This window comes from Hydrogenophaga sp. PAMC20947 (assembly GCF_004795855.1).
Taxonomy (GTDB): Bacteria; Pseudomonadota; Gammaproteobacteria; order Burkholderiales; family Burkholderiaceae_C; genus Hydrogenophaga.
Map to the genome: position 1 here is coordinate 2,988,010 of NZ_CP039252.1, position 57,671 is coordinate 3,045,680.

General features: G+C 61.7%; 50 protein-coding genes (2 of these 50 only partly in view). 27 read left to right on the forward strand and 23 right to left on the reverse strand.

Going from position 1 to position 57,671, the window contains the following annotated elements:
• The 3 genes from E5678_RS13530 to E5678_RS13540 form a co-directional block, all read right to left on the reverse strand.
• Nucleotides 1–1,815 carry the 5' portion of a DDE-type integrase/transposase/recombinase gene (locus E5678_RS13530; protein ID WP_168708565.1) on the reverse strand. Its footprint begins 390 nt before the window's first position, so the window shows 1,815 of its 2,205 coding nt (coding positions 1–1,815); its start codon is at nt 1,813–1,815; its stop codon lies off the left edge, out of view.
• Nucleotides 1,803–2,711: a TnsA endonuclease N-terminal domain-containing protein gene (locus tag E5678_RS13535; protein ID WP_168708566.1), complete on the reverse strand. Its 909-nt coding sequence runs from the start codon at nt 2,709–2,711 to the stop codon at nt 1,803–1,805. The genes E5678_RS13530 and E5678_RS13535 overlap by 13 nt, the downstream gene beginning before the upstream one ends.
• Nucleotides 2,712–2,961: 250 nt before the next feature.
• On the reverse strand, nt 2,962–3,264 hold the full coding sequence (locus E5678_RS13540) for a hypothetical protein (RefSeq protein WP_210731917.1): 303 nt from the start codon (nt 3,262–3,264) through the stop codon (nt 2,962–2,964).
• Between the two features lie 113 nt (nt 3,265–3,377).
• Between E5678_RS13540 and E5678_RS13545 the strand changes: the two genes are divergently transcribed.
• The gene (locus E5678_RS13545) at nt 3,378–4,277 is read left to right on the forward strand and encodes a hypothetical protein (protein WP_210731918.1); all 900 of its coding nucleotides are present in this window, start codon (nt 3,378–3,380) and stop codon (nt 4,275–4,277) included.
• A 269-nt stretch (nt 4,278–4,546) separates the two neighbouring features.
• Here the strand turns inward: E5678_RS13545 and E5678_RS13550 are convergent, their stop codons facing one another.
• From E5678_RS13550 to glmS, 7 genes are all read right to left on the reverse strand, one after another.
• The gene (locus tag E5678_RS13550; RefSeq protein ID WP_247596773.1) at nt 4,547–5,245 is read right to left on the reverse strand and encodes a SprT family zinc-dependent metalloprotease; all 699 of its coding nucleotides are present in this window, start codon (nt 5,243–5,245) and stop codon (nt 4,547–4,549) included.
• Nucleotides 5,246–5,261: 16 nt separating this feature from the next.
• On the reverse strand, nt 5,262–8,432 hold the full coding sequence (locus E5678_RS13555) for an HsdR family type I site-specific deoxyribonuclease (protein ID WP_136179013.1): 3,171 nt from the start codon (nt 8,430–8,432) through the stop codon (nt 5,262–5,264).
• 45 nt (nt 8,433–8,477) lie between these two features.
• Nucleotides 8,478–10,298: a DUF262 domain-containing protein gene (locus E5678_RS13560; protein WP_136179014.1), complete on the reverse strand. Its 1,821-nt coding sequence runs from the start codon at nt 10,296–10,298 to the stop codon at nt 8,478–8,480.
• A 15-nt stretch (nt 10,299–10,313) separates the two neighbouring features.
• On the reverse strand, nt 10,314–11,477 hold the full coding sequence (locus E5678_RS13565; RefSeq protein ID WP_168708567.1) for a restriction endonuclease subunit S: 1,164 nt from the start codon (nt 11,475–11,477) through the stop codon (nt 10,314–10,316).
• Between the two features lie 80 nt (nt 11,478–11,557).
• A complete protein-coding gene (locus E5678_RS13570) occupies nt 11,558–13,957 on the reverse strand; it encodes a type I restriction-modification system subunit M (protein ID WP_136179016.1) in 2,400 nt (799 codons plus the stop codon).
• A gap of 112 nt (nt 13,958–14,069) precedes the next feature.
• Nucleotides 14,070–14,870 carry an NYN domain-containing protein gene (locus tag E5678_RS13575; protein ID WP_136179017.1) on the reverse strand — a complete coding sequence of 267 codons (801 nt, stop codon included), beginning with the start codon at nt 14,868–14,870 and terminating at the stop codon, nt 14,070–14,072.
• Between the two features lie 244 nt (nt 14,871–15,114).
• Nucleotides 15,115–16,977: a glutamine--fructose-6-phosphate transaminase (isomerizing) gene (glmS, locus tag E5678_RS13580; protein WP_136179018.1), complete on the reverse strand. Its 1,863-nt coding sequence runs from the start codon at nt 16,975–16,977 to the stop codon at nt 15,115–15,117.
• Between the two features lie 138 nt (nt 16,978–17,115).
• On the opposite strand from glmS, the gene E5678_RS13585 reads away from it, so the two are divergent.
• Nucleotides 17,116–17,595, forward strand: a complete 480-nt coding sequence (locus tag E5678_RS13585) for an Lrp/AsnC family transcriptional regulator (RefSeq protein WP_136179019.1) — start codon at nt 17,116–17,118, stop codon at nt 17,593–17,595.
• 114 nt (nt 17,596–17,709) lie between these two features.
• A complete protein-coding gene (locus tag E5678_RS13590) occupies nt 17,710–18,429 on the forward strand; it encodes a DUF2726 domain-containing protein (protein ID WP_136179020.1) in 720 nt (239 codons plus the stop codon).
• 53 nt (nt 18,430–18,482) lie between these two features.
• On the opposite strand, the gene glmU is transcribed toward E5678_RS13590, so the two are convergent.
• The gene (gene glmU, locus E5678_RS13595) at nt 18,483–19,877 is read right to left on the reverse strand and encodes a bifunctional UDP-N-acetylglucosamine diphosphorylase/glucosamine-1-phosphate N-acetyltransferase GlmU (RefSeq protein WP_136179021.1); all 1,395 of its coding nucleotides are present in this window, start codon (nt 19,875–19,877) and stop codon (nt 18,483–18,485) included.
• Between glmU and E5678_RS13600 the strand changes: the two genes are divergently transcribed.
• The gene (locus tag E5678_RS13600) at nt 19,876–20,820 is read left to right on the forward strand and encodes a DUF6279 family lipoprotein (protein ID WP_136179022.1); all 945 of its coding nucleotides are present in this window, start codon (nt 19,876–19,878) and stop codon (nt 20,818–20,820) included. The two genes, glmU and E5678_RS13600, sit on opposite strands and share 2 nt — an antisense overlap.
• Before the next feature lie 82 nt (nt 20,821–20,902).
• Nucleotides 20,903–21,412, forward strand: coding sequence for a PKD domain-containing protein (locus tag E5678_RS13605; protein WP_136179023.1), 510 nt, complete (start codon nt 20,903–20,905; stop codon nt 21,410–21,412).
• A gap of 116 nt (nt 21,413–21,528) precedes the next feature.
• On the opposite strand, the gene E5678_RS13610 is transcribed toward E5678_RS13605, so the two are convergent.
• Both E5678_RS13610 and E5678_RS13615 read right to left on the reverse strand, forming a co-directional pair.
• A complete protein-coding gene (locus tag E5678_RS13610; protein WP_136179024.1) occupies nt 21,529–22,509 on the reverse strand; it encodes an MBL fold metallo-hydrolase in 981 nt (326 codons plus the stop codon).
• 108 nt (nt 22,510–22,617) lie between these two features.
• The gene (locus E5678_RS13615; RefSeq protein ID WP_136179025.1) at nt 22,618–23,235 is read right to left on the reverse strand and encodes a TetR/AcrR family transcriptional regulator; all 618 of its coding nucleotides are present in this window, start codon (nt 23,233–23,235) and stop codon (nt 22,618–22,620) included.
• A gap of 95 nt (nt 23,236–23,330) precedes the next feature.
• Here E5678_RS13615 and E5678_RS13620 point away from each other — a divergent pair, with 95 nt between their 5' ends.
• The 3 genes from E5678_RS13620 to E5678_RS13630 all read left to right on the forward strand — a co-directional run bounded on the left by E5678_RS13620 (nt 23,331) and on the right by E5678_RS13630 (nt 25,981).
• Nucleotides 23,331–23,699 (forward strand): TfoX/Sxy family protein, encoded by a 369-nt coding sequence (locus tag E5678_RS13620; RefSeq protein WP_136179026.1) that lies wholly within the window; start codon nt 23,331–23,333, stop codon nt 23,697–23,699.
• Between the two features lie 251 nt (nt 23,700–23,950).
• A complete protein-coding gene (locus E5678_RS13625; RefSeq protein ID WP_136179027.1) occupies nt 23,951–24,979 on the forward strand; it encodes a LysR substrate-binding domain-containing protein in 1,029 nt (342 codons plus the stop codon).
• Nucleotides 24,980–25,063: 84 nt separating this feature from the next.
• The gene (locus E5678_RS13630) at nt 25,064–25,981 is read left to right on the forward strand and encodes a DMT family transporter (protein ID WP_247596774.1); all 918 of its coding nucleotides are present in this window, start codon (nt 25,064–25,066) and stop codon (nt 25,979–25,981) included.
• A 475-nt stretch (nt 25,982–26,456) separates the two neighbouring features.
• Here the strand turns inward: E5678_RS13630 and E5678_RS13640 are convergent, their stop codons facing one another.
• On the reverse strand, nt 26,457–27,095 hold the full coding sequence (locus E5678_RS13640) for a 5-formyltetrahydrofolate cyclo-ligase (protein WP_136179028.1): 639 nt from the start codon (nt 27,093–27,095) through the stop codon (nt 26,457–26,459).
• 39 nt (nt 27,096–27,134) lie between these two features.
• Here E5678_RS13640 and E5678_RS13645 point away from each other — a divergent pair, with 39 nt between their 5' ends.
• The 11 genes from E5678_RS13645 to E5678_RS13695 all read left to right on the forward strand — a co-directional run bounded on the left by E5678_RS13645 (nt 27,135) and on the right by E5678_RS13695 (nt 40,102).
• Nucleotides 27,135–29,105 (forward strand): lytic transglycosylase domain-containing protein, encoded by a 1,971-nt coding sequence (locus E5678_RS13645; RefSeq protein WP_247596775.1) that lies wholly within the window; start codon nt 27,135–27,137, stop codon nt 29,103–29,105.
• Nucleotides 29,102–30,082: a complex I NDUFA9 subunit family protein gene (locus E5678_RS13650; protein WP_136179030.1), complete on the forward strand. Its 981-nt coding sequence runs from the start codon at nt 29,102–29,104 to the stop codon at nt 30,080–30,082. Before E5678_RS13645 ends, E5678_RS13650 begins: the two co-directional genes overlap by 4 nt.
• A gap of 299 nt (nt 30,083–30,381) precedes the next feature.
• Entirely contained in the window at nt 30,382–30,750 is a 369-nt protein-coding gene (locus tag E5678_RS13655; protein WP_136179031.1) for a metal-sensing transcriptional repressor, read from the forward strand.
• Between the two features lie 161 nt (nt 30,751–30,911).
• Complete coding sequence (locus E5678_RS13660) at nt 30,912–31,619, forward strand: glutathione S-transferase family protein (RefSeq protein WP_136179032.1); 708 nt, start codon at nt 30,912–30,914, stop codon at nt 31,617–31,619.
• Nucleotides 31,620–31,653: 34 nt separating this feature from the next.
• Nucleotides 31,654–32,922, forward strand: a complete 1,269-nt coding sequence (locus E5678_RS13665) for a multifunctional CCA addition/repair protein (RefSeq protein WP_136179033.1) — start codon at nt 31,654–31,656, stop codon at nt 32,920–32,922.
• 72 nt (nt 32,923–32,994) lie between these two features.
• A complete protein-coding gene (otsB, locus tag E5678_RS13670) occupies nt 32,995–33,738 on the forward strand; it encodes a trehalose-phosphatase (RefSeq protein ID WP_247596776.1) in 744 nt (247 codons plus the stop codon).
• The gene (locus E5678_RS13675; RefSeq protein ID WP_136179034.1) at nt 33,735–35,582 is read left to right on the forward strand and encodes a glycoside hydrolase family 15 protein; all 1,848 of its coding nucleotides are present in this window, start codon (nt 33,735–33,737) and stop codon (nt 35,580–35,582) included. Before otsB ends, E5678_RS13675 begins: the two co-directional genes overlap by 4 nt.
• A 30-nt stretch (nt 35,583–35,612) precedes the next feature.
• On the forward strand, nt 35,613–36,989 hold the full coding sequence (gene otsA / locus E5678_RS13680; RefSeq protein ID WP_136179035.1) for an alpha,alpha-trehalose-phosphate synthase (UDP-forming): 1,377 nt from the start codon (nt 35,613–35,615) through the stop codon (nt 36,987–36,989).
• A gap of 93 nt (nt 36,990–37,082) precedes the next feature.
• Nucleotides 37,083–37,991, forward strand: a complete 909-nt coding sequence (locus E5678_RS13685; protein WP_247596777.1) for a mechanosensitive ion channel family protein — start codon at nt 37,083–37,085, stop codon at nt 37,989–37,991.
• Between the two features lie 45 nt (nt 37,992–38,036).
• Nucleotides 38,037–38,741: a response regulator transcription factor gene (locus E5678_RS13690; RefSeq protein ID WP_136179036.1), complete on the forward strand. Its 705-nt coding sequence runs from the start codon at nt 38,037–38,039 to the stop codon at nt 38,739–38,741.
• Complete coding sequence (locus E5678_RS13695; protein ID WP_136179037.1) at nt 38,738–40,102, forward strand: sensor histidine kinase; 1,365 nt, start codon at nt 38,738–38,740, stop codon at nt 40,100–40,102. Before E5678_RS13690 ends, E5678_RS13695 begins: the two co-directional genes overlap by 4 nt.
• Nucleotides 40,103–40,156: 54 nt before the next feature.
• Here the strand turns inward: E5678_RS13695 and E5678_RS13700 are convergent, their stop codons facing one another.
• The 7 genes from E5678_RS13700 to E5678_RS13730 form a co-directional block, all read right to left on the reverse strand.
• Nucleotides 40,157–41,251: an ABC transporter ATP-binding protein gene (locus tag E5678_RS13700; RefSeq protein ID WP_136179038.1), complete on the reverse strand. Its 1,095-nt coding sequence runs from the start codon at nt 41,249–41,251 to the stop codon at nt 40,157–40,159.
• Nucleotides 41,252–41,256: 5 nt separating this feature from the next.
• Nucleotides 41,257–42,111 carry a carbohydrate ABC transporter permease gene (locus E5678_RS13705; protein WP_136179039.1) on the reverse strand — a complete coding sequence of 285 codons (855 nt, stop codon included), beginning with the start codon at nt 42,109–42,111 and terminating at the stop codon, nt 41,257–41,259.
• Entirely contained in the window at nt 42,101–42,979 is an 879-nt protein-coding gene (locus E5678_RS13710) for a sugar ABC transporter permease (RefSeq protein ID WP_136179040.1), read from the reverse strand. The genes E5678_RS13705 and E5678_RS13710 overlap by 11 nt, the downstream gene beginning before the upstream one ends.
• A 74-nt stretch (nt 42,980–43,053) precedes the next feature.
• Nucleotides 43,054–44,304, reverse strand: a complete 1,251-nt coding sequence (locus tag E5678_RS13715; RefSeq protein ID WP_136179041.1) for an ABC transporter substrate-binding protein — start codon at nt 44,302–44,304, stop codon at nt 43,054–43,056.
• Nucleotides 44,305–44,754: 450 nt separating this feature from the next.
• Nucleotides 44,755–45,195 (reverse strand): thioredoxin TrxC, encoded by a 441-nt coding sequence (gene trxC / locus E5678_RS13720; RefSeq protein WP_136179042.1) that lies wholly within the window; start codon nt 45,193–45,195, stop codon nt 44,755–44,757.
• An 87-nt stretch (nt 45,196–45,282) separates the two neighbouring features.
• Nucleotides 45,283–45,477: a DUF2905 domain-containing protein gene (locus tag E5678_RS13725; protein WP_136180784.1), complete on the reverse strand. Its 195-nt coding sequence runs from the start codon at nt 45,475–45,477 to the stop codon at nt 45,283–45,285.
• Nucleotides 45,478–45,628: 151 nt separating this feature from the next.
• Complete coding sequence (locus E5678_RS13730) at nt 45,629–46,786, reverse strand: SAM-dependent methyltransferase (protein ID WP_136179043.1); 1,158 nt, start codon at nt 46,784–46,786, stop codon at nt 45,629–45,631.
• Between E5678_RS13730 and E5678_RS13735 the strand changes: the two genes are divergently transcribed.
• The 5 genes from E5678_RS13735 (at nt 46,785) to E5678_RS13755 (ending at nt 50,156) form a co-directional block, all read left to right on the forward strand.
• Nucleotides 46,785–47,600, forward strand: a complete 816-nt coding sequence (locus tag E5678_RS13735; protein ID WP_136179044.1) for an SDR family oxidoreductase — start codon at nt 46,785–46,787, stop codon at nt 47,598–47,600. The two genes, E5678_RS13730 and E5678_RS13735, sit on opposite strands and share 2 nt — an antisense overlap.
• Nucleotides 47,597–47,980 carry a dihydroneopterin aldolase gene (locus E5678_RS13740; RefSeq protein ID WP_136179045.1) on the forward strand — a complete coding sequence of 128 codons (384 nt, stop codon included), beginning with the start codon at nt 47,597–47,599 and terminating at the stop codon, nt 47,978–47,980. The genes E5678_RS13735 and E5678_RS13740 overlap by 4 nt, the downstream gene beginning before the upstream one ends.
• Before the next feature lie 135 nt (nt 47,981–48,115).
• Nucleotides 48,116–48,415: a hypothetical protein gene (locus E5678_RS13745; RefSeq protein WP_136179046.1), complete on the forward strand. Its 300-nt coding sequence runs from the start codon at nt 48,116–48,118 to the stop codon at nt 48,413–48,415.
• 49 nt (nt 48,416–48,464) lie between these two features.
• On the forward strand, nt 48,465–49,421 hold the full coding sequence (gene ttcA / locus E5678_RS13750; RefSeq protein ID WP_136179047.1) for a tRNA 2-thiocytidine(32) synthetase TtcA: 957 nt from the start codon (nt 48,465–48,467) through the stop codon (nt 49,419–49,421).
• 57 nt (nt 49,422–49,478) lie between these two features.
• Nucleotides 49,479–50,156, forward strand: coding sequence for a DUF4136 domain-containing protein (locus E5678_RS13755; RefSeq protein ID WP_136179048.1), 678 nt, complete (start codon nt 49,479–49,481; stop codon nt 50,154–50,156).
• A gap of 96 nt (nt 50,157–50,252) precedes the next feature.
• On the opposite strand, the gene E5678_RS13760 is transcribed toward E5678_RS13755, so the two are convergent.
• A complete protein-coding gene (locus E5678_RS13760) occupies nt 50,253–52,637 on the reverse strand; it encodes a PAS domain-containing sensor histidine kinase (RefSeq protein ID WP_136179049.1) in 2,385 nt (794 codons plus the stop codon).
• A 174-nt stretch (nt 52,638–52,811) separates the two neighbouring features.
• Here E5678_RS13760 and E5678_RS13765 point away from each other — a divergent pair, with 174 nt between their 5' ends.
• Genes E5678_RS13765 through E5678_RS13775 form a run of 3 tightly spaced genes read left to right on the forward strand, consistent with a single transcriptional unit; the run spans nt 52,812 to nt 56,477 of the window.
• Nucleotides 52,812–53,465 carry a histidine phosphatase family protein gene (locus E5678_RS13765; protein WP_136179050.1) on the forward strand — a complete coding sequence of 218 codons (654 nt, stop codon included), beginning with the start codon at nt 52,812–52,814 and terminating at the stop codon, nt 53,463–53,465.
• Nucleotides 53,449–54,636 carry a DSD1 family PLP-dependent enzyme gene (locus E5678_RS13770; RefSeq protein WP_136179051.1) on the forward strand — a complete coding sequence of 396 codons (1,188 nt, stop codon included), beginning with the start codon at nt 53,449–53,451 and terminating at the stop codon, nt 54,634–54,636. Before E5678_RS13765 ends, E5678_RS13770 begins: the two co-directional genes overlap by 17 nt.
• Nucleotides 54,637–54,647: 11 nt before the next feature.
• Entirely contained in the window at nt 54,648–56,477 is a 1,830-nt protein-coding gene (locus E5678_RS13775; RefSeq protein ID WP_136179052.1) for a lysoplasmalogenase family protein, read from the forward strand.
• A 138-nt stretch (nt 56,478–56,615) separates the two neighbouring features.
• Here E5678_RS13775 and E5678_RS13780 read toward each other — a convergent pair whose 3' ends face one another.
• Nucleotides 56,616–57,671, reverse strand: partial view of an SPOR domain-containing protein gene (locus E5678_RS13780; RefSeq protein ID WP_136179053.1) — the 3' portion only. Its footprint extends 330 nt past the window's final position; only the last 1,056 of its 1,386 coding nucleotides appear in the window; the start codon falls outside the window, past its right edge; it ends in the stop codon at nt 56,616–56,618.

Consider the following 57,671-nt stretch of genomic DNA (forward strand, 5'->3'; position numbering starts at 1 on the left):
CTGCAAGCCTTCTTGGGTGTCTGGACACCAAAAACGCGAGGTGGATCCAGGGAAGCTGAACACCGTTTTTTCGATCACCCCAAAGTTTCTTGCTTGTCCCGTCCAGTCCTGACTCGTTGCAAATGCAGACTCGTACTGCAGCGATTCCAAAAAAATGCCATCACGGCGCGCAACGGCTGTGCCGCGCTTTAGAAGACCAGTGATCAGCCTGTCCTGCGAAATGGCTTTGCGATAACCTATGCCTGCCTCATGTCCGAAACGCCACAGGCCCGCGGGTGAAGCCTCGACACCGGCCCCGATCATTTCCATGGTCAACTGTTTGCTGCGATCAGAGAACAAGTTGTAGTGACAGAAGACGCCATGAAGGTAATGAACATACTCGCGCAGCGTCAACGCTGACTGCTTTGCGCTCGGCTTGTTTTCCAGTTCTTTGCGTCGAAAGTTTATTGCGCCAGGCAGAAAGTTGTACTGCCTGTCCTTTGCAATGCGGTGCAGCACCTCGACCAAACCCTTCATGTCTGGGCGGTAAGGCGGATCGATCGCGAAGTTGATCCCCAAGGAGAGACAGGTTTCACGTGCGCCAGCGCTCACGTACTCACCCCGGTCTGTCCAGACCTGGAACGGGGCGGTAGGTGCCGGATTCAGAACCGGGATGTACTCAAACCCCCAAAGCTCAGCCAAAAGCTGCGGATCACAGCAAGTAGAAAACACTGCCAATTTGGCTGTGTTCCACGAAGGCCCTGACAAGCAGACGTAAAAGCCCACGATCGCCGTCGACCAAATGTCGACCACCATGTAGACGATTGGGCGACCGATGAACCATGCCCGATTGACCGAACTGCGAAGGTGAATGTCGCCAACCGTTGCGTCGATCGCATAAGCATGCCCCGGCCCTGCGACACCGTCGCGAGCTTTGCCTCGCAACCCTCGGAGGTTGCGTTGATAGTGGCCTTGTGTTGTGGCACGCAAGACCCGCTCGAGGCGCTTGATACCGCTCTCAATGATGTGGCGAACCTGTCGCTTGTTGGGAAAGCTGCCTTGCGGTGGTGCAATGCCACGCTGACCATCCTCCGTTCGTTCGTACCGATTGACGTAGACCCGTTGAATGATCTGGTCGTACAACTCAACGAATGGCAGTCCTGCCTTGGAGAGAATGCGCGCGTGCTGAAGAATCTTGACCCTGTCAGATTCATTAGAGGGCCGTTGGGGGTGCATATCGGGCTCTCCGAGCCGTTCGCGCAGCGTCTTGGGACCCACCTTTTTCTGCCCTTCGCGGTTGGGCCTTATGGCTCCGGGTGCGCCGCAACGGTCAAACCGGGGGTGCAGCGAGCTGGCTTCGAATCCATTTTGACAAAGCACTTGCCAGAGTCTGTAAACAGTAGACCTTGTTCCGTCACCTGCAGCCAATGCAAGCTTCACCACAGGCCCGATCCCCGACGTTCTAACCAATGAATCAGCGAGAACTTCGTGATCGAGAAAGGGCGTCATTTGCTGCAATCGCCGCTTCCATACTGATTTCTCCTCTTCATCCAGATCTTCAGACGTGCTCAACAGCTTTCCAACGGTTCGAAGGACAACGGCGGCCAGTCGCCCGTCTCTTTCCATTGCCCAAAGCGTCTCCCTCGCCACATGTGACAAAGATCCCACTGCTACTGAGCTGCACACCTCCGTAAACTCCTCAGCACTGTCAGCCCATGGACCGATGTAGGCCAGCCAAACGGTGGCATTGCCAGCAGGGGTCGCGATCACACGAAAGAAGCCTTGCAGGTCTGGTGCATCGATTCGCAAAACCTCGTTGAAGATCAATGCGACCATGCCGTCCTCCTGGAAGCGATGGGGTTCTGTCGCCAGAACTCTGCAGGACTCAACAACTCCAGAGGCTCGCCCAACCGCAGCGGGCGAGAAAGGTTGACCGGAAGTGCGCCCGACCAGATGCACTGCCACATCACACATTGCGCAGCGTGTGAATCTAGACAAAGCCTTGAGCCCATCAAATCGAGGAACTGAACTGCTGTCCGTCCTCGAATTTCGTTGGACATAGCTGCGCAAGCGCTCACCAACTCCTCCCTCACATCGGGCTGGCCGATCGTCCAGGGCATACCAATTCGAATGGAATTGGCCACCAAGGGTGCGTACAGCGCCGGAGTCAGCAGCAACCAGAATACGTCTTGATGGCGCCAATACTCGCGCTCTATTCGCAGCAACTGCAGCTTGCGTTCATTTTTGAGATCTTCGGCGGACTTGACGCTGATGGCCAGCAACTCCAAACGGCCCATGCGATTCCGGAGTGTCAACAAGAAGTCGGTGGACATCACCCACGGTTCCTGATCGTCACCCTTGCGCACCAAAGGATGGCGGTGCCCTAAGGTATCGGCAATCTCCAATGTTCCAGGCGCGAGATGCCCCGAGCTGTCGACCTGGTATGTCGCCAGCTCAGGCAGGTGCTCATCACGAGCAAGAGGGAACTGTTCGCGCAGATCCACAACACCAGTCAACATGGACGCGAAGCCAAATGCCACCAGCTCCAAGTCAGAAAGCAGGTGGTGCAGGCGGCCAAAGCGCCAGTTGAGCAAATGGGACCGCCCTCGGCTGCTGGGATCGTCGCGCGTGACTTGGTGCCAAGGTTGGTAGTCGGCGCCGGTGCCGGTTCCTCGACCGGAATCGTGCCACCTGACCAATCGTGCAGGGGTAAATCGTTGTCCCTTACGCATGGGTACTCCTTTCCGGTCGCGCAATCGGCGGCCATTCTTTGATCGGAAAGGAGATGCCCTTGACTCGCGCCGAGGGCACGAGTACATTCTGTTCACGCAAGTGAATCTGGGGCATCCCCTCAGTACAAAAAGCCATCGGTCTGCAAACCGGTGGCTTTTTTGTTTGTGCGGCTATGTGCTGGTCAAAGCGCCACCTCCGTGATCTTTGGTATCAAACTCATTCCTTGTGTTGAGGCGCGATGGCCGCGATTTATTTGGCATCGTTTGTTGATCGAGCGCTGCCGCCCATGGTCGCGCTGCGTCTTTGTTCTGACAGCCAAATGGCAACATCCCGAGCCAACGCAAAGCGCCCTCTTCTATTTCGAATCTGAAAGAGTGGCACGGGAACGGTGTCACGGGTAATCGCCTGACGGTATGCCGCCATTGAGCTGTAGCCCAGCGCCTTCACCAACTCAGCCGAAGACAGGATGGGGCCGAACTGCTGAACGAATTGCTCGTTCAGCTCGCGAGCCAGGTCATCGGTCAGCGGGCTCGAAGTGACGTCGACGTGCATGTACTGTTCTGTCCAAGTTTGATAGCTCCAATGCTATGGTTCACATGCTTGCCGCACAAGCCAAGTGATGGCACCGAATCGTTACCCTATTTTTTGCTCCTGATCAACGCCAAATGCTTGATTCTTCTAGGCTTTCACTTGTCGACTTCTGTTTCGCGTCCAAGGCGCGAAATTTCCCTGTGGGAAAAAGCCGCCATACCGTGGACGCTTTTCGCACGGTTTGCTGGTTTCACAGTCTTCGGATTGCATCGGGCGCCACGTCGACGTATCAGATGGACGCACTGATCGAGTGCGACCCAACTTCTCAGACGAGATCCCCAGTCAACCTTAAGAACAAGTGGCGCAGCTACCGCAATGGCAGGCACACTCCCAACCTGGCATTGGTCAAGGCGGTCGAAACCAAGTTCCCGGGCAGCTTTGCTGTGCTGAACCATCCGTTGTGGTCGTTGTTGCGCTTGGGCCGCTCCGTGGAGGTCGAAGTTCCGAGCCCTCTCAGTCGGCTTCCTCCAAGCCTCTTCACCGTGGTCTGGGGAGGAAGCGTCCAATCCCATCATGGACTTGTATTGGCGCCAGAGTGGAATGCGCAGCGTTTGAGGAAAATTGAGCGTCAAGCCGGTCTAGACGCACTGGCTTGCCTGGTGGCGCTATTGCGAAACGCCATCGAGTCTGGGGACAGACGAGAAGCGCACATTTTCAGCCGATCTCTTTGCAGGATGATGTTGATGATGGGCCGATGGCTGTACGCGCATGGCATCGCTCAGCCGATGGTCGACTACTTGGAAGAGTTGCTGTTGCCCTTGGCCGCACATGATGGACAGCGGCACAGCTTTGGCGAGCAAGGGTTTCGTAGTGCCGCGAACCGACTGATTGGTACAGCCAGCATGTTCGAGGCCAACGAAAACTTGCTACTCACAAATGTCCAGAAGGCCGACTTGATGCTCGATTTTCTTGACGACAAGTTCACCTGCGAACTTAGCGTACTGGTTGGGTCCGTTACCTGCCCGGGTGCTTAGTTTTGTCGGCACCTTCTCAATGAAAGCGAAAATCTACTATGTGTTTTTGGCTTTTTTGGCGTGATTTGCAGACGAACCCTCGACTCAGACTGAGGTCTCAACGGTCTACCCAAGACGAACCAACCCCTTCGCCCATAGGCCTCGATATTCACCATCACTCGATGCGTCTGTACTTAGCTCAGCAAAAGTTCTTCATCGACTTTGCAACGAAGGTGTTTTGAGCGGACACCACTTCAATAAGTTGAGGCTAGGCGCAAAGGGCGGCACCCTTATTCCCACGCTTGGTAGCCCAACGGTGCCTCATTCAGCATCGTCCGAATTTGCTTCCATTCCGGCAAGTGCTTGTCCAGGTACCCCGTGAAACGTTCGTTGTGGTGCCGCTCAAGCAGATGGGCCAACTCATGAGCGACGATATATTCGAGACACCGCACCGGAGTCTTCGCCAGCTCCAAGTTCATCCAAATTCGACGAGTAGCGGGTGTGCAGCCGCCCCACTTGGTTTTCATCTTCTTGACTCCCCAGGCCTCAACCCGAACGCCCAAGGCTTTCTGCCATTTTTCCAGCAATGGCGGAATCAGGGCTTTGAGTTGTTCACGGTACCAGCGAGATAGAACTGCTTCTCGTTGCTCAATGCTGCTGCTGGGGCGCACAAACAAGTCAAGGCTTGCCAAGCCTCGAATCGCCACCCTTGGTGAACCATCCTGTTCATGAACCCGAAGTCGGTAGCGACGGCCAAGAAAGTAGTGGCTTTCGCCGCTCACCATCTCGCGGCGCGACTGCCGAGGCTGCTCGGCAAACTTCGCCTTCTGGCGTTTGATCCAACCCAGTTTGTCGATCACGGCCAGGCGCACCGCTTCATTGCTGATGACCAGTGGTGCCGCCACGCGCACCCGCCCATTCGGGGGGTAGACGCCCAAGTGGAGGTTCTTGATGTCCTTGCGTTCAACATGAACGCGCACACCACCCACCGTGATCTGGTGGCGATCAGTAGTCATTCTGATGTTTGGCCAGTTCCAGAATTCGCGTGGTCAGGGCCTCAATTGAATAGTCACCATTCGTCACCTCCTGTTTCGCAGTGTCGGGTGGCACTGGTTGGGCGGCAGCCTTTGACGTCAGTACATCTTGAATAGCGATCCGCACCCGCTTAGATTTCAAAGGGTGATCACTCCAACCGTCCTGCCGACTATCCTGAATCGCCTTATCTACCGCCAAAGTGAGAGCCTCGTCCTTGTCCAGGTTGTTGAAAAGTGCGCGCTGAGCGCCCGATTTCAAGCTGGGCGGATAGCCGCCAGTGCTACCTCCCGGAGTGGTCGCGTCCTTGGTCAACAGGGCGACCTTCTCCAAGTACTCCTTGTAGCTCACCACGCCTTTGCGCCGTTGTTCGATCAGCGCGTCCAGCAGCTTGGACATCTTTTCGTAGTAGGCCGGGTCAACTGGCGATTCGTTGATGATGAGTTTGCGGACGTTGTTCTCAATGGTCTCCGCCACCGCCTCTTCGCTTTTTCGGATGCCCTTGGGCAACGCGTTCACCGCATCCGGCCCGCGCTCGACGATCAACTGAATCAGGCTCATGTCGTCGAAGGTGGAAATCTTCTCGCTCTCCTCGGCGCGGATGTAGGTGTCGATCAGGTGGCGCATGGCCGGCTCATACGCCTTGAGGTCGATGTAGTCCCCGCTGGCCAGCTTCACCTCATCGCGAACCTTGGTGAAGTGGTCCACCTCGGTCTTGATCTTCGCGATCTCGTCTGGCTTGTACCCAGCCTCATCCAACTCGCTGGCGATGTTGGCGTAGGCGCGCAGCAGCGCCGCGACAAACTTGTAGAGCTTCAGCCGCTTGGGCTCGTTTTCTTTGAGCTGATCTGCATTGCCCGAATCTTTGGTGCAGAAATAACGCAGGTAGGCCGCTGAATCGCGCGGAGGTGCAACCGGTTCGCACAGCGCCTTGACGGCCTCTCGGGCGTCTTCCAAGTCTTCTCGCGCGTTCTCCAACCGGTTCTCCAGCAGCCCGGCCACGTCTTCTTTGTCGAAGCCATCCAGCGCTCCGCTGGTGTAGTCCTCAACCGCGCCCTCAAGGCTCTTGAACAAGTCCTTGTAGTCAACAATGTAGCCGTAGTCCTTGCTGTCGCCGTCCAGGCGGTTCACCCGGCAGATCGCCTGAAACAGGCCGTGGTCGCGCATTTGCTTGTCGATGTAGAGGTAGGTGGCCGATGGCGCGTCAAAACCGGTGAGCAGCTTGTCCACCACGATCAGCAGCTTCATCTGCCCCGGCTCATCGATGAACTTCTTCTTCACTTCTTTCTCGAACTGCTCAGCCTTGCCAATGGCCTTTTCCTTCGACTCATTGAACCAGTCCGCCAGCATCTGTGAATACACGCTGTACTTGAGCAGGTTGTCGGTTTCGCCATCGCCGGTCGTCTCGCCCTTGGTGTCGGCCACGCTGGGCGCGTAGCTCGTCACAATCGCGCATTTCCCGTTCAGCTCGCCCTTGGCAAACAGCTCGTAGAACTTGCACGCCTCAAAAATGCTGCCCGCCACCAACATGGCGTTGCCGTGGCCATCCATCAGCCGCGGCTTGGTGTTCATGTCGAGCAAGATGTCGTTCTTGATCTGCTCCAGCCGCGACTGGCTGGAGAGCACCCGCTGCATGGTTCCCCATTTCTGCTTGAGCTGGGCCTTGGCCAGATCGTTCAGGCCCTTGGTCTTGGCGTCGAACCAGTCGTCAATCTTCTTTTGCGATGTGATCGCTTGGTCGATGTCCCGCGCCTCGTAGCGCAGATCGAGCACCACGCCTTCGCGCACCGCCTGGTCAAACTTGTAGGTGTGGATGTAGCGGCCAAAGACCTCGATGCTCTTCTGCTTGTCGGCCTTCAGCAAAGGCGTGCCGGTAAAACCGATAAACACCGCGTTGGGCAGCAACGCCTTCATGGCTTTGTGCAGGTCGCCGGTCTGGGTGCGGTGGCATTCGTCCACGAACACATGAATGTCGCCCTTGGCCTTGAAATCGGCGGGCAGCTTCTTGAGCGACTCCATGAACGCTTTTGCGCCTTCTTTGCCTTCAGTGTCGTCGTCCCCCTTTCCGCCAAATTTGTGCACCAGCGAGCAAATCAAAGACTCCTGGGTGCCGTTCAGCTGCGCGATCAGGTCTTCGCCGCTCTTGGTGCGGTAGATCTGTTCGTTAACGCCTTTGAACACTTTCTCGATCTGTTCGTCCAGCTCGGTGCGGTCGGTGATGATGAGCACCCGAGCGCCCTCGCGGTTTTCACGAATCCACTTCGCCAGCCAGACCATGGTCAGGCTCTTGCCGCTGCCCTGGGTGTGCCAGATGATGCCGCCCTCGCGGCGGCGAATGAAGTCTTGCGCCGCCGCCACGCCGAAGTACTGGTTCTGGCGACACTGCTTCTTGGTGCCCGCGTCGAACACCACAAAGTCGTGGATCAGCTCCAGAAACCTCGTTTTCTCGCAGACCTGCAACAGGTGCCGGTCCAGCAGGTTCGCCTCAGCCGCGTATGGCCCGCTTTCCTCCACCCAGCGCAGCCAATACTTCTCAGGCGTCTCGATGGCCGCGTAGCGCAGGCCCTCGGTGTTGTTGCCCGCCATCACCCACTGCATGGTCGAGAAGAACGGCTGGATGAACGCCTTCTTCTGGTTGTCCAGGTTCTGCCGAATGCCTTCGGCCACCGCCACGGTGGATCGCTTCAACTCCAGCACCCCCAGCGCAATGCCGTTCACGTAGATCACCACGTCAGGCCGCTTGGTGCTGGCCTTGGCGTCCGCGCCTTTCACCGTCACCTCTTCGGCAATGGCGAAGTGGTTGTTCTCGGGGTGTTCCCAATCGATCAGCCACACCGTCACCTTGTTTTCACCCATCGCCGGCAAAACTTTGACGCCATAGCGCAGCAAGGCGTACACCTCTCGATTGCGGTCGTAGAGGCTCTTGCTCGTGTCCGAAGCCACCCGGTTGAGCTCGTGCAGAACACGGGCAATCAATTGATCGGCATTGCCTTGCTTGGCCAACCAAACCGTGAGCAAATCGGTCTCGATGTTGCGGTTATCCCGGTCGATCCGGTTGCCCAGGTAGGCGTAGCTCAGCCGTTCCTGAAACAGGGCGACAACGCGGGCTTGAGTCTGTTTTTCGATTTGGCCAACACTGCTCATACATCTCCCTCTTTTATTTTTTTAGCTCAGGCTGCAGCAATTGACCTAAATGATTTGATCCAAGCGCGAGTCGTTGAACTTCCAGGTCTCGAAGGCAAGCTCCAACAAGATTGCCTGTCTTTTCTCGATAGCCGCTTTGTCCCATTGATTGAACGTGTAGCCATATTTGCTCTTCATGCGGTTGATCACCGTGTCCTTCCCCACTGAGCAGTCGGCGTCAAGAAGTTTGGTGGTCCATGCTGCGGCATTGGTGTATTCCACTTGTTTCTGTCCAAACCAATCGGTCTCCAAGTTGTTGAAGTTGTTCACGGCTTGGTTGATCGAACTCTCCAGCAACGTCACGTTGCCAAGTCTGTAGACAAGACTTGCATAATCGCCAGCATTGATCGCATAGGCGGCGGGAATGACGCCACCCTTTGGGGTCTGAGGCAATATGTGCTCCACCTGCATTGCTCCGATAGAGCTGAGCCCCATAGGGGGCAATCCAGCTTTCTCCAGCAGCGTGTTTTCCATGCGCCCGAGGACGAATCGCAGGCGGTAGCCAGGGTCGTAAGCCGAATGCCGAATGGTCAGAAACTTGTCTTTGAATTCAGGCACTTTGGCGATCATGTGACCGACGATGGTCTTGTGAATTGCTGCAGAAATAGAAGCATCCGTTTTCAAGCCGCGCAAGCTCTTGGACCACTGCGCAAACAGCCGCTCGTTGTCCTTGGCTTGAATGCCCAAGCTGTTGCTGAAAAAGAAAAAACTCTCAAGCTGCTTGGCCAAATAGTTCACTGCGGCATTTGGCGCGCTGGCGTCGAGGGCCAACAACAGAATCAGATGCTGACGCGAGCGGTATTTGTTGATGAACCCGATGCGGGTCACGTCTGGATACTCCCCGCCATCCTGCTGCAACTCAGTAGCCAACACCAAGTCTGCGTAGCGTTTGGCCGACTTTTCCAATTCATCGGCGAATGCCAGAGGTTTGGCTTCGTAGTTCAGGGCACTTTTCCCCGGTGCGGAAATCACCCACTTGTAGATATCGTCTTCCCGCAAAATGCCGTCGTGGTAACGGGCCATGAGAAAGTAGCGAAGAAACCGCAAAGGTTTGTCATCCTCGTTGGCTCTTTGCAGGTGACCAGTAAGCACCTTCCATTTTTCTTTAATCTGTGAAAAATCCTCCTTTGAGGCTTTGCTGAATAGCAAGTTTTTCACGAGATCCATGGCGTTGAGACCCGCCCCACGTTGATTGATGGTCTCAAAGATTTTCAGAGCGCTGCTCAGATCCTCCGACTCGATCACGACGAGTTCGATTTTCGTCAAAAAGTAGCTCGCGAACTCCGTAAGGGCGGCCACGCTTTCTTTCAAGTAGCCGTCTAGCTCCTCCTTGATCCGGTCATAGGCACCCTGCATTTTTTGAATCGACGCCGACGCTTCTCCCGCGTAGGCATGGCCTTGAATCAGCGTCGAGAGAAAGTTCTTGCTCTCGGCATACTGGAGTTCCAAACGCACCTGGGTCTTGTCGGTGTTCACATCAAAGTCAGACAGCAGCTTGGATATGGCACTGAGGTAATTGGTTTGCCTCTCATCCAGCACCAACGGCTTCATGACATCCCTGAACGCGCACATCGTCAACACGATAGTGGTCAGGCGCTGTTGCCCGTCGATCACATCAAATTTTTCGCCATTCTTGACGACGATGACCGACCCAATGAAGTAGCTGCTTTGCTCCTTGGCGCCTGGTTCAAACTCATTGTCGATGTCCACCAGGAACTGCTCCACCTGGTCGTCCACTTTCCAGACGTATTCACGCTGGTAGTCGGGGACGACGAAGAAGTAGTCCTGGAGTTTTGAGAAATTCTTGACTTCTGCTGAAATTTTCATTTGAGTTTTCTTCCCTTAGAGCAATCGGATTTTTCCAGTGAGCAGCTCTTGCATCATTCCAAGCTTGAGGGCGCGGGTCTTGTCGCGGCGGGCTTCGAGGGCGGTGAGCTCAGTGTCCATGTCTGCGAGAACGGAGGCAATTGCCGCTTGCTCTTCGAGCTTTGGCCGCGAGATTTGAAGCGTTGACAGGGCTGTGGCGCTTATGTGAACAACAGCATCTCCCTGTCCTTTACTCGCTTTCTGCGCGTTGACACGTTTGGTGTTCAGTAGATAGCCTAGAAACAAAGAGCTTGAAGAGTCTGGCCTTAGGACCACGATATCTCCACCAGCATAGGCTTCGACATCCTCAACAAAAGCGACGCATTTTCCGATTTCTTCTTTGGTCTCACCTGAGCCTGCAAAGCAAAGGTCACCCGTTTTAAGTCGCAAAGCCGTTGAGGCGACCGCTGGGGAAATCCAGGAATGAAACTCTTTGATGTAGTCGTCGTGCTGTGTATATATCTCGCCGTATCGAACGCAAGGAAGGTCACCACTTCGAGACTCGTCTTTTCTAACGCCACTTCCTTTGAGAAAACGTCCTAAGTCCCCGAGCCGCTTCACCTCCCACTCCCCACTGAACCCAGGCAGGCGGGTCTGGCCGGTGAGGAGTTGCTGCATGGTGGCCTGCTTGAGGTCGCGTTTCTTGGCGATGAACGCATCCAACTTGGCCAAGAGGGCGTCTACGTCCGACAGGGCTGTGGCGATGGCGCGTTGCTCTTCGACAGGCGGAAATGGAAGCAGCAACCGCTTCATGTCGCCTACATTGAGATGCTTCATCGTTGATCCAGTCTCAATCTCTTTGAGCTGGGCTCGACCTCGTTCCGAGTTGAAGTATTGGCAGAAGTACTGCGGCTCAGAAACTCGCTTGTCCAAGCGAGAAATAACTAATGCGTGGCAATTCGCCCCCGCGAGCCCGGGCGGCACGACAGCGGTCACCCCAATGTCACCGGTCTGAATGGTAAGCAGGTCGCCTGACCGCAAACACGACTTTTGATTCCGAGCATGAAACGCTCTGGATACTCGTTTGATCCCGTGAAAGTTGAAGCCGTTTTCTTGGATGTTGTAGCCCTGTACGTACAGCACTCCGTCGTCACCCTCGACGTAGGCGCTGGTTGCTGTTCCAACGAATCCGTTGGTCATGAGGCTCGTGAGGGAGTCCATGGTTCTGAGGTCCCAGCCCTCGGGGATCAGCCCCACCTCGGTCTGCCTAAATCCCGCCTTTACTTCCATACGAACCCCATCCGATTGAGGTGCTCGTCCACGCGTGCAGCCAGCACCTCGACTTCGCCCGCGAGTTCCGGCATCGGTGTGGCATATCGCTCGGCAAGTTCCTTGATGCGCCCAGCCAGCGCCTGGCTCACGCGATCCAGCTCACCCTGCACACTGGTGGCCAAAGCGGCCAACCATTTGTCGTGCACCACCAGCACATTGACTTCGGCCAGGCTGATGCGGCTGTATATAGCTGATACCTTGGCATCCAGCGACTTTTGCGCGTCTTTCACCTGCTTGCTGGCGGCGGCCTCCTTTTCAGTAAGCGCCACATAGGCTTCCAGTTGCTCGCGCTCGTTGGCAGCTTCTTTATCGTGTTTGATCTTCGCCAACTGGGCTTTGGCGCTGACCTTGGTGAGTTTGCCTTTGTCGTTCTTGGCCTCATTGAGCAGCCCCTCTTCGCGTCCGTGCTCTTCCTCCATCTCTTCCAGCTCGCGGCTAATAGCGTCGCGCTCGGCCTCCTGTTGCTCAATGGCCTGCTGCTCTGCTGCAAAGTAGCGGGCCACCATGAGCGTGGGCGGGATCAAGTCCACATTGGGCTTGCCCGCCTGCACAGCTTGCCAGCCGTCGCTGGCGATCATCCACACATCGTCTTGCATGGTCTCGGCCCAGTAGTCCATGAGGTGCTGGTACACGCCATAGGGGTCGATGAGCGAAGCGATGGCTTTGTTGGTGCGGAAGGTTTCGAGCAGGCTTTCTGACAGGGTGTCGATCAGCTCGCTGGGCCGCTGGCCTTGGGTGAGCCCGGTGAGCAGCGGCGTGTGCGTGGCTTGCCAAGAGGCAAACAGCTCGGTCACCTGGGTGTTGAAGGTTGTGAACTCGGGGTGGCCAAAGATGGTGGCTTTGACTTGCGCGGCTTGTACCAAGGGCTGGCTATAGCCGGGGCGGTTTGCGGAGGCAAACAGGTCTTCGCGCACTTTGGGGAACACCTGCCAGTAGGCGGCCAGGCCGTCGATGTCGGCATTGGAAATGCCGCCCATGAGGTGGGCGGCGATGTCTTGCAGGTCTTCCAGTTCGGTGCTGTCGATGTAGCGCGGCAGGTTGAGGTTGAAGTCGTTCTTGTCGATTTCGGCCAGCGGCACCATGCGGGCGTATTTGGGCGTTTCAGCCTGGCGGGTGAAGGTGTCCACGATCTTGTGGATGTCCTGCGCGCGCAGGCGGTTCTTGTTGCCGTCTTTGATGAAGCCCTTGCTGGCGTCTACCATGAAGATGCCTTTGCGGCCAGCGGCGCCTTCCTTGTCCATCACGATGATGCAGGCGGGGATGCCGGTGCCGTAGAACAAGTTGGCGGGCAGGCCGATGATGCCTTTGATGAAACCCTGGCTCACGACCTTCTTGCGGATGCTGCCCTCGGCGCCACCCCGAAACAACACGCCGTGGGGCAAGATGACCGCCGCCTTGCCGGTGCTCTTGAGGCTTTTGAGCATGTGCAACAAGAAGGCGTAGTCGCCATTCTTCTCGGGTGGCGTGCCGTATTCAAAGCGACCGTAGTCGTCGTTGGCGGGGTCGAGGCCGCTGGTCCAGGCTTTGGTGGAAAACGGCGGGTTGGCAACGATGTAGTCGAACACCTTGAGGCCGCCATCTGCGTTCGTGAAATGCGGGGATGAGAGGGTGTTGGCCTGCCAGATTTCTGCCGTAGGGCAGTCGTGCAGCACCATGTTCATGCGGGCCAAGGCAGAGGTGGCGTTGTCCATCTCCTGGCCGTAGAGGGCCAGGTCCAGCCCGGTGCGGTGTTTGGCTTCGTCGTGGGCCTTGAGCAGCAAGGAGCCGGAGCCGCAGGTGGGGTCGTAAATGCTCTGGCCGGCGCTGCTGGCCTTGCCCAGGTCGATCACCAGCGCCATGGTGCGCGAGACTTCGGCCGGGGTATAGAACTGGCCCTTGCTCTTGCCCGACTCGGTGGCGAAATGGCGCATGAGGTACTCGTAGGCGTCGCCAAGGAGGTCATCGCCGGCGGCGCGGTTGCCGCCAAAGTCCAGCCCTTCAAAGATGGCCACCAGCTTGGTCAGCCGGTCCACCATCTCCTTGCCTTTGCCCAGCTTCTCTTCGTCGTTGAAGTCGGCCACGTTGATGGCGCCCTTCAAGGAGTCGTTGGCGTCGGCCAGGCGGCCAATGATCTTGTTGACCTTGTCGCCAATCTCCTTGTCGCCCTTGGCGGCCACCATGTCGGCAAAGCTGCCGCCAGCGGGCACGTCGATCAGGGCGTTGGGGTTGCCGGCGTATTTGTCAGAGACGTATTTGACGAACAGCAGGATGAGGACGTAGTCCTTGTACTGGCTGGCATCCATGCCACCACGCAGCTCATCGCAGGATTTCCAGAGGGAAGAATAGAGTTCTGATTTTTTGAGGGCCATGGGGTCTGTTTTGAGTTATCGGGTGATGTTACCCATAGCCGGCTTCAATACCCTGGGCTCTCGTCATAGATGCGGTCGGCGCTGCAACTTAAGCCCCTGGCCGCGCAAGCAACTACTTGCCAGTGAAAGCCTCATCTGCTCCGGAGGCATCTGATTTGGCGACCAGCTTTACAGACCAGTGGCCCCCACTTTCATGTTGCACGGCCAGCAGATCGTAGGTTTTGACCATGTCCAGCAGGCCGGAGTGCCCGTAGGTCTTGGGCGAGAAAGCCGGATCGGTGCGCTTCAGGTACTGCCCCAACGGCCCAAGTCCAACCTTGCCCTCAGAGGTGTCGCTGGCGAGTAGGGTCACAGCTTCGACCACAAAGCGGGGTCGCAACTTGGGAACGGCCTTGGGCGGTTCAGCCTTGGGTTGCTTGGGTTTGGCTGGAGCCGGCTTGGCGCTGGCCCTCTCGGTCGCTTCACTGGTTGGCTCTTCGGGGACCCATTCAAAGAACTGATCGCTCGCGTTGCGCAAGGCGGCAGGTGTCTTTTCCTCACCCACGATATGGACAGTGGCGCCTCGCTCGCGCAACTTACGGCAGAGGTAGGCGAAGTCGGAATCGCTGGTGACCAAACAGAAGGTGTCGGCTCGGTCGTCAAACATGGCCTCCATAGCATCTAGCGCCAAAGCAATGTCTGCCGTGTTCTTGCCGGACGCATATTGATACTGGAGGCATGGCGTAAAGGCAAGGCGAACCAGGGCTTCCTGCCACTTGTTAGCCAAGGTGGTGTGGTTGCCATAGCCCCGGCGCAGCACCACCCGCCCAAATTGGGCAACCACCCTCAGCGCATATTCCAGGATTTCGGGTGTGGTGTTGTCGCAGTCCACCAAGACCGCTACCCGATGCTCGGTTTCATTCGTGCTTTGCATTGTTCGCTCCCTTTTGAGTCGAATAATACGGGAGGGGCGGCCCTACGCCCGAAGTCGAACTGCAGCCCGCAGACAAGGCGGGGCATGCAGATTCGCTTGAATTCAGACCTCTGTGCGGCAGTTTCCGCTATAAGCCGTGGCGGCCTCGGTCCGTGTCCCGGACTTTAATGCGCTGTCCCGGACTTTAATGCGCTGTCCCGGACTTTAATGGCAAAGAACACAAACTGGATCCCCGCCAACACAATCACTCTACCGTGACTGACTTCGCGAGGTTACGAGGCTTGTCCACATCCGTTCCCTTGGCCAATGCCGTGTGGTATGCCAGCAATTGCAGTGGCACCACGTGCAGGATGGGGCTCAAAGCGCCGTAGTGTTCGGGCATGCGAATCACGTGCATGCCTTCGGCGCTTTTGATGCGGGTGTCGCCGTCGGCCAGCACATACAACACGCCGCCGCGCGCGCGCACTTCCTGCATGTTGCTCTTGAGCTTTTCCAGGAGCGTGTCGTTGGGTGCGACGGTCACCACCGGCATGGCACTGGTCACCAGCGCAAGTGGGCCATGCTTCAGTTCGCCGGCAGGATAAGCCTCGGCGTGGATGTAGCTGATCTCCTTGAGCTTCAATGCACCTTCGAGCGCGATGGGGTAATGCAGGCCCCGACCCAAAAAGAGCGCGTTGTCCATGCGCGCAAAATCTTCTGACCAGCTGATGATCTGCGGCTCAAGCGCCAAGACCGCCTGCAGGGCCACGGGCAAGTGGCGCATGGCCTTGAGGTGCTCGGCTTCTTGTTCTTCGGTGAGCACACCGCGCACCTGGGCCAGGGCCAAGGTGAGCAGGAACAGGCCGGCGAGCTGGGTGGTAAAGGCCTTGGTTGAAGCCACGCCAATTTCCACGCCGGCTCGGGTGATGTACGCCAGCTTGCATTCACGCACCATGGCGCTGGTGGACACGTTGCAGATCGTGAGCGTGTGTTTGTGGCCCAGGCTTTGTGCGTGGCGCAGCGCGGCCAGCGTGTCGGCGGTTTCGCCGCTTTGGGTGATGGTGACGATCAGGGTGCGTGGGTTCGGCACGCTGGTGCGGTAGCGGTATTCGCTGGCAACCTCCACTTGCGTGGGAATGCCTGCGATCGATTCCAGCCAGTATTTGGCGGTACAGCCGCTGTAGTAGCTGGTGCCGCAGGCGAGGATCAACACACTGTCGATGTCTTTGAACACGCTGTAGGCCCCGTCGCCAAACAGCTCGGGCGTGATGGCTTCAACACCTTCCAGCGTGTCGCCAATGGCGCGCGGTTGCTCGAAGATTTCTTTCTGCATGTAGTGGCGATAGGGGCCGAGCTCGGCCGCGCCGCTGTGTGCCACCACGGTCTTCACGGGCCGCTCAGCCGCCTCAAAAGCGCGCCCCTGGGCATTGGTCACCCAATAACGGCCCAGCTGCAAATCCACCAGATCGCCCTCTTCGAGATACACGATCTGATCGGTCACGCCCGCCAGTGCCATGGCATCGCTGGCAAGGAAGTGCTCGGCGCCGCTCACGCCGTCCACCGAGCCAACGCCCAGAATCAGCGGCGAGCCTGCCCGCGCGCCCACCACGCGGTGGGGTTCATCTTTGTGAAACACCGCCAAGGCAAACGCGCCGTGCAGCTGAGCGACCGCGCCCTGCAATGCCGTGAACACATCGCCGTCGTACAGCGAGTCGATCAGGTGGGCGATGACCTCGGTATCGGTCTGGCTCTCGAACACATAGCCCTTGGCTTGCAGCTCGGCGCGCAGCTCGTCGTGGTTTTCGATGATGCCGTTGTGCACCAAAGCCACATGACCCGCTCCGGTGGGCGTCACGCCGTGGCTGAAATGGGGGTGGGCATTGTGAACAACGGGCGCTCCGTGTGTGGCCCAGCGGGTGTGAGCAATGGCTGTACCACTGGCAATCTGCTCGGCCAACACCTGTTGCGCCAGCTCGGCCACGCGCGACGTGCTGCGGGCACGCTTCAAACCCCCTGAGTGCACCGCAACGCCGCAGGAGTCATACCCACGGTATTCCAGCCGCTGCAGGCCCTGAACCAACACCGGCACGATGTCGCGCCCCGAAACCCCTGCCACGATGCCACACATGATGTTCTGCCTTCTCGAAAGATGAAGTCACCATGCTAGCCAGAGCACTGAAAAATATTTAGTCAAAATATAGAAGATACTGGAATAATATTCACTAATTCTCTACGCACGAACGAATATTTCATTTAGGCACTTTTCATGATCGATATTGATGACACCGATATCCGCCTGCTCGATTTGCTGCAGTCCGATGCATCGCTGAGCAACCAGGCGCTGGCCGAGCGCGCGCACGTCTCCCCACCCACCGCTTTGCGGCGGATCAAGCGCCTGCGTGAAGTGGGGTTGATCGAGCGGCAAATAGCCATACTTCAGCCCGATCGATTGGCCCAGGTGCAAGGGCATGGGCTCACGGCCCTCGTCGAAATCACCCTGGAGCGCCAGGGCGATGAACAATTGCAAGCCTTTGAATCGCGCGCCATCGGCGACCCGGCTGTGCAACAGTGTTACCGGGTAAGCCCAGGGCCCGACTTTGTATTGATCGTGCACAGCGCCGACATGCCCGGCCATCTGGCGCTGACCCAGCGCCTGTTCACCAGCGACGCCAACGTTCGCAACGTCAAGGCGTTTTTCAGCCTCAAACGGGCCAAATTTGATCCTCGCATCGCTTTGAATGCATGAACCCTCCGGGTTCGTAACAAACCGTAGCGCGCTATGCAATCTGAATACTTTCATCCTAGAATGCGGTGCTGGCAACCTTAAATCTGTCACGTTTGTCCCATTCGGAGCGCGCGCATGTCTTCCTTTCTCTTTCCCGTCTTGATCGCGGTTGCGGTCTTGGCGCTGGTCGCGGCTGGCGTCTGGGCGTATCAGCGCTACAACAGCACGTCTTCCGGGCGCGATGACCGCTACACCCCAGAGCGCATCCTGACCCCCGAACAGGTCAGCATGCTGGATTACCTGCATGACACCTTCCCTGGCCAAGTCGTTTTGCCCCAGGTGCAGCTGAAGAACATGCTGTCGATCCGGCGTGCCAGCGATCGCAAGCGTGCCCACAAGCGGATGGAACAGCTGGTGGATTTTGTGGTCTGCGGTGAAGATGGCCGGCCGGTATTTGCCTTCGACATCGAGCAATTTCACCTCAGCAATGCCAAGGCCAAAAGCCTCCAGGCGAGGCTCAAGAACCGGGTGCTCAAGACGGCTGGCGTGCGATTTCTCTATTTGAAAAATGGCATCCACCGCATGCCTTCGCCCGACGAATTCCGCAAGCAACTGGATCTGGCCGTGCTGCCGCAACCCAGCCCCCGCGCATCCACAGCCGCCGAGGAGCGGGTCAACGAAAGCGTGCGGCAACAGCTGGAATCGAAATTTTCCGAGTTTGACCAGCTGACCCCGCCCACAGGATTCCGCGAATCCGAGGTGATGGGCTTCAGCGGCCTGATGGGCCTGTCAGAAGAAGAGGAAGCCGAGCGCATGTCGCGTCAGCGCCCGCCTACCGCCCGCGCCCGCGCCTGAGCCCGACCGGCAGCAAGGCCTGCTGCCCCACCCGCCAGCCCTGACCGAATGGCTCAGGGCTTTTTCTTGGCCGGTCGCTGCCAGTTGGCCAGTGTGACTTGCTTGCCCCTGGCCACCGCCAGACTGCCAGGTGGCGTGTTCTTGTTGATGACCGAGCCGGCCCCAACGGTACCGCCCGCGCCCAGGCTGACAGGGGCCACCAGCACGCAGTTGCTGCCCACGTGCACATCCGCCTCAATGACGGTGCGGTGCTTGTTGGCGCCGTCGTAATTGGCCGTGATGCTGCCCGCGCCGAAGTTGACCCGCTCACCCACGGTGGCATCGCCCAGGTAGGCCAGGTGATTGGCCTTCGCGCCTGCGGCCAGCGAAGCATTCTTGACCTCAACAAAATTGCCGATGTGCACCTCAGCGCCCAGATCAGCGCCCGGTCGCAAGCGGGCAAACGGGCCGATCAAGGAACCCGCACCCACACGGACACCCAGTTTCTCGCCGTCAATGTGCGTAAACGGATGGATCACAACACCCGCAGCAATCTCGGCGTTGGCGATCACACAATGCGCGCCGATCCGGACCCCGTTGCCCAAAACCACACGCCCACTGAAGATCGCGTTCACATCGATCTCGACATCGAGGCCACAAACCAGCTCACCCCGCACATCAAACCGGGCCGGATCGGCCAGGCGCACACCCTGCTCCATCAACGCTTCGGCCTGGCGGCGCTGGTAGGCGCGCTCCAGCTCAGCCAGCTGAACCGGGCTGTTCACGCCGGCCACCTGCACGGCATCGGTGATGCGGTGCGCCTGCACCTTTTGCCCATCCCCCACCGCAAACTTCACCACATCGGTCAGGTAATACTCACCCTGGGCATTTTGATTGTCCAGCCGGGCCAACCATTGCCTCAGCAGCCGGGTCGGTACCGCCATGATGCCGCTGTAGATTTCCTGAATGGTCCGCTGTTCGGGGCTGGCATCTTTTTGCTCGACGATGGCTTGCACCGAGCCATCGGCGCTGCGCACGATGCGGCCATAACCGGTGGGATCGGCCATCGACAAGGTGAGCAAGGCCAGGTGCTGCCCACCACACAGGTCCAGCAAGGCCTGCAGCGTTTCCGGGCGCATCAACGGGACATCCCCCGACAACACGAGGGTCACCCCATCGTCGGCCAAGACTGGAACCGCCTGCTGCACAGCGTGGCCGGTTCCGAGTTGCGGTTCTTGCCGCACAAATTGCAACGCCATCCCCTCGGCAGCCACCAGGCCTGCCTCGACCTGTTCGGCGCCGTGGCCGGTGATCACCACCACCGAACGCGCCGATACCCGGGCTGCGGTGTCAATCACATGCTGGGCCAAAGCGCGCCCGCCCAAACGGTGCAACACTTTGGGTTTGCTGCTCTTCATGCGCGTGCCTTTGCCCGCCGCCATCACCACCACATCCACAGGGAACGACATGCACACCTTTCCTGCGACCACACCGGGCCATTGTTTGAACGCTGACACCCTTTCGTGCCGATCGCCCAAGATTATCGCCGCCGAGCTGTGGCGCGCGCTTTCGCTCGTCACCGCGGTCCTGCTGACAACCCTGCTGCTGGGTGCTTGCAGCACAGTGCGATTGGCCTACAGCCAGGCCCCCACCCTGGGCTACTGGTGGATCGACAGCTTCGTGGACCTGAGCGACGGCCAATCTGTTGGGCTGCGCCAGGACATTGATGATTTCTTCGAATGGCATGCCCGGGAAGAACTGCCAGCCTACGCCGAGCGCCTGCAGCAATGGCAGACCCTGGCCATGAGCGACAGCAACCCGGACCTGGCCTGCAGCCAGTTCACCGTGCTTCAACAGGCTTACCTGCGCGCCATCGATCGCAGCGTGGAACCTCTGGCACGACTCGCGGGCCAACTGACCCCGGCACAATGGAGCCATCTGCAACGCCATCAAGGCAAGAGCAACCGCGCTTTTGAAGGCGATTGGCTCAACATCAGCCAGAAAGCCCGGCAGGAGCGTCTGCTGGACAAAGCGCTTGACCGGTATGAATCTTTGTACGGCGATCTCACCCCCGCTCAAATTGACACGCTTCGTGCACGGGTGCAGCGCTCCAGCTTCGACCCCAAACGGGTGCAGGCAGAGCGCCTGCGGCGCCAGACCGACTTGCTCGGCAGCTTGAAAGCGGCCAAGGCCGATCCGCCACAGGCTTCAAAAAACCTGCGCGCCTGGCATGACCGGGTTATGCAATCACCAACACCTGGGTTTCCTGCCTACAGCCAGCAACTGATTCGCGAAGGCTGCGAACAATTCGCCGCCCTGCACAACACCACGAGCGCAAAGCAACGCTTGCATGCGGTGGGCGTGCTCAAGGGCTACGAGGCGGATCTGCGGTCGATTTTTGGACAGCCTTGAGGCCCGGCGCACCTCCACCTGCAACAGGGTCGGGTCAGCGATCGCCAACTGAACCCGGATTTGGCACAATGCCCTGAACGCGATGCTGATGCAGCCCTCGATCCTCGCCCGGCGGCTTGAACCGGTTTCGGTGCGGTCCATCGACACACAACGCATGCGCACCCGGCTCAACGGGCCACCCTACAGCGCCATCAGGGGAAAATCCATGAACACCACCACTTCTCGCGCTCTCAAATGGCTGGGCACCGGCCTGCTGGCTTTCGTTTTGTCGGGTTGTCTGCCGATTCCGATTTTCAGCATCACCCCCGACGAGCCTGAGGCGGGCGAAAGTGTCACCTTCGACGCCTCGGAAACCATCGTCTCCAATGTGCCTGCAGACACCGTGGCGGTGTCCTACAGCTGGAATTTTGGCGATGGCAACAATGGGCGTGGATCGAGCACGACACACACCTACGAAAACGCTGGCACTTACAACATCGTGCTGTCTGTGACCGACAGCGCTGGGCGGGTGGGCACGCTTGAAGAGAACATCACGGTGAAGGCCGCCACGGTCACCACAGACACCGCCACGACGACGACCACAGTGGAGTAGCTGCGACAGGTGACCCGGAAGCGGCCGGCATGTACCGGCCGTTTTTCTGGCTGGGTCTGAGGCTCTGTCGATGAGTTGACCCCAAAAAAAGGGCGCCCATTCCGGCGCCCTTGTCGTCAACCCTGCAGCGCAGCCCACATCTCTTTGTCACGCTCAGCCGTCCAGATGCGCGGATTCTTGATGCCCTTGGCTTCGTCGTAGGCGCGGCTCACATCAAACGGCAGGCAGTGTTCGTAGATGAACACATGGCCAAAAACCGGGTCCATGCTCTTGCGGGTATGGGCCATGGCTGTCTTCAGGTCCATATCGGCAGCGGCGGCTTCTTTTCCCGCCTGGAACAGTGTGGTGACCCAGCGCTTGGTGTAGTCGAGCGCTTTGTTCACGTCGGCGTTGCCCTTCATGGCTTCACCCCGGCCGGGCACGATGTATTCGGCGTTCAATGCGCGCAGCGCTTCCAACGTAGTGGGCCATTCTTCGAGCTGGGCATCACCGGTGTACACACCGGCTTCGTACTCGACCAGATCGCCGGAGAACAACACCTTTTCTGACGCCACCCAGGCGATGGTGTCGCCGCGGGTGTGGCCTGCACCGGGGTGCCAGATCTGGACCTTCACACCACCCAGATCGATCTCCAGGCTGCCTTGTTGACCAGGCTTGCCATCGCCAACCACCAGGGTGGGCCAAGTGAGGCCTGGCACGGAATCGGCGCCACGGAACAGGCGCGGGAAGCGCTCCATTTCGCTTTGCATGTCTTGAGCGCCGCGCTCAACGATGAGCTCATAGGTGCCACGGCTGGCAATCACTTCGGTCGCGCCTTCGGCCAGGTAAGCGCTCGCACCCAGCACCCGCACTGCGTGGTAATGGGTGAGCAGCACGTACTTGATCGGCTTGTCACTGATCTTGCGGATCTGGGCGATCAGGTCCTGGGCCATGGCCGGCGTGGCCGTGGCATCGCTCACCATGATGTACTTTTCACCAATGATGACGCCCGAATTCGGGTCGCCTTCGGCGGTGTAGGCCCAGCAATGGGGGCTGAGTTGCTCGAACGTGGTCTTTTTGTCTTCCAGATCGGCCTGGGAAGCGAAAGCTTTGCTCATGGGGGTCTCCTGTGGGGTCGGGTGCGCACGGTGTGCGACCTCGAATTTTACCTAAACGAAATCAATTACGCATTCGTAAATCATAAACCTCAAGAAAGCGTCCCGAAATCAAGGGGGGGAAGGCGGGCCACCGGTCAGGCCGTGCTCCAGCAGCTGAACCACTTCGTCGGCAAAAGCCACATAGCTCAGGGTGCCGCCCGGCCGCAGCCAGGTGAAGGTCCAGTTGATCATGCCGAACAGCATCATGGTCACGGCGGTCTGATTGCCGGCGTGGATGCGGTCCGGATAGGCGCGTTTGAGGAAACGGGTGAAGGCCGCCACCACATCGCGCTGGCGGTCCAGAATGAGTTCACGCTGGGTGTCGCCCAGGAATTTGGTGTCGGAAACCAGCGCCGCATGGCGGGTCGCCGAATTCTCATACTCGGCCAGAAAGGCCCGAACGAGCTCGTTCAGCGCCTCGCGCTCGCTGAGGCTCTTGCGCTGCGCCCGGGCTTCTGCAGCGCCGATGAGCGCCAGCAACCCCTGGGTATACCGGTCCAGCAGATCGAACAGGATCGCTTCCTTGCTTTCGTAGTAGTGGTACAGGCGCGCCTTGCTGGTGCCACACGCGGTGGCGATGTCGTTCATGCTGGCGGCCGGAAAACTCTGGCGCGCAAAACACTGCGCGGCGACATCGACAATCGCCTCGCGCTTGAGATCGTGGTTGGCAGAACGTGGGCGGGCCATGGCGGTATTGTCCCACCCCGGCGCGGCATGTGTGGCCGGCACCGCCTGGGTCGCATCACGTTGCCGAAGCTTCAGCGGGAAGCTAGGATTGCGCCATGCCCAAACCCATCACCGACCCTTTTGTGCTGCACGCCTGCGAGATGCTGTCTTGCGTGGGGCCCTGTGTGGCCAAGCGCATGTTCGGCGGATGGGGGATTTCGGTGGACGGCATGAACATCGGCCTGATCGCCTGGGACACCCTGTTTCTCAAAACCAACGCGGAAACCGAGCCGCAGTGGCTGGCGGCCGGCGGGCGACCCTTTGTCTTTGAGGCGAAAGGCAAATCGACCCAGTTGCACTATTTCACGCCCCCGGAAGAAACGCTGGAATCGCCCGCGTTGATGCGCCCTTGGGCCCAACTGGCCCTCACGGCCGCTGTGGCAGCCCGCACGCCCGCCAAGACCAGACGCCCGAAAAAGCCTTGACGGCCACCGAGGCGAGTTCACCTGCTCACCCCCACCAGGGCACGCGCATTCGGTCGCCCCTCCCCGCTTGCGGCCTTCGACTGGGGCATGGCGGAAACGCCACGCGGACGACACCCACGGAGATCGCACCGTCATGAACGGCGTCTGCAGGACAACCGCGGTCTGAAGCCCCATGCAACGGCGCCACCAAGCGCAACAAAAGGGCGCTAAGCTATTCATTCGAATACCGCATCAATCTTCTGAGCCTCGTCATGGAACTCACCAGCAGACACCCCCGTTCCCGCCCCATTTCAGCGGGGCATCTGCGGGCCTTTGATGCCGTGGCCCGGCACCTCAATTTCCGCGCGGCTGCAGAAGAGCTTTCGCTGACACAGAGCGCGGTCAGCCGGCAAATCCAGTCACTGGAAGATGAAGTGGGTGCCTCGCTTTTTTTGCGCCACACCCGCGCCGTCGAGCTCACCAGCGCCGGCACGCTCCTGCTGCGCGCCAGCGGGCCGGCCCTCGAGCGCATTGATGCGTCGGTGCGCCAGATTCGCCAGAGTGCCGGTCGGCGCAGCGTGGCCATCACCACCTGGGCATCTTTCGCCTCGATGTGGCTGATTCCGCGCATGGAAGCCTTCCAGCGCCAGCACCCCGACATCGATATCCGCATCGACGCTTCGGACAACGCGGTGGACCTCGCCACAGCCGACGTCGACCTGGCGTTGCGCTATGCCGTGCCTTCGTCTGTGCCCAGCGGGGCCATTCGCCTGTTTGGCGAACAGCTCACGCCCGTGATCAGCCCCTGGCTGCTCAAAGAGCGCCCACTGCGGTACATCGAAGACTTGGCCCAGCGCACCCTGATCGAAGCGGGCGATGCACACCGCACACGGCATCTCGAATGGCTGACCTGGCAGCGCTGGTTCGACACCTATGCGCCCACAGCGGCACCCAGCACCGGTGCCCGCGCGCGCAATGCTGACAAGCCCAAGTTCACACCCCAGCGCTGGCTGTATTTCAACTACGCACACCAGATCGTGCAGGCCGCCCTCACCGGGCAAGGCGTGGCGCTGGCCCGCCTGCCGCTGGTGGCCCAGAGCCTGGCCAACGGTGACTTGGTAGAGCCCCTGCCACACACCCGGCTCGACTCACCTCTTGCCTACTGGCTGATGCGCACACCGCGTCAGCCCGAACGCCCGGAGGTCAAAGCGTTTTGCGAGTGGCTGCTCCAGGAGGCGGCTGTCACCCGGGAAGCGATCGGGGAAGTGCCCGACCCCGATACGGTGGACCACATCGATTGAGCGTCAGCGGCACCTGCCCGCCGCGACCGCTGGGGCACACTCAACGCCTCCCCTGCACCCCCCCACCCTTCACGCCAGCGCTCCATGTCACCTCACCGCTCCCACCCAACGGGCAACCTGCGCAGCATCGTGGCGATGGTGGTGGCCGTGGGCTTTTTTGCCCTGATGGACGCGGTGCTCAAGGCCCTGTCTGCCAGGTACCCGGTTCTGCAAATCGCCACCCTGCGGGCACTCACCGGGTTGCCTCTGGTGCTGGTGTACATCAGCTGGCGGCGCGCCTGGCACACGGTCTGGCGCATCCGCTGGCCGCTGCACCTGCTGCGTGGTGGGCTCGGCATTGTGATGCTGTCGCTGTTCACCACCGGGGTACGGGAGCTGCCGCTCTCGGCCACCTACACCCTGTTTTTCATTGCCCCGCTGCTGATCACCATCTTGTCGGTTCCCGTGCTGAAGGAGCGCGTGCCCGCCGCCCACTGGTGGGCCATTGGCCTGGGCTTTGTCGGGGTGCTGATCGCTTTGCAACCGCGCGGCAAGGACCTGCAAGATGGCCTGTTCACCGCCGGTGGCCTGGCCGTGCTCGGCGCAGCCGCCTGCTATTCCGTGGCAGCGATCGTGGGGCGGCTTTCCAGCCGAACCGACAGCACGGAGAGCATGATTCTCTGGATGATGGTGGTCGTGGCCTTGGGGGCAGGTGCACTGGCGGCGCCCCACTGGATACCGGTCGCCTGGAGCGACGCACCACTGCTGGTGGCATTGGGCTTGACCGGCTTCGGTGGCCAGCTCGCCATCACAGAGGCCTTTCGCCATGGCCAAGCTTCCGCGGTGGCCCCGTTCGAATACACCGCTCTGGCCTGGGGTGTGGGGCTGGACTGGGTGGTCTGGCAAACGCTGCCCGAATCACACACCTGGCTGGGTGCGGCCATCATCATCGCCAGCGGCGTCTACATCGTGCGCCGCGAAAAACGCATCACCGAGATCCACGCCAACGCCGAACACCCCTGAGCATCCAGATCGCTCTGGGAACAACGGCCCGGACAACGGCGAAGCGTGGGGTGCAAGCGATCCGGCGCAGGGCCACCCCAAGCCGAATCGGCCCCCTCGAAGGACAGCGACCCGCGCAGTGGCGGAGCGTGGGGGTCACCGGGCCCAGCCGCCGGGCCGCCCCAAGGCAGGCCCAGCCCCCTCGGGGGGGCAACGACCCGCGCAGCGGCGGAGCGTGGGGGTCACCAGGCCAGCCGCCGGGCCGCCCCAAGGCAGGCCCAGCCCCCTCGGGGGGCAGCGACCCGCGCAGCGGTGGAGCGTGGGGGTCACCGGGCCAGCCGCCGGGCCGCCCCAAGGCAGGCCCAGCCCCCTCGGGGGGCAGCGACCCGCGCAGCGGTGGAGCGTGGGGGTCACCGGGCCAGCCGCCGGGCCGCCCCAAGGCAGGCCCAGCCCCCTCGGGGGGCAGCGACCCGCGCAGCGGCGGAGCGTGGGGGCCCTACTTCAGGGGCCACATCGTCCCGGTGTCGCTCAGGATCGCATCCAGGGGAATGTCGTGTGACTCAGGCTCCATCTCAGGCAACCAGCCGAAGTCATAACCCAGGCCCACCGTGAAAGGCTTGGGCTGCAAGCTGGCGAGCGTGCGGTCGTAAAAGCCGCCGCCGTAGCCCAGCCGGTAACCACCCGGGCCAAAACCCACACAGGGCACAAAGATCAGGGTCGGGACAACCACCTCGGTGTCTTTGGGCTTGGGGATGCCGTAAGCGTCTTCCTCCATCGGGCAGCCGGGGTACCAGGTGTAGAAGGTCAGGGTCTTGTCAACTTTGTTCACCACGGGCAAACCGATGCGCCGGTGGATCTGGGCGCTGTTGGCATCTTCTTCCAGCCCGGCTTCTTGCCAGCGAAACAGCGCAGGCAGAGGGTCAAACTCGCCTTTGATGGGCCAGTAGGCGCCAATCACTGCGTCGGGCCGGTCGATCAGCCAGAAGCGCAGCACGCGTTGCAACAAATCAATGCGCAAACTGCGATCGGCCAGATTTTTGCGTTTTTCAATCAGCTGCTTGCGCCAGACGGGTTTGGACCCACCCGCGTCAGGGTTCGAAGGGGAAGCGGCGCCAGCAGAGTCTTTGATGTCCATAATCCAAGCATGCAACAGGGAAACAACCATCCAAACAACGTGACACGTTGTCTTCTGACCATTATGGCCGGCTTGATGATGCACGGCACCAGCTGGGCGCAAAGCAGCGCCGGCTCAGACGCTGCCGTGCTGGAAATGCGCGAAGCATTCCGGCGCAACGACACGGCCACATTGACCCGCCTCTTGCCGAGTGTCGCCAACCACCCCCTGGCACCCCTGGCCCGCTTCTGGGACCTGAAGCCCCGCCTTGAGACCGCTACTGCACCCGCCATCCGCGACGCGCTCGGCGCGATGGCCGGCAGCTACTGGGAAGACCGGCTGCGCAACGACTGGCTTTTGCTGCTGGGAAAAAACCGGGATTGGCCCCAGTTCGAGGCTGAACTGCCGCGCTACCGCATGAACGATGACCGGCAAGTGCAGTGCTACGCCCTGATGCTGGACGCCGCCGCCAGGCGCAAGCCAGCCGACGAAGCAGCCCGCGCCACCGCCCTGCTCTGGCAAGCGCAGCGCGACGCCGATGACGGCTGCTCGACCGCAGCCAAAGCCTTTATCTCCAGCGGTCACATGAAGGCAGAAACCGCCTGGATGCGCGCGCGCATCTCGATGGAGACCAACCAGCCCAAGGCGGCTGTCCAGGCGGTCGCCTTGCTGGACCCCCAATGGGCCGCGATCGCCGAGGGGATTGTCAAAGACCCGGGCGGGTATCTGGACGAAAAAATCACGGCGCTGCGCCCCCGCACCAAAGAGCTGGTCACGCTTGCGATCATCCGGCTCGCCGGGCAAGACTTGCCCGGCGCGATCCAGGCGCTGCAGCGCAAGCGCTGGGCGGTCCAACTGCACGAAGAAGAACTCAGCTGGGCCTGGGGCTCGGTGGGTATGCGGGCCGCCCGCAGCCTTCAAAACGAAGCGCTGGCTCTGTTTGCCAATGGCCAGGACCGCTACATGAGCGACGACCAGCTCGCCTGGAAAGCCCGGGCGGGCTTGCGCGCCAGCAACTGGACAGCCGTGCGCGACGCCATTGCAGCCATGAGCGTGCCCCGGCGCAGCGAGCCCACCTGGGTGTACTGGTCGGCCCGTGCCCTGCAAGCGCTCAGGCTGCCGGACGCAGACAACCAGGCACGCATCCTGTACGAGTCCATCGCTTCGCCGCGGGGCTTTTACGAACAACTGGCGCTGGAAGAACTGGGCCAAACCATCATGGTGCCGCCCATGCCCGCGCCCGTGAGCGCGGTCGAGCAACGCGCGGCAGAAGCCAACCCGGGTCTTCAGCGCGCGCTGACGTCGTTCCGCCTGGGCTTGCGCAGCGAGGCCGTGCGTGAGTGGAATTACAGCGTTGCGCTGCACAACCCTGGCGGTCTGCCCGAGCGCGAACTGCTCGCAGCGGCGCAGCTCGCCTGTCAGAACAGCCTGTGGGACCGGTGCATCAACACCAGCATCCGCACCCCGGATGCACAAGACCACGTGCAACGCTTCCCCATGCCTTACCGCGAAGCCGTGACCAAACGGGCCAGCGAGATCGGGCTGGATCCAGCCTATGTCTACGGGTTGATCCGGCAGGAAAGCCGCTTCGTGACCGATGCGCGCTCGGGTGTGGGTGCCTCCGGATTGATGCAGGTCATGCCAGCCACTGCGCGATGGACGGCTCGAAAAATCGGCCTCACCGACTTCCAGCCCCAGCAACTCAACGACCGCGACACCAACATTCTGATCGGCACGGCTTACCTCAAACTCGCCCTGGACGATTTCGAGGGCTCCATGCCCATGGCCGCTGCCGCCTACAACGCCGGACCCGGGCGCCCCCGAAACTGGCGGGAAGGCCCCAGTCTGGCCGGCGAGATCTGGGCTGAAAACATCCCGTTCGACGAAACCCGCGACTATGTAAAACAGGTGCTGGCCAACACCACCAACTACGCGGCCATCCTCACGGGCCTGCCCCAGTCGCTGCGCGCCCGTTTGGGTGTGGTCACGCCCAGGCCCGCCAAAGTCGCGCCCAATCTGGATCTGCCATGACACCTCCTGCTCCGAGCGTCCTCGTCCTGGGCGGCACCGGCTTTGTCGGTCAACATGTATGTGAAAAGCTGCAACGCGCGGGCTGGCGCATCACCGTGCCCACGCGGCGGGCCACGAGCGCGCGCCACATCCAGCACCTGCCCGGGCTCACGGTGGTGGAGGCTTCGGTGCACGACGACGCGGCATTGGCTCGCTTGCTGCCGGGTCACCAGGCGGTGATCAATCTGGTGGCCATCCTGCACGGCAGCGAAGCCGCCTTCGAACGCACCCATGTGCAGCTCCCGGCCCGCCTGGCCCGCGCTTGTTTGAATGCAGGCGTGCCCCGGCTGGTTCACGTCAGCGCCCTGGGCGTCGCCACCGACAGCCCCTCCCGTTACCAGCGCAGCAAGGCGCGCGGGGAACAAGTTCTGCGCGACAGCGGGCTGGAACTCACGGTGTTGCGACCCAGCGTGATCTTTGGCGCCGGCGACCGTTTTCTCAATCTGTTTGCCCAGTTGCAATCGGTGTTCCCTGTGGTGCCTCTGGCGGGTGCATCCGCGCGCTTCCAGCCGGTGTGGGTTGAAGATGTGGCCGATGCCGCGGTGGCGTGCCTGCGCGGCGATACCGTGGGGAAAACGTTTGATGCTGTTGGCCCCGATATCATGACGCTGGCCGATCTGGTTCGCGCGGCTGGGCGCTACGGCAGCCGACAACGGCCCATCATTCCATTGCCCATGGCGTTGGGACGCCTCCAGGCGATGCTGATGGAGCTGGCGCCGGGCGAGCCGCTGATGAGCCGCGACAACCTGGATGCGATGTCGGTCGACAACGTGACCACCGGCCAATGGCCCGACCTCGGTGCTCTGGGCATTTCCGTCAGCGGGATCGCGGCCGTGGCCCCGACCTATCTGCGCGGGCCACCCGCGCGCAGTCGCCTGCTCGCCATCCGGGGGCACTTGAGCAGCCGCCACAGAAAAGAAAAAGGCCGCAGGAACTGAGCCGCCACCCCCGAGGCGAGCCTTCCTTGAGAGGCCCACGATGGGGCTCCTCGGCCCGCACGCTCTCTGGCACCCCCAAAGCCTTCTGACGCATGCTGGCCGCCTCTGTGATGGCCAGCAGCATAGGCCGCGACACGGACACGGGCCATGCACGCAGACAAGCCGGTTTCATTGTCGGTGATTGCGGCGATGGAGGTGACAACCAGTGAACGTCAAAAGGAGACCAGATCCACGCCGAACATCGGTCACCGATTTTTTTGGCACACTCACCGTCTGAAACACACCCACAGAAAGCAACAATGGCAACTCCGTCGCCCAAACCCCCCGCCCGAAAATCTGCCCCCGTCAAAGCCAAAGGCAAGGCTCCTGCGAAGGCGGTCGCCACCGATTCGCCTGCGGCCACTTACCGGGCCGAGCACCAGCGCGACGTGATCAACCGACTCAAGCGCATTGAGGGCCAGGTGCGGGGCCTGATTGATATGGTGGAGACGGGGCGTCCCTGCGAAGACGTTGCCCAGCAGATGTCGGCCGCCCGCAAAGCCATGGACAAGGCCTTTTACCGCATGATGGCTTGCTCGGTGATGGAGGCGGTCTCGTTTTCAGGCTCGGAAGATGTGACGCTGCGCGAAGTCGAGCGCTCCACCCGTATTCTTGAGAAGTACGCCTGATCGCATCGGCACCGTGGAACACAAAGACCTCTGCGCAAGATCGAGGCAAACGCCCCCTTGATCGCCCACTGTGTTGGCGGCGGCATCAAAACCGCTCTATTTGGACATCAATCGCCAGGCTCCGGCGCCTTAGGATGTGACACCTTTTCAGGAGAATTTCCATGGCCCTGCAGCTCTACATCGGCAACAAAAACTACTCGTCCTGGTCCATGCGGCCCTGGGTCTTGCTCAAGCAGGCCGGGATCCCGTTCGAGGAAGTCATGGTCCGCTTCGACTCTTTCGAAGCCGGCTCCACCTTCAAGCAGTCGCTGCGTGGCGTCAACCCGGTGGGCAAGGTGCCGGTGTTGGTCGATGACGGGTTCGCCGTGTGGGACACGCTGGCGATTGCCGAGTACCTCGCCGAGCGATTTCCTCAACACCCACTTTGGCCCGCCGACGCGCAGGCCCGTGCCCGCGCCCGCAGCGTGTGCGCCGAGATGCACAGCGGTTTCACAGGGCTTCGAGGGGCTTGCCCCATGAACATCGAAGCCACCTTGGTTGACACCGGCCGCCTGATCTGGCGCGACAAGCCGGGTGTGCGCGCCGACATGGCTCGGCTGTGCGGCTTGTGGGGTGAGCTGCTCGCAGCGCAACCCGACAAAATGCCCGACGGCAGCGCACCATTGCTTTTTGGCCATTTCAGCATCGCAGACGCCTTCTTTGCGCCGGTGTGCATGCGGCTCAAGACCTACGCCCTGCCCCTCCCCGCCAACCTGGCGGCCTACGTGGACCGGGTCGCAGCGCTGCCGGGTGTGCAAGCCTGGATACAGGACGCGTTGGCGGAACACGATTTTCTCGATTTCGAAGAGCCTTACCGGCTCGGTCGCTGAAGCCAGGCCGAACCCCTCGGCCTACACTCGGCTCATGGAAACTTACCTCGTGGGCGGTGCTGTGCGCGACGCCCTGATGCACAGCCAAACCGCCACACCCAGCGCAGCCCATGTCGATCGCGACTGGGTCGTGGTGGGCGCCACGCCGCAAAACATGCTGGACCAGGGCTACCTGCCGGTCGGGCGGGATTTTCCCGTGTTTCTCCACCCGCAGAGCCGGGAGGAGTACGCATTGGCGAGAACCGAGCGCAAGACTGGGCCCGGCTACCACGGCTTTACCTGCCACGCCGAGCCCGGCGTCACACTGGAGGAAGACCTGTCGCGCCGTGACCTCACGATCAACGCCATGGCGGTGCCGGCCAACCAGGCCGATCGGCCGGCCCAGGGCACGTTGATCGACCCCCATGGCGGCTACCGCGATCTGCGCGACCGGGTGCTGCGCCACGTGACAGAGGCCTTCGCCGAAGACCCGGTGCGCATCCTGCGCCTGGCCCGCTTTGCGGCCCGTTTCCCCGATTTCACGGTCGCACCGGAAACAATGGATTTGATGCGCACCATGGTTGCCGAGGGGGAGGTAGACCATCTCGTGCCCGAACGGGTCTGGCAAGAGCTGTCGCGCGGCCTGATGGAGCAGCGACCCAGCCGCATGTTTGAGGTGCTGCGCGCGTGTGGCGCTCTGGTGCGCATCCTGCCCGAGGTGGACAGGCTCTGGGGCGTTCCCCAGCGGGCCGAATACCACCCCGAGATCGACACCGGGGTGCATTTGATGATGGTGCTGGACATGAGTGCCCGCCTTGGCGCCTCGCTGCCTGTGCGGTTTGCCTGCCTCTGCCACGACCTGGGCAAAGGCACCACGCCTGCGGATGTTTTGCCACGCCACATCGGTCACGAACAGCGCAGCGCTCGCTTGCTCAAAAGGGTCTGCGAACGTTGGCGGATTCCGCGGGACAGCAGGGAACTGGCCGATGTCGTCGCGCGCGAGCACGGCAACCTGCACCGAAGTGGGGATCTGGACGAAGCCGCCAGCCTGCGGTTGCTGGAACGCTGCGACGCGATTCGCCGACCACAGCGTTTTGAAGAGGTTCTTCAAGCGTGCGAATGCGACGCCCGCGGACGCCTGGGGCATGAAGACAGCCTCTACCCGCAGGCGCTCAGACTCAGCGCTGCGCTGAAGACGGTGATGGCTGTGGATACAGCCGCCATCGCCCAAGAGGCCATCCAGAACGGCAAAGCAGGCCCGCAAATTGCTCAGTTGATTCAGACCGCACGTGTGAACGCCTTGAAGGCATCGGCATCTTGCTGAACCGGCAGCCCTGCTGACAGCGACCGGGGCCGCATGTGCGATAAAGCCAAACGACTCTGTTAGGGTAAACGAGTGAATACGCAACTGGAACAACTCATCCATCGACAATCGGCCCTGTTTCTGGATTTTGATGGCACCTTGGCCGACATCGCGCCTCGACCCGACGCGGTTCGGGTCGACCCGTCCGTGGTGCAAAACTTGCAACGGCTGCACGCCCAGCTGAACGGTGCGGTCGCCATCATCACCGGCCGCAGCCTGAATGAAATCCGGACATTCCTCTACCCTCTGACACTGGCGGGCGCCTACGAACATGGCGCCATTCGCCAAGGGGCAACGGGCGATCCGTTTCAGGAGCCGACACCGCCACTGGAGACCATCCGAGCCGCCGCTCAAAACCTCGTCCAGCGGCATCCCCGGCTGCTCGTGGAGCAAAAGAGCTCGGGCGTGGCCGTGCATTACCGCCAGGCCCCCGAACTGCACGGTGAAGTGATCCAGGTGCTCACCCAGCTGACCGCGCACGACAACGAACTGCAGCTGCTCCAGGGCAAGGCGGTACTGGAGATCAAATCGGCCCATGTTGGCAAAGGCCCGGCCATCAAGGCCTTCATGCAGGAAGCGCCCTTCCTGGGCAGAACGCCCGTATTTATCGGCGATGACGTGACCGACGAATCCGGGTTCGAAGCGGTGCAAAACCTCGGAGGAACCGCCATCAAAATCGGCGAAGGTGCTACCGCCGCACGCCACCGCATGCCGACCCCTTCCGCCCTGCGCCTATGGCTGCAGTCGACCGCCGACCACCTGGAAACCACGCCATGACCTCGCCAAAGCCTGAGCACCACGCCCATCACGCATCGAACACCGACGGGTTCGCACCGCCCGCGCCCAACACCCTCAACCTCGGTGTGATCGGCAATTGCGCCATCAGCGCGCTGATCGACCCGACGGCGCGTATCGTGTGGAGTTGCCTGCCCCGGTTTGACGGTGATCCGGTTTTCCACTCCCTGCTCGGTTCGGAAAACGGCGACGGCTCCTGGGCCATCGAAATGGAAAACCTCGCGGGCAGCAGCCAGACCTACGAGCCCAACACCGCCATTCTCAAAACCGAACTCTGGGACCGCGACGGTCAGCGCATTCTGATCACCGATTTCGCGCCGCGTTTTTTGTCGCGCGGCCGCTTTTTCAGACCCACCATGCTGGTGCGCCGGGTTCAGCCCCTGCAGGGCTCACCGCGCATACGCATCCACCTCAAGCCCCGGTTTGACTGGGGCAAGATGGCCCCCGAGATCACCTCGGGCAGCAACCACATCCGCTTCGTGGGCAACGGCATGATCCTGCGCCTGCAAACCGATGCGTCGCTCACCCATGTGCAAAACGGCAACCCGTTCTTGCTGACCCGGCCGCTCAATTTTTTGCTCGGCCCCGACGAGACCCTGCAAGGCGGCATAGACGAAACCGCGCGGCTGTTCGAACAGGAAACCCGCCTCTACTGGCGCCAGTGGACCCAGCGCCTGGCCTTGCCGCTGGAATGGCAAGACGCCGTGATCCGCGCGGCCATCACCTTGAAGCTGTCGGTCTTCGAAGACACCGGCGCCATCGTGGCCGCCATGACCACCAGCATCCCCGAAGCGCCGAACAGCGAGCGCAACTGGGACTACCGCTATTGCTGGCTGCGCGATGCATTCTTCGTGGTGCGTGCATTGAACTCACTGGCCGAAGTGGGGACCATGGAAAACTACCTGGACTTTCTTAGCAATGCGGTCGAAAGCAGCAAGGGAGGGCACGTGCAGCCCCTGTTTGGCGTAGACATGGAAACGCAGCTGACCGAACGCCAGGTGCCCAACCTCGCGGGCTACCGCGGCATGGGCCCGGTCCGCGTAGGGAACCAGGCCCACGAACATTTTCAGCACGACGTTTACGGCAACATCGTGCTGGCGGCCGCCCAGGCCTTCCATGACAAGCGCCTGATCCACCCCGCTGGCGCTGCCGAGTTCGAGCGACTCGAAGTGGTGGGCGAACAGGCCATTGCGGTCTTCGACCAACCCGATGCCGGCATGTGGGAGTTGCGCACCCGCTCGCGCATCCACACCTCATCCGCCCTGATGTGCTGGGCCGCCTGCGACCGCCTGGCCAAAATTGCCCGCACCCTGGGCAAAGCCGAGCGCACCACCTACTGGCAAGGCAAAGCCAGCGGCATGCAAGAACGCATTCTTCGTGAATCGTGGTCAGAAGAGCGCCAGGCATTTGCCGAAAGCTTTGGCGGGCGCGAGCTGGACGCCAGCGTGCTGCTGATGGCCGAGGTGGGATTCATAGATCCGATGGATCCCCGCTTCATCTCCACCGTTGAAGCGCTGGAGGCCTCGCTGTGCGATGGCCCCTATATGCGCCGCTACGAGGCGGCCGACGACTTTGGCAAACCCGAAGTGGCCTTCAATATCTGTACCTTCTGGCGCATTGACGCCCTGGCCCGCATCGGTCGCATCGAAGAGGCCAGAGCCATTTTCGAGACCATGCTCAAGGCGCGGAACAACCTGGGCATGCTCTCCGAGGACACCCACGCCACCACAGGGGAGATGTGGGGCAACTACCCGCAGACCTATTCGATGGTCGGCATCATCAACGCCGCAGTCAGGCTGTCAGCCGCCTGGGACACCGTGATCTGAACCTCACCCATTAGAAAGAGACACCCACCCATGAGCCGACTTGTTGTTGTATCCAACCGGGTCGCAGACCCTCGAAAAACCTCAAGCGGTGGCCTGGCGGTTGCCGTGGGCCAGGCGCTGGAATCGTCCGGCGGTTTGTGGTTCGGGTGGAGCGGCAAGATCCGGGAAGATGGCACACCGGGCGAGGGCGAGTTGCACACCAGCCAGGCCGGCAAGGTGCAGATGGCCACGGTCGATCTCTGCCGCGAAGACCACGACGCCTACTACCTGAACTACAGCAACGGCGTGCTGTGGCCCGTCTTCCATTACCGACTGGAACTGGCCGACTTCCGCGCCGCAGACTTGAACAGCTACCGCCAGGTCAACAAGCTGTTCGCCCACAAGCTGCACAGCCTGCTCAGACCCGACGACATCATCTGGGTGCACGACTACCACCTCATCCCCCTGGCCGCCGAGTTGCGTGCGATGGGCTGCCGCCAGCGGATCGGGTTCTTCCTGCACATCCCGGTGCCCCCTCCGCAGCTGCTGGCGGCCATTCCAGACCACGAGTGGTTGATGCGCTCGCTGTTCTCCTACGACCTATTGGGTTTCCAGAGTGAAACCGATGTCACCCACTTCCGGCACTACGCCGAATCGGAATTGCACGCCCAACTGGGCGACGATGGTCTGGTGGATGCGGTGGGCGCTCAAGTGCATGCCCGGGCCTACCCGATCGGCATCGACGTCGATGAGTTTCAAAGCCTGGGGGAAAACGGCGACGCCCAGGACATGTACAAAAAATTGAAGAGCACCTACAGCGGGCAGAGGCTGTTGGTGGGGGTGGAGCGTCTGGACTATTCGAAGGGTTTGCGCCACCGCCTCTATGCGTTCCGCCGCCTGCTGGAGAACTACCCGGAAAACCGAGGCCAAACCACCCTGGTGCAAATCGCCTCGCCCAGCCGTGAAGCCGTGGGCGCCTATGAGGACTTGCGGCGCAGCCTGGAATCGCTTTCGGGCTCCATCAATGGGGATTTCGGCGATCTGGAGTGGAACCCTGTGCGCTATGTGCACCGCTCAGTGGCCCGAAAACGGCTGCCAGGCCTTTACCGCGCGGGTTCTGTCGGCCTGGTCACTCCACTGCGCGATGGCATGAACCTGGTGGCCAAGGAATATGTGGTGGCCCAGAACCCGGAAGATCCGGGGGTCCTGGTGCTGTCTCGCTTTGCTGGAGCCGCCGAGCAGCTCCAGGAGGCATTGCTGGTCAATCCCTATGACGTCTCCAAGACCGCCGAGATGATTCAACGCGCCTTGCACATGTCCCTGGAAGAACGCATTGAGCGCCACACGGCCTTGATGGAACGTTTGCGAGAACACGATGTCCACTGGTGGAGCAAGACCTTTCTGAGCGACCTGAACTCAGGTCGCTGACAATCCCCCCTGCTGGTGTTTCATGCCCCACCTCGGGCGAAAACACCCATGCCTGCCGGGCACACAGATTTATAGAACGAAGGAGTCATTTTTTTGAACAAGCAAGACGTGACCGACGCCATCACCCAATGGATAGGCGAATTCGACGTACTCGCCCGCACGGGTTTGCGCATCGCCGCCATCCTCGTTGTCGCCTGGATCGCGATCATGGTCCTGGGCCGGCTGATTCGGGGCGTGCGCGAGCGGGTGTCTGCCCGCATGAACGACCCCGAGTTCACCAAGCGGACCGAAACCCTGGCCTGGGTCGGCCGGTACCTGACGTCGGTCGTCGTCAGCCTGATCACCGTCATGCTGGTGCTCACCGAGCTGGGTGTCTCTGTGGCACCGATTCTGGGCGCCGCCGGTGTGGTGGGTCTGGCGGTGGGTTTTGGTGCGCAAAGCCTGGTCAAGGATTTCGTCACCGGCTTCTTCCTGCTGCTGGAAAACCAGATCCGCCAGGGCGATGTGGTGGAGGTCGACGGTCACTCTGGCGTGGTTGAGCAGATCACTTTGCGATTCGTGCAGCTGCGCGACTACGACGGAGCGGTGCACTACGTGCCCAACGGCCAGATCACCACCGTGATCAACATGACGCGTGGATTTGGCAACGCGGTGTTCGAAATCGGCGTGGCCTACCGGGAAGACATCGACGAAGTGATGGCCCTCATGCGCAAGGTGGCATCGCAGTTGCGGGCCGACGAACACTATGCCGAGCGCACCCTCGACGATCTCGATATTGCCGGCGTCGACCGCTGGGACGACTCGGCGGTCATCATTCGGTGCCGCATGCGTTGCAAGGCCGGAGAGCAGTGGGGCGTGAAACGCGAATACCTGCGCCGCCTGAAAGCGGCCTTCGACGAACACGCGATCGAAATACCCTTCCCGCACATGACCGTCTATGCAGGCCAGGACCGCGAGGGCAAGGCACCGCCCTTCCCGGTGCAGCAACTGAGCGCTCCCTGAGACCTGGGCCAGGGCGCCGCCGCCAAAAGCCGGATAATTTGCGCCATGGCCCACCTACTGATTGTTGAAGACGACGAACTGCTGCGCGACGCCTTGAGCGCGCAGCTCGCCCAGGCGGGCCATGTGATTGAAACCGCCAACGATGGCGAGGCCGCCCTGGATCAGCTTCGCCGCCGGGCATATGACGGCATGGTCCTGGATCTGGGCTTGCCCAAGGTCGACGGGCTGGCGGTGCTGCAGCAGCTGCGCCGCACCTTGCCTGCGCTGCCGGTGCTCATCCTCACCGCACGCGATGGCATCGAGGACCGGGTCGCAGGGCTCAACGCCGGCGCCGATGACTACCTCACCAAACCCTTCAACCGGGATGAGTTGCTGGCACGTCTGCAAGCCATGCTGCGGCGCGCCAGCCTGCCGGCATTTGGCGGCAGCAGCCCGGCCAGCCAGACGGCGTCGGGATCGTTGCGCATAGACCCCGCCGTGCCTCGGGCCTGGCTGGGCGAGGAGCCCATCGAACTGACCCAGCGCGAATGGGAACTGCTGGCGCTGCTGGTGCGCTGCTCGGGCCAGGTGGTCAGCCGAGAAGACGTGTTGACCGCCTGGCAGTCCGAGGCTGGCGAGAGCGGCTCGGTGGCGTCCAACGCGCTGGAGGTGTATGTCCACCGACTCAGGCGCAAGCTGGCCGGCTCAACCCTCAACATCCGCAACATCCGGGGCCTGGGCTACATGCTGGAAGACAACGCCCACCCATGAACACCGCCTCTGGCCAGTCACTGCGCCGCCAGCTTCTGCTGTGGCTGCTGCTGCCCCAGCTCGTGCTGTGGGCGGGCGGCGGGGCGCTGGCCTACCGCATCGCCCTGTCGTACGCTGAAAAAGGCATTGACCAGTCGCTGACGCAATCGGTGCGCGCACTGGCCCGTCAGGTCAAACCCATCGGTTCGGGTCTGCTGATCGATTTCCCGCGCGCAGCGCAAGATGTGCTCGAGCAAGACCCCAAAGACCGTGTGAGCTATACCGTGTCTTCGCCGCCAGGCAAATTTCTGCTGGGCAACCAGAGCCTGCCCCAGCCCGCATCGGTGCCTGTGGGCATCGAGGGTCCTTTTCTGTACCGCACCGAACTCGAGGGCAAGGCCTTGCGCGTGGCGGCCATGGACGTCAACTATGGCGAGGACAATGCGCCGCAGACCCTGCGGGTGCAGGTCGGCAAGAGCCTGGTGGTTCAGCGGCGCATTGCGCGCGAGCTGGTGGCCGACATGCTGGCGCCGTTGCTGGCTGCCGGCGTCTTGCTGAGCCTGCTGGTGTATGGCGGTATTCGCCGGGGCCTGGCCCCTTTGACGCGCCTCACCGCCCAACTGGAAAACCGTTCGGTCAACGCCCTGTCGCCCATTGGCATGACCCAGGCCCCCAGCGAGGTGCACGCGCTGGTTCAGGCCATCAATGGTTTGCTGGGCGAAGTCGAGCGCAGTGTCCACCAGGAAAAACGCTTCCTCGACGATGCAGCACACCAACTGCGCACGCCCTTGGCCGGTCTGATCAGCCAGGTCGAGCTGGCGCAACACGAAACGAGCGATCCTGCGCTGGCAGAGCGGCTGGTCAAGGTGCATACCGGCGCCCAACGCAGTGCGCACCTGGTTCACCAGCTGCTCACACTGGCCCGCGCCGAGACCCATGTGCGCCGCGCACCCACCGATCTGGCGGCACTGGCCAGGGACGTGGCCCGCGACTGGACACCCCGGGCTCTGGCCGCAGGCATGGACCTGGGCTACGAAGGGGTCGATCACCTGCCCATGGAGGGTGACCCCCTGCAATTGCGTGAGGCGATGGCCAACCTGATCGACAACGCGTTGCGTTACACCCCCACCGGCAGCACGATCACCTTGCGGGTCGACGCGACACCCTCAGGGGCCAGCCTGGCCGTTGAAGACAATGGGCCCGGTCTGTCCCAAGACGATCTGGCGCACGTGTTCCAGCGCTTCTGGCGTGGCAGCCAGCTGCCCGGTGGCTGCGGCCTGGGCCTGGCCATCGTGCGCGAGATAGCACACCGGCACGGCGGCGAAGCCACCGTGACCGCCATCGCGCCACACGGATTGCGGGTGGCATTGCGCTTGCCTTAGCGCGGCGAAGTCATCGCGTTTGAGAAACCATGGGTCTGCCGAACGACCACCCATTCAAGGCTCGTGGTGGGCGTCCATGGAAGCCATGCGCGCCTCGGTCTTCTTGTCGAACCAGTTGTTGTGGCGGCCGCTGACGGTCATCGACGTCTGTTCACCGATGTTGATTTTGGTGTTGGCGGGCGCACGCACCGTGATCAATCCCACCGAGGTCTTGACGACCACATAGGTGTCGGCGCCGGTGGGCTCCACCAGCACGACTTCGCCTTTCCAGGGCGCGTCGTCGGCCAGATGAATGTGCTCGGGTCGCTGGCCCAGCACCCCCTCGGGCACATCGGGGCAAGGGATGTCCAGCGCGCCGCCGTCAAAGACGAAGCGCCCGTGATCGCCGGCTTTTTCCACCCGTCCTTCGATGAAGTTCATGGTGGGCGAACCGATGAAGCCGGCCACATACATGTTCACGGGGCGGCGGTAAATCTCGTCGGGCGCTCCAATCTGCTGGAGAACGCCGCCTTTCATGACCGCGATGCGGCTGCCCAGCGTCATGGCTTCAATCTGGTCGTGGGTCACGTACACCGTGGTGATGCCACTGAGCAGGTGCAAGCGCTTGATTTCCGCCCGCATTTCCACGCGCAGCTTGGCGTCCAGATTGGACAACGGCTCGTCGAACAGGAACAACTGGGGGTCGCGCGCCAGCGCCCGGCCCATGGCCACCCGCTGGCGCTGACCACCGGAGAGTTGGGCAGGACGGCGGTCGAGCAGGTGTTCGATCTGCAGCATGACCGCCACGTCCTGGATGCGCTTCTTGCGCTCCTCGACCGGCACCTTGCGCATCTCCAGCGCAAAGCCGATGTTGTCGGCCACCGTCATGGTCGGGTAGAGCGCGTAGCTCTGAAAGACCATGGCAATGTCGCGCTGTGCCGGCGGCATGCCGATCACATTTTTCCCCGCGATCAGCAACTCGCCCTCTGAGGGCTCTTCCAGCCCCGCAATGATGTTGAGCAAGGTGGATTTGCCACAACCCGATGGGCCGACCAGAATCAGGAATTCGCCCGGGGCCACATCGATGTCGATGCGTTTGAGTACCTCGACCGCCTTGTCGCCTTTGCCGAATACCTTGCGGATGCCTGCGATGTGCAGAGAAGATGCCATGTTGCTTACCCTTTCACGGCGCCAGCCGTGAGACCTTTCACAAAATATTGACCCGCCAGCACATACACCAGGATGGTGGGCAGGCCGGCGATGATGGCTGCGGCCATGTCGACGTTGTAGTTCTTGACACTGCTGGTGGTGTTGGCCATGTTGTTCAGGCCCACGGTGATGGGCTTGCTGTCAGCGCCACTGAAAGCCACGCCAAACAGGAAATCGTTCCAGATATTGGTGAATTGCCAGATCAGCGTGACCATCATGATGGGCGTGGACATGGGCAATACGATGCGCCAGAAGATGCGCCAGAAACCCGCACCATCGATGCGTGCGGCGTTGACCAGTTCACGGGGTATGGCCGTGTAGTAGTTGCGGAAGAACAGCGTCGTGCCCGCCATGCCCGCCAGGCTGTGCACCAGCACCAGGCCTGAGATCGAGCTGGAAATCCCCAAAAATCCGAGGACCTGGCTCATGGGCAACAAGACCACCTGAAACGGCATGAACACGCCGAACAACAGGAAACCAAACAGCACCTCGCTGCCCCTGAACTTCCACATGCTCAGCACGTAACCGTTGATGGCGCCCCAGGCAGTGGACAGCAGCACCGCCGGCACAGCCATGCTCACCGAGTTCCAGAAATAGGGCTTCAGACCGCGGCAATCCACCCCTGTGCACGCCGAGCTCCAGGCCAGTTGCCAGGCGTCGATGTTGAAGCCCGAAGGCAGGCTCAACAGGTTCCCGCTGCGGATCTGGTCGGCGTCCTTGAGCGACGTGACAATCATCACGTACATCGGAATCAGGAAGAAGAAGGCGGCGACAACCAGAACGCCATAGACGATGAGACGGGGCCAGTGTTTAGCGATCATGGGGCTTGGCTCGCAATTCGCTGTAAAGGTAAGGCACCACAATCGCAGCCACGGTGGCCAGCATCATGGTCGCGCTGGCGGCGCCCAGACCAATCTGGCCACGGGTGAAACTCATGGTGTACATGAAGGTGGCAGGCACATCGGTGGCATAACCCGGACCGCCATTGGTCAGCGCCATGACCAGATCAAAACTCTTGATGGAGAGGTGTGACAGCACCAGAACCGTGGAGAACACCACAGGCCGAAGAATCGGCAAGATGATGCGCCAATAGATCAGCGGCAGCGAGGCGCCGTCAATCTGAGCGGCCTTGATGATGCTGTCGTCGATGCCGCGCAGGCCCGCCAGAAACAGCGCCATCGCAAAGCCGGCCGACTGCCAGATTCCCGCAATGACCACGCAGTAGATCGCGGTATCGGATTGCACCAGCCAGTCAAATTGAAAGCTCGTCCAGCCCAGGTCGTGCATGAGCTTCTCCAACCCCAGACTGGGGTTGAGAATCCACTTCCAGGCGGTACCGGTCACGATGAACGACAAGGCCATGGGGTAGAGATAAATGGTTCGAAGGAGGCCTTCGGCCCGCACCTTCTGATCGAGAAATATGGCGAGGAAAACGCCGATCGCCATCGAACCACCCACATACAACAGGCTGAAAATGCCCAGGTTGGTGAGCGCGACGTACCAGCGGTCCATTTGCCAGAGCTGCACGTATTGATCCAGGCCCACGAAGGTGTCGTAGTTGGGTAGCATGCGCGAACCGGTCACGGACAACACGCCGTTCCAGATCATGAAGCCATAGATGAAGGCGAATCCGAGAATGAACCCGGGCGCTATCACCAGTTTTGGCAGAATATTTTCAACAGATTTCATAGGACACCTAAAAACAACCCCGCCCACCAGGGACGGGGTTGTTCAAGCGGCAACAATCGCTGCCAATCAACCCATTACTTGGTCATGGCCGCTTTGGCGATGCTCTTCACACCGTCGGCCACTGTGATGCTGTCGTCGTTCCAGAACTGGCTCACAGCATCCTTGATCGCACCTTCGGTGGCCGGGCTGATGGCCATGCCGTGGGCGGCAGACGGCACCAGACCACCCGACTTGGAGGTGGCAACGAAGTCCTTGCTGGATTGCTTGGCGCAATCGTCAAACTTGTCCATCGACATGTTTAGGCGCACGGGGATCGAGCCTTTGTTCAGGTTGAAAATCTCCTGAAATTCGGTGCCCATGATCGCTGCGGCGAGGTCGGCCTGCGCTTTTTGAGCGGAGGCGTCCTTGAGCTTGAACATGGCAAACGAGTCGACGTTGAAGGTGTAGGCATTGGATGAGCCTGGCGCAGCGGCGCAGATGTAGTCCTTGCCGGGCACTTTGCCCGCGGCGGTGAACTCGCCCTTGGCCCAGTCACCCATGAACTGGAATGCAGCCTTTTCCTGAATCACCATGGCGGTGGCCAGGTTCCAGTCGCGGCCAGGCGCGGCTGGGTCGGTGTAGCCTTTGATTTTCCGGAAGGTTTCCAGCGACTTGCTCATCGTTGGACTGGTCAGTGCTTTCTGGTCCAGTTTCACCAAGGCATCCTGATAGAACTTCGCACCGCCGACACCCAGCACCACATCTTCAAACGTGGTGAAGTCCTGCCAGTTCTGGCCGCCGTGGGCCACGGGAATCAGGCCGGCCTTCTTGATTTTTTCCGCAGCAACGAAGAATTCGTCCCAGGTCTTGGGCGTGCTGGTGACGCCAGCCTTTTTCAGCACGGCGCTGTTGGCCCACATCCAGTTCACGCGGTGCACGTTGACCGGTGCGGCCACGTAGTTGCCCTTGTACTTCATCACATCGGCCACAACGGCGGGCAGCAGGCTGTCCCATTTTTCGGCCTTGGCCGTGGCATCCAGGTTGGCCAACACGCCTTCGTTGGCCCACTCCTGGATCGCCGGTCCCTTGATCTGGGCGGCCGCTGGGGCATTGCCCGCGACAACACGGCTCTTCAGCACCGTCATGGCGGCATCGCCACCACCGCCGGCCACCGCGAAATCTTTCCAGGTGTGGCCCTTGGCCTGCATGATTTTCTTGAGCTCGCCGACCGACTTGGCTTCGCCACCCGAGGTCCACCAGTGCAGCACTTCCACCTCACCAGCGGCAACAGAACCGGCGGCAACAACCAGCGCGACGGCGGTAGCAAGTTTCGAGAGTTTCAACATCATGTCTCCATTGAGGTATTGCTTCGGACACTGGGCGCCGACAGCGGGGTTCGCTCCAAGACCGCACCATGCCGCCCGGAAGTCATTAATATTTCATTAATTAATGCAACAAACCATCGGTACAAACCCGAAGGCGGGGTGTTCGAAGGGGGATGATGGCGCGGCGGCGTCGAAGCGGGAAACCGGGTCGCAGGTCAGGGAATGGGCCATGGCAAGGGCGGCCGACGCCATGCGCACAATTCCATTGCGCCTGGCAACAACGGATCGCATCCTGAAGGTCCGGATGCGCGGCGCCCGGGCACACACACCCCTCCTCAGGGTTCGCGCCGAGACCCCTTTGCCAGGGGAACCGGGCCGCACGGACCCACATCGGAAGACACGGGCAAGAGAGAGCAGGAGGGCTGGTTCAGCGCCCCGTCTGGCCCCCGGGGGAGCGCCTCAAGGCAACACTCAGGCCTGCTGAGAACGCGCCCACCGAACAATGTCTGCGGCGCCCATGGCCCCCGGCTGACGCGCCACTTCACGACCATTGACGAACAAGGCCAAGGTCGGGATGCTGCGGATGTTCAGGCGGGATCCCAGCTGTTGCGCCTCTTCCGTGTTGACTTTGGCCAGGCGCATCCGGGGCTCCAGCTCTTTCGCGGCTTGCTCAAAGGCGGGAGCCATCATGCGACAGGGGCCGCACCAAGGGGCCCAGAAATCCACCAGCACGGGGATCTGGGAGCGGGCAATGTGTTTATCAAACGCAGCTTCGTCCAGCGCCGCCGGATGCCCGTTGAACAAGGGCTGGTGGCATTTACCGCAGTCAGGTGCGGCACCCAGCTGCTCCGCAGCGACACGGTTGGTGGTGTGGCAGTGGGGGCAAACGATGTGCAAGGCGGCTTGGGACATGTCGAAAACTCCTGAAATGTAAGCCCTAGATAGCGGTCAAACCCGCGATTTCAAGACACCCCACGGGGTATCAAATCCCCAACCGCATCAGAGGAGCCGCCCAATCAGGCTGGCCAGGAAACTCAAGACAATCGTCGTCGTCAAGGGAATGAACCAGTCTCGGCCAAAGGCCTTGAAACGCAAGTCGCCCGGCAGCTTGCCAAATCCCAGCCGGTGCAGCAGCGGTGTGAACCAGCTGATCAACAGCAAGGCCAGGAAAATGACAATCATCCAGCGGATCATGCGCAATGCCACTTCAGAACAGGCCATGAAAACCCCTCGGGCGGTGGCACGGCATCAACAACAACCGGGGCACAGTCGGACCGGCTTTGCCGGTCGACCAGTGCCGCCCCCTTGAGGGGGTGACACGAAGGGGCGCAAGGGTGTTTCATGGTCATAGCCGGTGGATGCGATCGCCGGCGGCGAATCCCATCGGCGCCCAGTTGTCGGCACTGGCGGCCGGCGCAAAAGCCAGTACCTTGAACAGCTCACCCATTTCATGCTCATTGACCAGCTTCTGCATCATCGCGTTTTCGCGCGGTCCGGCATCCCGGGCGACATCAATCAGTCCGCAGTTGATCAGGAAACGCCCCTGGCTGGTATACCCCAGCACCGACATGCCCGCATCTTGCGCGGCGAGCGCAACGCCCGTGAAGTTCACATGGGCGGTGATGTCCTTCAGGCCCAGGTCCGTCAGCGGCTGGTGATCGGTCTGGTGCGCCCGGTGACAGATCAGGGTGCCCATGTGGCGTTGTGGGTGGAAGTATTCGGCTTCGGGAAAACCGTAGTCGATGAAAAAGGCCGCGCCACGGTGCAAGCGCTCGGCCAAAGTGCGCACAAACGCTTCGGCCTGCGGGTGGATCTCGGTCAGGTAGTCCTGCGGGCCAGCGATATCCAGAGGCGGGCGCAGCCCGGTCGGGCTGTCGGCCCATTGCAGCTGTTGCTGGCTGTCCAGCGCCACCCCGCGTTCAAACCAGGCGCCGTTGATCCGGGCCAGCAATTGCACGGGCATGGCGTCGAGCACTTCGTTGCCCAACACCACCCCGGACATCGTCTCGGGCAACACATCCACCCAGTGCACCACGTCGCTGTGCGCGGCCAGTGCGGCCCGTTGGCGCTTGCGCAGGCTGCCCGACAGATCGACGATGGTGTAGCGCTCGGGTGTCTGGCCCATGGCGGCCAGCGCATCCAGCACCTGCAGGGCCAGTGCCCCGGTGCCGGCGCCAAACTCCCACACCTCGCTTGTGCCCGTCGCCACCAGGGCCTCGGCGACCTGCCGCGCCACTGTGTGGCCAAACACGGACGTCAACTCGGGCGCGGTCACGAAATCGCTGCCCTCGCCTCCTTTGCCTTGGGGCAGGTGTCCGAATTTGGGGGTGGTGTTGGTGTAGTAGCCCAGGCCCGGCTCGTACAGCGCCATGGCCATGAAGCGGTCAAAAGGCAGCCAGCCACCCGCCGCCACGATCGCAGCTTGCACGCGCGCCAGCAGGGCCTTCGTTAAACTCGTCGTTTCGCTCACAGGTTCGGTGTTCACCCGCCGATTGTCTCCCATGGTTCAACCACGCTCCGCAACGACCGACGCCCCCCCGCGCACCGCGCTGGTCACGGGCGCGGGCAAACGCCTGGGCCGTGAAATCGCCCTCACGCTGGCACGTGCAGGCTGGAATGTGGCCGTGCACCACCGCCATTCCGCCAAGGAGGCTGAGCAAACGGCCGCCGACTGCGACGCGCTGACGGGCCGGGCCCGAAGCGCCTACCCGTTTTTTGCCGATCTGGGCGACGAAAGCAGCGTGCGCGCGCTGTTACCGGCCGTCATCGCGTATTTCGGACAGGTTGACGCCGTGGTGAACAGCGCGTCCACCTTTGAGCACGACAGCGCGGCGAGTTTCAGCTTTGGCGCCCTGGAAACCCATTTGCGCGCCAACACCGGCGCGGCCGTGTTGCTGGCCCAGGGGTTGCATGCCCATCTGGCCAACAGTGGGCGCCCGGGCGCCGTGGTCAACCTGCTGGACCAGAAGTTGTGGAACATGAACCCCGATTTCTTCAGCTACACCTTGTCCAAAGCCGCACTGGAAGCAGCCAACACCATGCTGGCTTTGGCGCTCGCGCCGCAGGTGCGCGTGGTCGGAGTGGCCCCGGGTCTCACACTCACCAGCCACCTGCTCAACGAACAACAGTTTGCCGAGCTGCACCAGCAGTCACCGCTGGGCCGATCTTCCACGCCCGAAGATGTGGCCGCCACCGTGCTCTTTGCGCTGTCCAACGCGTCGATCACGGGCACCAGCCTGCTCGTTGATGGCGGCCAGCACCTCATGCGATTCGAGCGCGACTTTTCGTTGATGCCCAACGGAGCACCCACACCATGACTTCAACACCTGCCCCCCAGGCTGGCACCCAGATCCTCACACTGACGGGGCTGCGCTTCAACGCCAAGCTCGGCATCCTGGACGAAGAGCGCACGGGTCCCCAACCGATCCAGGTCGACGCCGAACTCAACCAGGGCATTCAGCCTCTGCGCCCGCACGACGAGGACATCAGTCGGGTGCTGGACTACCGCAAGGTGCGCCAGATCATCATCGACGAGTGCACCGCGGAACATGTGGACCTGCTGGAAAGCCTGATTGGCAAGCTCACCAGGCGCCTCCTGCACCTGCCTGGCGTGCTCGGTGTGCGCGTCAAGATCGCCAAACTGGAGATCTTTGACGACTGCGAAGTCTCCATTCGCATGGAATCTGGCAACTGGTAACAGCCGGCCACCACGACCCGATGGCTGGTCTCCGGCCTCGGTAAAATAGCCACCCCCCGCGCGCATCACAACCCAAAACAGGGTTCGCCTGCTGCTGCAGCGAATCCCTGAGCCCATTGAAACTTTAGGACATCCATGCACTACTCTGTCTCGCACCACAAGCTCAAGCTGATCCTCTCGGCCCACGGACTGGCCACAGGTGATGCCGGCGGCATCGACCAGCTCTTTGGCGGCAAAGACGGTTATTACTGGTACGGCACCGTGCGCGACATGTGCCCACCCGACAAAACCATTTCATGGGAAAACCAGTACGCTTTGGTTCAAGCCATTCAGGCCCACGAAAACGCGACGGCCGAAGAAGACGAAATGAAACCCCAGGTCCCCAGCGCCGCCAACATCGCGGCCTTAAGCAAACTCCTGGCCAATCCGCTCTAAAGCGCCCTGCCCTCCCCGCTCCGGGGCGCGTACCCACCGAGATCCAATCATGACGCCAGACAAAACCCGACACGAAAACCACAAGCTGGAGAAACGCCTGTGTCGAGAAGTGGGCCGCGCCATCGTGGACTACAACATGATCGAAGAAGGCGACCGTGTCATGGTCTGCCTCTCGGGGGGCAAAGACAGCTACGCCATGCTCGATATCCTGCAGAAACTGCAGGCCCGTGCCCCCATCAGCTTTGAGTTGATCGTGGTCAACCTCGATCAAAAGCAACCTGGCTTCCCGGCAGATATCCTGCCGGCCTACCTGACCAAGCTCGGTGTGAAGTTCCACATTGAGAACCAGGACACCTACTCCATCGTCAAGCGCGTGATCCCGGAAGGGAAAACGATGTGCAGCCTGTGCTCGCGCCTGCGCCGCGGCATCCTGTACCGCGTGGCCAGCGAGCTGGGGGCCACCAAGATCGCACTGGGACACCACCGGGACGACATCTTGCAGACCCTGCTGCTCAACATGTTTTTCGGCGGCAAGCTCAAGAGCATGCCGCCCAAGCTGGTGAGCGACAACGGCCAGCATGTGGTGATCCGCCCCATGGCCTATGTGGCCGAAACAGACCTCACGCGCTGGGCCGAAATCCGCGAGTTCCCCATCATCCCCTGCACGCTGTGCGGCAGCCAGGAAAACCTGCAACGCAAACAGGTGGGCAACATGCTGCGCGAATGGGACACCAAATTCCCAGGCCGCCTGGACAGCATGTTTGCTTCGCTGCAGAACGTGGTGCCCAGCCACCTGATGGACCGCGGCCTGCACCCTTTCCAGGCCCTGCGGGCCACCGGCGAGGCGAACGAAGACGGCGACAAGGCCTTTGACGACGAACCTATGCCCCTGAGCGGCATGTCGCCCCACCGCGCTGCAACCCCGACCTGGCTGGAGGAAAACGACGAACCCACGCCAGGGAACGAAGCGCCCACCCGCTCGGTCATACCCATCGCCGCACACTGAACGGGCTGCTCCCGGCGGGTGCGCCCATGTCATGCAGCAGCCCAAAGGAGCCCTCCCATGTCAGAAACCCAAAGACCGCCACGCTTCCGCCACCGTTATCTGCCCGTCCTGGCGCTGGGCATAGGGCTCACCGGCTGCGCCGGGGTGTACCGGGTGGACAACCGGGTGGAGAGCTTTGCGCGCTGGTCCGAGACAGCCAGCCCTTCGGAACCCGGCGCTCCTGCAGCGATCCCTGGACCTCCACAGACCTACCGCTTCGAGCGCCTTCCATCACAGGCCACTGGCCCAGCAACGAACGCGCAAGCCGAGCTGGAATCGTTTGTCCAGACGGCGCTGGCACCCCTGGGATGGACGCCCGCTGCAGAAACGGCGAATGCGCCCTGGACCGTGCAGGTCAGCGCCGACCACCAGCGCTTGCCGCGCGCGCCCTGGGAAGACCCCTGGGAAGGTGGGCGCTTTGGCTGGTCAACCCGCGTCAACATCGGTGTGGGCAGCGGTCAGATCATGTGGAGCCCCTGGCTGCTGCGCCCGGACATGCCCTACCACCTGCGCCGCGTCAGTCTGGTCATCCGGGATGCCCGGCAAGGCCAGGTGGTCTTTGAGACCAGCGCGGCGCACGATGGCCGCTGGAACAGTACGCCTGCACTGTGGAACGCCATGATCAGCGCCGCACTGAAAGACTTCCCGGCACCACCCACTGGCGTACGGGACATACCGATCGACGTACCGCGCTGAGTCGGATTCGAAGAAGCCAGAACCAGCCAGAGGCCCCCCCGAGTCGACGAGCAAGAGTCGCACCAATTTGCCTGCAAAGCGAGAACATCGCAGCTATCACTTTGAAGGCGAACCGGTATCGCGACCAGCACCGCCGATCACAACCGCATCCAGCATCTGACGAATCGATTCACCCAAGGCCGCCATGCTGTCTTGCTTGGGCATCACATCGAGCACACCCACGGCTGCGGCTTCGGCCAGCAACTGGTCGTTGACATGGCCCGATATCAGCACCGTGCGCAAACCGGGGCGCATGCGCTGCAGCTCGGCCGCGACCTCCACCCCAGACATGCCAGGCATGTTCTGATCGGTGACCACCAGATCCAGCGCGCCCGCTTCACTGCGAATCCAGGCCAGGGCATCTTCCCCTGAGGTGAACGTGCTGACCTGATACCCGGCCTTGCGCAGCAAGCGCCCCACCAGAAACACCATGGCTTCGTAGTCGTCAATGTAGACCACATGCCGCCCGTTGGGTGTCATGGGCGCTGGCACAACTGGCGGGCCCCTATCCACACCGACTTCGTCGACGGGTGCCGCAGACGACAACGGCAGAAACACATCAAACCGCGTGCCCACCCCCAGCTCACTGCGGACCGCGATGCCCCCTCGGTGGGCCTTCACGATGCCATGCACCACCGCCAGCCCCAGACCGGTACCGGAGCCCGGTGCTTTGGTGGTGAAAAAGGGTTCAAAAATGCGCTGCTGGGTGGCCAGATCCATGCCCGGCCCTGTGTCTGTCACGGTCAGGCAGGCGTAATCACCCAAGGGAATACCGCCCAGGCGGTGGGCTTGCTCGGTGCCGACCGCAACAGCGTGCAAGCCCACGGTGATGCTGCCGGTGCTGCCCTCCATGGCCTGCCAGGCGTTGGTGCACAGGTTCATCAACACCTGCTGCATCTGCGCGGCATCCGCCAGCACCGGCAAGGCCGAGTCAGCGAAATCCGTGGCCTGCTGCACGCCTGCAGGGAGCAAAGAACGCATCGATTTGAGCGTCTCTTCCACCAGCGGGCGCAAAGGCAGGTGTTTGAGCTCCTGGGCCTGTCGACGGCTGAACGCCAGAATCTGCTGGACCAGATGCCGAGCCCGCACCGAAGCGCGTCCGATTTCTTCGAGGCTCTCCAGAGCCACATGGTCTTTGCCCACGTCTTCGCGGGCCAGCGTCAGGTTGCCCAGAATCACCGCCAGCAGGTTGTTGAAGTCGTGGGCCACGCCACCCGCCAGCGTACCGATCGCCTCCAGTTTCTGGGCCTCGCGCAACTGGGATTCCAGCGCCCGCTGCTGGGTTTCGGCGCGCTTGAGATCGGTGATGTCGGTGTGGGTGCCCACCATGCGCAGCGGCTTGCCGTCTTCATCGCGCTGGATGACCATGCCACGCGACAACACCCACTTCCAGCTGCCATCTTTGCAGCGCATGCGGTGCTCGTTGCGGTAGACCGGTGTCCGGCCTTCCAAATGGGCCTGTCGATCAAGCCGCATTCTCGGAATATCGTCACGATGGGTCAGTCCGTCTATATCCGCCGCAGAGGCCATGACCTCGGTCGCGCCATAACCAAACATGGTCTTGATGCGTTCGGAGATGTATTCCTCATCGGTCTCCAGATTCCAGTCCCAGACACCATCGCCGGTGCCCTCAAGCGCCAGCTTCCACAAAGCCTCACTCTCGGACAACGCCGCCTCAGCCTGTTTGCGAGCGGTGATATCGAGCAAAACCCCCACACGCAATTGTCCCTGGGCATCGGACGACACCGCAGTCGAACGGCGCAAGACCCATTTGACATCGCCTCCGTGCAAAACGATCCGGAATTCACCGCCCAGTGTCGCCTGAGACGCCGCAATGTCGCGAAGGTCGGCCTCCAGCAGGTGGACATCGTCGGGGTGCCGATGGCGGGCCAACAGCTGGGGATCAAGCAACAAGTCTTCTGGCGCCAACCCATAAATGCCTCGGATGCCAGGACTCACATACCGGTAGGTGCGCTGGCCGTCCGGGGACAGGTGCAACACGTACACCATGCCCGGAATCTGGCTCGTGATCAGCCTCAGCTGTTCTTCGCTGCGTTCCAGAGCCTGCTGGGCCTGCACGCGCTCGGTGATGTCTTCGACCGTGCCCTCAAAATACGCCACGATGCCCTGCTCATCGCGAACCTCATGCGTGTTCTCGCTGATCCAGAGGTGGACGCCGTCGCCGTGGCGCCGGATCTCGGAAATAAACCCCCGCACAAAACCATCGCGCCGCAATGCTTCTAAAAATTCGTTGCGCCGAGTCGGCTGCACATACCAGTCGGCATTGACCGCATTGACCACATCGAGCATCTGGGCTTCGCTGGCGTAACCGTTGATCGCCACCAGTGCCGGGTTGGCGCGCACCATCCGCCCCGCCGCCGTGCTGCGAAAAGCGCCGATCGGCAGGAAATTGAACAACGAGGCGAAATCGCCTTCGTTCACCGCGTGAAAGCCATCCTGAACATTCCGCTATTTTGAAGGCATTGAGGCCATTGAGGGGCACGAACTGACCGATTGCCCATGCCCATTTCTGTGGGTAGCGCAAAACGGTACAGTGAAGGCCATCTTCTTTCTTACTTTCCCCCTCTCTTTTTAGATCTCCGTTCAGGATCCGCTTTGCAAGTCACCCGCATCCTCGCCGTGCGCCACGGCCAGACCGCCTGGAATCGCGAAGCCCGCATCCAGGGCCACACCGATATCGCCCTCAACGAGCACGGCCAATGGCAGGCCCGGCAACTGGCCAACGCCTTGCGTGACGAGGCCATCGCCGCCTGTTATGCCAGCGACCTGTGCCGGGCCCACGAAACCGCGGTGGCTGTGGCCACCCTGCACCAGTTGCCGGTTCAGGTCCACACCGGCTTGCGCGAACGTTGTTTCGGAGACTTTGAAGGCCGTACCTGGACCGAGCTCGAAGCCGCTCACCCGAGCGAGACGCTCGCCTGGCGCAAGCGCGTGCCCGAATTCGCGCCACCGGGTGGCGAGTCGCTCTTGCAACTTCGGGAACGGGTGGTCAAAACGGTCACCGACCTGGCCGCAAAGCACCCCGGCGAACAGGTGCTGATGGTGGCCCACGGTGGCGTGCTCGATATCCTGTACCGGGCGGCCACCCGGCTCGAACTGCAAGCGCCGCGCAGCTGGGAGCTGCCCAACACCGCCATCAACCGGCTGCTCTGGACGCCCGAAGGGCTGACCCTGGTGGGCTGGGCAGACACCCTGCACCTGCAGGAAACCGATGCCACAGGAGTCGCTCTGGATGAACGCAGCGCCTGAGACCTGGCTGGCCGCACGCGAGCGATGCCATGCGCAAGCGCTTGCGGCGGTAGGCCAGCCTGTCGCCTCGCTGGAAACACCCGCGCTGGTGATCGACCTCGACGCCATGGAGCGCAATCTGCAGCGCATGGCCAGTTTCGCCCGAGCCCATGGCTTGCGCTTGCGTCCCCACGCCAAGACCCACAAAAGTGCCGAACTCGCGCGGCAGCAAATGGCCCTGGGTGCCGTGGGCGTGTGTGTGCAAAAAACCGACGAGGCGCTGGCGCTGGCGCATGCCGGGGTCACCGACGTCTACATCAGCAATGAAGTGCTCGCCGAGTCCAAGCTGGCCCGCCTGGCCCAGGCGGTGCGCGAGCTGCCTTGCCGCTTCGCCCTCGCCGTCGACAGCCTGCTGGGCATCGAACGCCTGGCGGCAGCGCTGGCCCAGGCCCGCGTCGAACAAGCCGGCGCCATCGACGTTTTTGTGGAAATCGATGTTGGCCATGGCCGCTGTGGGGCGAGCTCACCGGAAGAAGCCCTGTTGCTCGCCCACCAAATCCAAGCCCATCCCACGCTGCGGCTGGCCGGTTTGCAGGCCTACCACGGCGGTGCCCAACACCTGCGCACGGCCCACGAACGCGATACCGCCCTGGCGGCCTCGGCGGATGCGGTCCGCGAAACCATGGCCCAGTGGCAGGCCGCCGGTCTTCAGGTGCCGCTGATCACGGGCGCCGGCACGGGCACCCTCGTGCGCGAAGCGGGCAGCGGCCTGTGGGGTGAGCTGCAAGCGGGTTCGTACCTGTTCATGGACGCCGACTACGCCGCCAATGAAGGCGATCCGGGTGCCCCGGTCTTTGAGCATGCCTTGTTTGTCAAAGCCCAGGTGATCAGCCGTGGCGCGCACCATGCGGTGTGCGATGCCGGGCACAAGAGCCACGCCATCGACAGCGGCCTGCCCACCGTGGCTTCGCCACCCGGCTTGCAGTTTGCCAACGGCGGAGACGAACACGGCCTGCTGCGCGCCGCCGCACCCGAGCAACTCCCCGCCCTGGGCGACACGGTCTGGCTGGTGCCGGGCCACTGCGACCCCACCGTGAACCTGCACGACTTTTATGTCGGCGTGCGGGGTGGCCTGGCACAAGGCGTGATCGAGCGCATCATCCCCATCGACGCCCGAGGCGCCATCCGCTAAAGACCTCACCCATGTTCAGCCCCAGCCAGATCATTGTGCTTGCGACGCCGGTTTTCCTGGCGCTGATCGCCATCGAATACGCGGTCGGGCGTGCGCGGCAAAGAAACACCTACCGCATCGACGACGCGATCACGAGTGTGGGTCTGGGCATGCTCAGCCAGATCAGCGCCGTGTTCACCCGTTTGCTGCGCATCGGCATTTACACCGCCCTCTTTGCGGCCATGCCCTGGGTCGCTGACAACGGGTTCTGGACTTCCGCGATCGGCTGGTCACTGGCCCTGGTTTTTTACGACTTCTGCTACTACTGGAACCACCGCCTGGGACACACCTGCGCCCTGTTCTGGGCGGCCCATGTGGTCCACCACCAGAGCCAGGACTACAACCTGTCCACCGCCTTGCGGCAAACGAGCAGCGGCGCGCTCTTCGGCTGGGTGTTTTATGTGCCGATGGCGCTGGCGGGCGTACCACCACTGGTCTTTGCCGTGGTCGCACTGGTGGACCTGCTCTACCAATACTGGATTCACACGCAGCAGATCGGCCGGCTGGGCTGGTTTGACCGGGCCTTTGCCTCGCCGTCCAACCACCGCGTGCACCACGCGGTCAACGACACGTATGTCGACAAAAACTACGGCGGCATCCTGATGCTGTGGGACCACCTGTTTGGCAGCTTCAAGGACGAAGACCCCGACGAGCCTTGCGTCTATGGCACCCGCAGCCCCCTCAACAGCTGGGATCCGCTGTGGGCCAACCTTGAGGTCTATGCCAGCTTGTGCCGAGACAGCTGGCACACACGCCAATGGCGCGACAAATGGCGCGTCTGGCTCAATCCCCCGGGCTGGCGCCCAGCCGATGTTGCCCAGCGGTTTCCCCACGTGCCGTTCGATCTTGAGCGGGTCACCCTCTTTGCCCCTGCACTCTCTGCACACCGTCGGCAGTTCGCCACGGTGCAGTTCGGCGCGCTCCTCATGGGTGTAGGCGTTTTTCTGTGGTTCACGGACAGCTGGCCCTTGTGGCAAAGCGGCGTGTGGTTCTTCGTGCTGTCGGTCACCCTGTGGGTCACGGGTGCCGTGATGCAGGGCCGCATAACGCCGCTGGAAGCGCTGATGATGGAGAGCGGCGCACTCGCCATGGCCACCGCCGCCACGGGCCTGACCGAAGCACACCTGGTGTTCAAACCCCTGACCATGGTGATCGCCCTGGTCCTCTTGTGGCGCCACGCACAGCCCGTGTTCGCATCGCCAGGAGGCCAACGACCGGCGGGTTTCGCCTGGATGCTGACGGCCCTGGCCACCTCCATGGCCGGCGACGTTTTCCTCATGCTTCACAACCAGTTTGTGGCCGGACTGGCCGCTTTCCTGCTCGCCCATCTGGCCTACATCGTTGCCTTCCGCCAAGGCGTCTCGTGGGCCGGCCTGCGGCTTGCCTGGCCTTTGTTGGGCTTGACGGGGGTGGCTGCCTACGTGCTGTTGTGGACATCGGGCTTGCCCACGGGTCTGCGGGGACCGGTGGCCATTTACATCGTGGCCATCATCACCATGGCCGGCACCGCGCTGGACCGCGCCGCCCAACGGCGCACCCGCGCCAGCCAGACCGTGGCCGTGGGCGCCCTGCTGTTTGTCGCCAGCGACCTCTGCCTGGCGATCAACCGCTTCGTCGCGCCTGTGCCACTGGCCAGCGTGTGGGTGCTGGGCAGCTACTACGCAGCGCAGTGCCTGATGCTCATGGGCTGGCTGCGCGACGTGGCCAACCCGACCCCGACCGGATCGGGGCGCATTCATGAGCCCCTGGGGACCGTTGCCGGCGGGGCGGGCCACGGGTCAACGATGGGTAGAAGTCCCTGAGTGTCTTGGCGGCGATGGCTCCGCGCCACTCAGCCTAAAGGACAGACTGGGCGCCTGCTGGGTTCATGCTGTTTTGCATTCACGCGTGGGCTAGGTGGGAGCCGCAGACCATGCTGTGGCACGCCAGGCGAAACCGTATCAGGGTGTGTAGACCCGGGCTTCCAGCCCCAAAGCCTTGACCTTGGCCGCTGCGGTCTCGGCCTGTTCCCGCCGGTCAAAGGGGCCCACGCGCACCCGGGTGAGCCGCCCGCGCGCCGAATCTACCGGATCACTGAGCACGGGCAACCCGGCCTGCGCCAGCTGTGAAGCCACCTTTTCGGCATTGTCTGCCACCGCAAACATGCCGACGGCCACACCAAACCCTTTGACCCGGGTGCGGATTTCGGTCGATGTCGATGTGGCAGTCGCAGCAGCAGGAACGGTAGCCCGCACGGTCTGGCTGGATGGGCTGGGCGCCGTTGTTGCAAGGGCATTGCCTGGCATTCTGCTCACAGGAACCAGCGCACTGGCCGGCTCGGTATCCGCCGGTGCAGGAGAGCGGGCAGCCGACTTCGGCAAAGCCTTGGCAGGCGAAGCCCCCCCCATCACAGAAGCGGGCTTTGCACGCTCGGGGGTTACCTCAGAACTGGGCGGGCTTGCGGAGGTTTGAAGCTGGGTTGACTTGATCGGCGCAACAGGCTTTGCAGGCACCTCTGGCTGGACAACAGGCGTCCGCTCCAAAACCCTGGCTGAAGCCTGACTGAGCGTTGGTGCCGCTGTCTGAGCTGCGGGCGCCTGAAGGGCGGCGGGCACCGCCACCCGATCGGACAAGGGACCCGGCACAACATCAGATGCGCCCTTTGCCAGCGTTGCCGGGGCTGTGGCGGAGGGCGGTGACGATACCGGTTTGATCACGGCCACCACAGCGGGTCCGGGCACTGCCGCCGCCACCGAATCAACCGTCGGTTCTGGCAGCGAAGCCAGCGTTCCGCCGGCGAAGGTGGCCCAAGGCACGGTCTGCCAGAGCAGTGCCGCCAGCACCCCGGCGCTGAGCAGACCCGCCAGCCCCCAGGTGTTGCGGCGTTGCCGGTCACGGGCTTCTGCGCTCAAGGTGGCACACGCCCCGTCCACCGTGGCGGCGAGCTCCACCGCCCTGATCATGCGCCGACGCGACCGCGTGTGCAGCCAAGCCGTGCCCCACAAGCCTGGCACCAG

Coding starts and splice junctions, on each gene's coding strand:
- E5678_RS13535 (WP_168708566.1), bottom strand. CDS start 2,711: ATGCGTAAGGGACAACGATTTACCCCTGCACGATTGGTCAGGTGGCAC.
- E5678_RS13540 (WP_210731917.1), bottom strand. CDS start 3,264: ATGCACGTCGACGTCACTTCGAGCCCGCTGACCGATGACCTGGCTCGC.
- E5678_RS13545 (WP_210731918.1), top strand. CDS start 3,378: ATGCTTGATTCTTCTAGGCTTTCACTTGTCGACTTCTGTTTCGCGTCC.
- E5678_RS13555 (WP_136179013.1), bottom strand. CDS start 8,432: ATGAGCAGTGTTGGCCAAATCGAAAAACAGACTCAAGCCCGCGTTGTC.
- E5678_RS13560 (WP_136179014.1), bottom strand. CDS start 10,298: ATGAAAATTTCAGCAGAAGTCAAGAATTTCTCAAAACTCCAGGACTAC.
- E5678_RS13565 (WP_168708567.1), bottom strand. CDS start 11,477: ATGACCAACGGATTCGTTGGAACAGCAACCAGCGCCTACGTCGAGGGT.
- E5678_RS13570 (WP_136179016.1), bottom strand. CDS start 13,957: ATGGCCCTCAAAAAATCAGAACTCTATTCTTCCCTCTGGAAATCCTGC.
- E5678_RS13575 (WP_136179017.1), bottom strand. CDS start 14,870: ATGCAAAGCACGAATGAAACCGAGCATCGGGTAGCGGTCTTGGTGGAC.
- glmS (WP_136179018.1), bottom strand. CDS start 16,977: ATGTGTGGCATCGTGGCAGGGGTTTCGGGGCGCGACATCGTGCCGGTG.
- E5678_RS13585 (WP_136179019.1), top strand. CDS start 17,116: ATGATCGATATTGATGACACCGATATCCGCCTGCTCGATTTGCTGCAG.
- E5678_RS13590 (WP_136179020.1), top strand. CDS start 17,710: ATGTCTTCCTTTCTCTTTCCCGTCTTGATCGCGGTTGCGGTCTTGGCG.
- E5678_RS13600 (WP_136179022.1), top strand. CDS start 19,876: ATGCACACCTTTCCTGCGACCACACCGGGCCATTGTTTGAACGCTGAC.
- glmU (WP_136179021.1), bottom strand. CDS start 19,877: ATGTCGTTCCCTGTGGATGTGGTGGTGATGGCGGCGGGCAAAGGCACG.
- E5678_RS13605 (WP_136179023.1), top strand. CDS start 20,903: ATGCTGATGCAGCCCTCGATCCTCGCCCGGCGGCTTGAACCGGTTTCG.
- E5678_RS13610 (WP_136179024.1), bottom strand. CDS start 22,509: ATGAGCAAAGCTTTCGCTTCCCAGGCCGATCTGGAAGACAAAAAGACC.
- E5678_RS13615 (WP_136179025.1), bottom strand. CDS start 23,235: ATGGCCCGCCCACGTTCTGCCAACCACGATCTCAAGCGCGAGGCGATT.
- E5678_RS13620 (WP_136179026.1), top strand. CDS start 23,331: ATGCCCAAACCCATCACCGACCCTTTTGTGCTGCACGCCTGCGAGATG.
- E5678_RS13625 (WP_136179027.1), top strand. CDS start 23,951: ATGGAACTCACCAGCAGACACCCCCGTTCCCGCCCCATTTCAGCGGGG.
- E5678_RS13630 (WP_247596774.1), top strand. CDS start 25,064: ATGTCACCTCACCGCTCCCACCCAACGGGCAACCTGCGCAGCATCGTG.
- E5678_RS13640 (WP_136179028.1), bottom strand. CDS start 27,095: ATGGACATCAAAGACTCTGCTGGCGCCGCTTCCCCTTCGAACCCTGAC.
- E5678_RS13650 (WP_136179030.1), top strand. CDS start 29,102: ATGACACCTCCTGCTCCGAGCGTCCTCGTCCTGGGCGGCACCGGCTTT.
- E5678_RS13655 (WP_136179031.1), top strand. CDS start 30,382: ATGGCAACTCCGTCGCCCAAACCCCCCGCCCGAAAATCTGCCCCCGTC.
- E5678_RS13660 (WP_136179032.1), top strand. CDS start 30,912: ATGGCCCTGCAGCTCTACATCGGCAACAAAAACTACTCGTCCTGGTCC.
- E5678_RS13665 (WP_136179033.1), top strand. CDS start 31,654: ATGGAAACTTACCTCGTGGGCGGTGCTGTGCGCGACGCCCTGATGCAC.
- E5678_RS13675 (WP_136179034.1), top strand. CDS start 33,735: ATGACCTCGCCAAAGCCTGAGCACCACGCCCATCACGCATCGAACACC.
- otsA (WP_136179035.1), top strand. CDS start 35,613: ATGAGCCGACTTGTTGTTGTATCCAACCGGGTCGCAGACCCTCGAAAA.
- E5678_RS13690 (WP_136179036.1), top strand. CDS start 38,037: ATGGCCCACCTACTGATTGTTGAAGACGACGAACTGCTGCGCGACGCC.
- E5678_RS13695 (WP_136179037.1), top strand. CDS start 38,738: ATGAACACCGCCTCTGGCCAGTCACTGCGCCGCCAGCTTCTGCTGTGG.
- E5678_RS13700 (WP_136179038.1), bottom strand. CDS start 41,251: ATGGCATCTTCTCTGCACATCGCAGGCATCCGCAAGGTATTCGGCAAA.
- E5678_RS13705 (WP_136179039.1), bottom strand. CDS start 42,111: ATGATCGCTAAACACTGGCCCCGTCTCATCGTCTATGGCGTTCTGGTT.
- E5678_RS13710 (WP_136179040.1), bottom strand. CDS start 42,979: ATGAAATCTGTTGAAAATATTCTGCCAAAACTGGTGATAGCGCCCGGG.
- E5678_RS13715 (WP_136179041.1), bottom strand. CDS start 44,304: ATGTTGAAACTCTCGAAACTTGCTACCGCCGTCGCGCTGGTTGTTGCC.
- trxC (WP_136179042.1), bottom strand. CDS start 45,195: ATGTCCCAAGCCGCCTTGCACATCGTTTGCCCCCACTGCCACACCACC.
- E5678_RS13725 (WP_136180784.1), bottom strand. CDS start 45,477: ATGATCCGCTGGATGATTGTCATTTTCCTGGCCTTGCTGTTGATCAGC.
- E5678_RS13735 (WP_136179044.1), top strand. CDS start 46,785: ATGGTTCAACCACGCTCCGCAACGACCGACGCCCCCCCGCGCACCGCG.
- E5678_RS13730 (WP_136179043.1), bottom strand. CDS start 46,786: ATGGGAGACAATCGGCGGGTGAACACCGAACCTGTGAGCGAAACGACG.
- E5678_RS13740 (WP_136179045.1), top strand. CDS start 47,597: ATGACTTCAACACCTGCCCCCCAGGCTGGCACCCAGATCCTCACACTG.
- E5678_RS13745 (WP_136179046.1), top strand. CDS start 48,116: ATGCACTACTCTGTCTCGCACCACAAGCTCAAGCTGATCCTCTCGGCC.
- ttcA (WP_136179047.1), top strand. CDS start 48,465: ATGACGCCAGACAAAACCCGACACGAAAACCACAAGCTGGAGAAACGC.
- E5678_RS13755 (WP_136179048.1), top strand. CDS start 49,479: ATGTCAGAAACCCAAAGACCGCCACGCTTCCGCCACCGTTATCTGCCC.
- E5678_RS13770 (WP_136179051.1), top strand. CDS start 53,449: ATGAACGCAGCGCCTGAGACCTGGCTGGCCGCACGCGAGCGATGCCAT.
- E5678_RS13775 (WP_136179052.1), top strand. CDS start 54,648: ATGTTCAGCCCCAGCCAGATCATTGTGCTTGCGACGCCGGTTTTCCTG.